Source organism: Shewanella sp. LC6 (assembly GCF_006385735.2).
Lineage (GTDB): Bacteria > Pseudomonadota > Gammaproteobacteria > Enterobacterales > Shewanellaceae > Shewanella > Shewanella xiamenensis.
The window spans coordinates 460,338-518,008 of sequence record NZ_CP043902.1 but is presented as its reverse complement, the minus strand read 5'-3'; the positions used below and the strand labels follow the sequence as shown (position 1 = coordinate 518,008).

At 46.7% G+C, this 57,671-nt stretch carries 50 protein-coding genes and 4 tRNA genes (2 of these 54 cut by a window edge); 26 read left to right on the top strand and 28 right to left on the bottom strand.

All coding sequences use genetic code 11. The features are described from left to right. From FJD32_RS02420 to FJD32_RS02360, 13 genes are all read right to left on the bottom strand, one after another. On the bottom strand, positions 1-1,484 hold the 5' end (the start) of the coding sequence (locus FJD32_RS02420; RefSeq protein WP_140907586.1) for a DEAD/DEAH box helicase. The gene continues 1,759 nt to the left of window position 1, outside the view; 1,484 of the gene's 3,243 nt are visible here — the first part of the coding sequence; it begins with the start codon at positions 1,482-1,484; its stop codon lies beyond the left edge, outside the window. Then, on the bottom strand, positions 1,481-2,278 hold the full coding sequence (locus FJD32_RS02415) for a hypothetical protein (RefSeq protein WP_140907587.1): 798 nt from the start codon (positions 2,276-2,278) through the stop codon (positions 1,481-1,483). The genes FJD32_RS02420 and FJD32_RS02415 overlap by 4 nt, the downstream gene beginning before the upstream one ends. Continuing rightward, the gene (locus FJD32_RS02410; RefSeq protein WP_240199982.1) at positions 2,278-3,432 is read right to left on the bottom strand and encodes a restriction endonuclease subunit S; all 1,155 of its coding nucleotides are present in this window, start codon (positions 3,430-3,432) and stop codon (positions 2,278-2,280) included. Before FJD32_RS02410 ends, FJD32_RS02415 begins: the two co-directional genes overlap by 1 nt. After that, positions 3,429-4,997, bottom strand: coding sequence for an N-6 DNA methylase (locus FJD32_RS02405; RefSeq protein WP_172884640.1), 1,569 nt, complete (start codon positions 4,995-4,997; stop codon positions 3,429-3,431). The genes FJD32_RS02410 and FJD32_RS02405 overlap by 4 nt, the downstream gene beginning before the upstream one ends. Before the next feature lie 20 nt (positions 4,998-5,017). Beyond that, a complete protein-coding gene (locus FJD32_RS02400; RefSeq protein WP_140907588.1) occupies positions 5,018-7,408 on the bottom strand; it encodes a DEAD/DEAH box helicase family protein in 2,391 nt (796 codons plus the stop codon). 1 nt (position 7,409) lies between these two features. Further along, the gene (locus FJD32_RS02395; protein ID WP_001083515.1) at positions 7,410-7,607 is read right to left on the bottom strand and encodes a helix-turn-helix domain-containing protein; all 198 of its coding nucleotides are present in this window, start codon (positions 7,605-7,607) and stop codon (positions 7,410-7,412) included. 248 nt (positions 7,608-7,855) lie between these two features. Next, entirely contained in the window at positions 7,856-9,598 is a 1,743-nt protein-coding gene (locus FJD32_RS02390) for a DUF927 domain-containing protein (RefSeq protein ID WP_140907589.1), read from the bottom strand. After that, complete coding sequence (locus FJD32_RS02385) at positions 9,585-9,827, bottom strand: AlpA family transcriptional regulator (protein ID WP_007146785.1); 243 nt, start codon at positions 9,825-9,827, stop codon at positions 9,585-9,587. Before FJD32_RS02385 ends, FJD32_RS02390 begins: the two co-directional genes overlap by 14 nt. A gap of 331 nt (positions 9,828-10,158) precedes the next feature. Then, the gene (locus FJD32_RS02380; protein ID WP_112403817.1) at positions 10,159-11,409 is read right to left on the bottom strand and encodes a type II toxin-antitoxin system HipA family toxin; all 1,251 of its coding nucleotides are present in this window, start codon (positions 11,407-11,409) and stop codon (positions 10,159-10,161) included. Then, positions 11,406-11,711: a helix-turn-helix domain-containing protein gene (locus FJD32_RS02375; protein ID WP_071178140.1), complete on the bottom strand. Its 306-nt coding sequence runs from the start codon at positions 11,709-11,711 to the stop codon at positions 11,406-11,408. The genes FJD32_RS02380 and FJD32_RS02375 overlap by 4 nt, the downstream gene beginning before the upstream one ends. Positions 11,712-12,158: 447 nt before the next feature. Then, the gene (locus FJD32_RS02370; RefSeq protein WP_140907590.1) at positions 12,159-13,277 is read right to left on the bottom strand and encodes a hypothetical protein; all 1,119 of its coding nucleotides are present in this window, start codon (positions 13,275-13,277) and stop codon (positions 12,159-12,161) included. Between the two features lie 48 nt (positions 13,278-13,325). Beyond that, complete coding sequence (locus tag FJD32_RS02365) at positions 13,326-14,675, bottom strand: type II toxin-antitoxin system HipA family toxin (RefSeq protein WP_140907591.1); 1,350 nt, start codon at positions 14,673-14,675, stop codon at positions 13,326-13,328. Then, a complete protein-coding gene (locus FJD32_RS02360; protein ID WP_001011876.1) occupies positions 14,665-14,955 on the bottom strand; it encodes a helix-turn-helix transcriptional regulator in 291 nt (96 codons plus the stop codon). The genes FJD32_RS02365 and FJD32_RS02360 overlap by 11 nt, the downstream gene beginning before the upstream one ends. 664 nt (positions 14,956-15,619) lie before the next feature. Between FJD32_RS02360 and ric the strand changes: the two genes are divergently transcribed. Both ric and FJD32_RS02350 read left to right on the top strand, forming a co-directional pair. Next, on the top strand, positions 15,620-16,366 hold the full coding sequence (ric, locus tag FJD32_RS02355) for an iron-sulfur cluster repair di-iron protein (RefSeq protein WP_088586575.1): 747 nt from the start codon (positions 15,620-15,622) through the stop codon (positions 16,364-16,366). 98 nt (positions 16,367-16,464) lie between these two features. Continuing rightward, positions 16,465-16,968, top strand: a complete 504-nt coding sequence (locus FJD32_RS02350) for an ATP-binding protein (RefSeq protein ID WP_047537623.1) — start codon at positions 16,465-16,467, stop codon at positions 16,966-16,968. An 8-nt stretch (positions 16,969-16,976) separates the two neighbouring features. Here FJD32_RS02350 and FJD32_RS02345 read toward each other — a convergent pair whose 3' ends face one another. The 7 genes from FJD32_RS02345 to FJD32_RS02315 form a co-directional block, all read right to left on the bottom strand. Further along, on the bottom strand, positions 16,977-17,555 hold the full coding sequence (locus tag FJD32_RS02345) for a HupE/UreJ family protein (protein ID WP_023266363.1): 579 nt from the start codon (positions 17,553-17,555) through the stop codon (positions 16,977-16,979). A gap of 115 nt (positions 17,556-17,670) precedes the next feature. Continuing rightward, positions 17,671-18,393, bottom strand: a complete 723-nt coding sequence (locus FJD32_RS02340) for an HAD-IA family hydrolase (protein ID WP_088586574.1) — start codon at positions 18,391-18,393, stop codon at positions 17,671-17,673. Beyond that, complete coding sequence (xerC, locus tag FJD32_RS02335) at positions 18,393-19,292, bottom strand: tyrosine recombinase XerC (RefSeq protein ID WP_172590938.1); 900 nt, start codon at positions 19,290-19,292, stop codon at positions 18,393-18,395. The genes FJD32_RS02340 and xerC overlap by 1 nt, the downstream gene beginning before the upstream one ends. 41 nt (positions 19,293-19,333) lie before the next feature. Beyond that, the gene (locus FJD32_RS02330; RefSeq protein ID WP_037430216.1) at positions 19,334-19,969 is read right to left on the bottom strand and encodes a DUF484 family protein; all 636 of its coding nucleotides are present in this window, start codon (positions 19,967-19,969) and stop codon (positions 19,334-19,336) included. Further along, positions 19,966-20,793, bottom strand: a complete 828-nt coding sequence (gene dapF / locus FJD32_RS02325) for a diaminopimelate epimerase (protein ID WP_140907592.1) — start codon at positions 20,791-20,793, stop codon at positions 19,966-19,968. Before dapF ends, FJD32_RS02330 begins: the two co-directional genes overlap by 4 nt. A 69-nt stretch (positions 20,794-20,862) precedes the next feature. Then, the gene (gene lysA / locus FJD32_RS02320) at positions 20,863-22,107 is read right to left on the bottom strand and encodes a diaminopimelate decarboxylase (RefSeq protein ID WP_140907593.1); all 1,245 of its coding nucleotides are present in this window, start codon (positions 22,105-22,107) and stop codon (positions 20,863-20,865) included. A 42-nt stretch (positions 22,108-22,149) separates the two neighbouring features. Continuing rightward, positions 22,150-22,332 (bottom strand): lipoprotein, encoded by a 183-nt coding sequence (locus FJD32_RS02315; protein ID WP_051714241.1) that lies wholly within the window; start codon positions 22,330-22,332, stop codon positions 22,150-22,152. A gap of 79 nt (positions 22,333-22,411) precedes the next feature. On the opposite strand from FJD32_RS02315, the gene cyaY reads away from it, so the two are divergent. Beyond that, positions 22,412-22,744 carry an iron donor protein CyaY gene (gene cyaY / locus FJD32_RS02310; protein ID WP_140907594.1) on the top strand — a complete coding sequence of 111 codons (333 nt, stop codon included), beginning with the start codon at positions 22,412-22,414 and terminating at the stop codon, positions 22,742-22,744. Positions 22,745-22,781: 37 nt separating this feature from the next. Here the strand turns inward: cyaY and FJD32_RS02305 are convergent, their stop codons facing one another. Further along, positions 22,782-25,196 (bottom strand): class I adenylate cyclase, encoded by a 2,415-nt coding sequence (locus FJD32_RS02305; RefSeq protein ID WP_140907595.1) that lies wholly within the window; start codon positions 25,194-25,196, stop codon positions 22,782-22,784. A 202-nt stretch (positions 25,197-25,398) separates the two neighbouring features. Here FJD32_RS02305 and hemC point away from each other — a divergent pair, with 202 nt between their 5' ends. Genes hemC through FJD32_RS02285 form a run of 4 tightly spaced genes read left to right on the top strand, consistent with a single transcriptional unit; the run spans position 25,399 to position 29,529 of the window. Then, positions 25,399-26,331: a hydroxymethylbilane synthase gene (hemC, locus tag FJD32_RS02300; protein ID WP_037423000.1), complete on the top strand. Its 933-nt coding sequence runs from the start codon at positions 25,399-25,401 to the stop codon at positions 26,329-26,331. A gap of 4 nt (positions 26,332-26,335) precedes the next feature. After that, a complete protein-coding gene (locus FJD32_RS02295) occupies positions 26,336-27,076 on the top strand; it encodes a uroporphyrinogen-III synthase (protein WP_140907596.1) in 741 nt (246 codons plus the stop codon). A 60-nt stretch (positions 27,077-27,136) separates the two neighbouring features. Further along, positions 27,137-28,366, top strand: a complete 1,230-nt coding sequence (locus FJD32_RS02290; protein ID WP_140907597.1) for a uroporphyrinogen-III C-methyltransferase — start codon at positions 27,137-27,139, stop codon at positions 28,364-28,366. Further along, the gene (locus FJD32_RS02285; protein ID WP_037430184.1) at positions 28,363-29,529 is read left to right on the top strand and encodes a heme biosynthesis HemY N-terminal domain-containing protein; all 1,167 of its coding nucleotides are present in this window, start codon (positions 28,363-28,365) and stop codon (positions 29,527-29,529) included. Before FJD32_RS02290 ends, FJD32_RS02285 begins: the two co-directional genes overlap by 4 nt. 419 nt (positions 29,530-29,948) lie before the next feature. On the opposite strand, the gene FJD32_RS02280 is transcribed toward FJD32_RS02285, so the two are convergent. Continuing rightward, entirely contained in the window at positions 29,949-31,559 is a 1,611-nt protein-coding gene (locus tag FJD32_RS02280; protein ID WP_011787758.1) for an IS1634-like element ISSpu7 family transposase, read from the bottom strand. A 16-nt stretch (positions 31,560-31,575) separates the two neighbouring features. Here FJD32_RS02280 and FJD32_RS02275 point away from each other — a divergent pair, with 16 nt between their 5' ends. The 7 genes from FJD32_RS02275 (at position 31,576) to FJD32_RS02245 (ending at position 39,461) form a co-directional block, all read left to right on the top strand. After that, on the top strand, positions 31,576-32,316 hold the full coding sequence (locus tag FJD32_RS02275; protein ID WP_345890726.1) for an ATP-binding cassette domain-containing protein: 741 nt from the start codon (positions 31,576-31,578) through the stop codon (positions 32,314-32,316). Beyond that, positions 32,313-33,695, top strand: a complete 1,383-nt coding sequence (locus FJD32_RS02270; RefSeq protein WP_088586568.1) for an HlyD family type I secretion periplasmic adaptor subunit — start codon at positions 32,313-32,315, stop codon at positions 33,693-33,695. Before FJD32_RS02275 ends, FJD32_RS02270 begins: the two co-directional genes overlap by 4 nt. Before the next feature lie 159 nt (positions 33,696-33,854). Further along, entirely contained in the window at positions 33,855-34,778 is a 924-nt protein-coding gene (locus FJD32_RS02265) for an IS5-like element ISSpu11 family transposase (RefSeq protein ID WP_069455281.1), read from the top strand. Positions 34,779-34,837: 59 nt separating this feature from the next. Continuing rightward, a complete protein-coding gene (gene aggA, locus FJD32_RS02260) occupies positions 34,838-36,205 on the top strand; it encodes a type I protein secretion system protein AggA (protein ID WP_140906970.1) in 1,368 nt (455 codons plus the stop codon). Beyond that, positions 36,202-36,807, top strand: a complete 606-nt coding sequence (locus tag FJD32_RS02255) for an OmpA family protein (RefSeq protein WP_023265410.1) — start codon at positions 36,202-36,204, stop codon at positions 36,805-36,807. The genes aggA and FJD32_RS02255 overlap by 4 nt, the downstream gene beginning before the upstream one ends. 18 nt (positions 36,808-36,825) lie before the next feature. Next, positions 36,826-37,533, top strand: a complete 708-nt coding sequence (locus tag FJD32_RS02250) for a transglutaminase-like cysteine peptidase (protein WP_023265411.1) — start codon at positions 36,826-36,828, stop codon at positions 37,531-37,533. An 8-nt stretch (positions 37,534-37,541) separates the two neighbouring features. Next, positions 37,542-39,461, top strand: coding sequence for an EAL domain-containing protein (locus tag FJD32_RS02245; protein ID WP_088586566.1), 1,920 nt, complete (start codon positions 37,542-37,544; stop codon positions 39,459-39,461). A gap of 193 nt (positions 39,462-39,654) precedes the next feature. Here the strand turns inward: FJD32_RS02245 and FJD32_RS02240 are convergent. The 4 genes from FJD32_RS02240 to FJD32_RS02225 form a co-directional block, all read right to left on the bottom strand. After that, positions 39,655-39,731, bottom strand: a tRNA-Pro gene (locus FJD32_RS02240). A 53-nt stretch (positions 39,732-39,784) separates the two neighbouring features. Further along, positions 39,785-39,861, bottom strand: a tRNA-Pro gene (locus FJD32_RS02235). Between the two features lie 102 nt (positions 39,862-39,963). After that, positions 39,964-40,039 (bottom strand) — tRNA-His (locus FJD32_RS02230). A gap of 52 nt (positions 40,040-40,091) precedes the next feature. Beyond that, positions 40,092-40,168 (bottom strand) — tRNA-Arg (locus tag FJD32_RS02225). A gap of 207 nt (positions 40,169-40,375) precedes the next feature. Between FJD32_RS02225 and FJD32_RS02220 the strand changes: the two genes are divergently transcribed. Further along, positions 40,376-43,006 (top strand): diguanylate cyclase, encoded by a 2,631-nt coding sequence (locus FJD32_RS02220; protein WP_037427718.1) that lies wholly within the window; start codon positions 40,376-40,378, stop codon positions 43,004-43,006. A 20-nt stretch (positions 43,007-43,026) separates the two neighbouring features. Here the strand turns inward: FJD32_RS02220 and rep are convergent, their stop codons facing one another. Continuing rightward, positions 43,027-45,042, bottom strand: a complete 2,016-nt coding sequence (gene rep, locus FJD32_RS02215) for a DNA helicase Rep (RefSeq protein WP_140906969.1) — start codon at positions 45,040-45,042, stop codon at positions 43,027-43,029. A 325-nt stretch (positions 45,043-45,367) separates the two neighbouring features. Between rep and FJD32_RS02210 the strand changes: the two genes are divergently transcribed. The 6 genes from FJD32_RS02210 (at position 45,368) to FJD32_RS02185 (ending at position 51,404) form a co-directional block, all read left to right on the top strand. Then, entirely contained in the window at positions 45,368-45,940 is a 573-nt protein-coding gene (locus FJD32_RS02210; RefSeq protein ID WP_140906968.1) for a TetR/AcrR family transcriptional regulator, read from the top strand. A gap of 20 nt (positions 45,941-45,960) precedes the next feature. Next, a complete protein-coding gene (locus tag FJD32_RS02205) occupies positions 45,961-47,079 on the top strand; it encodes an efflux RND transporter periplasmic adaptor subunit (RefSeq protein ID WP_037427715.1) in 1,119 nt (372 codons plus the stop codon). 13 nt (positions 47,080-47,092) lie between these two features. Continuing rightward, positions 47,093-50,182, top strand: coding sequence for a multidrug efflux RND transporter permease subunit (locus tag FJD32_RS02200; protein WP_140906967.1), 3,090 nt, complete (start codon positions 47,093-47,095; stop codon positions 50,180-50,182). A gap of 116 nt (positions 50,183-50,298) precedes the next feature. Beyond that, entirely contained in the window at positions 50,299-50,553 is a 255-nt protein-coding gene (locus FJD32_RS02195; protein ID WP_023266071.1) for an accessory factor UbiK family protein, read from the top strand. A 94-nt stretch (positions 50,554-50,647) separates the two neighbouring features. Next, a complete protein-coding gene (locus FJD32_RS02190) occupies positions 50,648-50,980 on the top strand; it encodes a hypothetical protein (protein WP_140906966.1) in 333 nt (110 codons plus the stop codon). Positions 50,981-51,038: 58 nt separating this feature from the next. Beyond that, on the top strand, positions 51,039-51,404 hold the full coding sequence (locus tag FJD32_RS02185; protein WP_140906965.1) for a hypothetical protein: 366 nt from the start codon (positions 51,039-51,041) through the stop codon (positions 51,402-51,404). Here the strand turns inward: FJD32_RS02185 and FJD32_RS02180 are convergent. After that, a complete protein-coding gene (locus FJD32_RS02180) occupies positions 51,401-52,567 on the bottom strand; it encodes a crosslink repair DNA glycosylase YcaQ family protein (RefSeq protein ID WP_140906964.1) in 1,167 nt (388 codons plus the stop codon). The genes FJD32_RS02185 and FJD32_RS02180 overlap by 4 nt on opposite strands. 234 nt (positions 52,568-52,801) lie before the next feature. Between FJD32_RS02180 and FJD32_RS02175 the strand changes: the two genes are divergently transcribed. From FJD32_RS02175 to FJD32_RS02155, 5 genes are all read left to right on the top strand, one after another. After that, positions 52,802-53,329, top strand: a complete 528-nt coding sequence (locus FJD32_RS02175) for a hypothetical protein (protein WP_069454096.1) — start codon at positions 52,802-52,804, stop codon at positions 53,327-53,329. Between the two features lie 162 nt (positions 53,330-53,491). Next, a complete protein-coding gene (creD, locus tag FJD32_RS02170; protein ID WP_140906963.1) occupies positions 53,492-54,970 on the top strand; it encodes a cell envelope integrity protein CreD in 1,479 nt (492 codons plus the stop codon). Between the two features lie 117 nt (positions 54,971-55,087). Further along, the gene (locus FJD32_RS02165; protein ID WP_069454095.1) at positions 55,088-55,870 is read left to right on the top strand and encodes a phosphatase PAP2 family protein; all 783 of its coding nucleotides are present in this window, start codon (positions 55,088-55,090) and stop codon (positions 55,868-55,870) included. Between the two features lie 182 nt (positions 55,871-56,052). Continuing rightward, positions 56,053-56,553: an Lrp/AsnC family transcriptional regulator gene (locus FJD32_RS02160; protein WP_037427707.1), complete on the top strand. Its 501-nt coding sequence runs from the start codon at positions 56,053-56,055 to the stop codon at positions 56,551-56,553. Positions 56,554-56,889: 336 nt separating this feature from the next. Further along, on the top strand, positions 56,890-57,671 hold the 5' portion of the coding sequence (locus FJD32_RS02155) for a sodium-dependent transporter (RefSeq protein ID WP_088586560.1). The gene runs 583 nt beyond the window's last position; only the first 782 of its 1,365 coding nucleotides appear in the window; it begins with the start codon at positions 56,890-56,892; its stop codon lies beyond the right edge, outside the window.

Here is a 57,671-nt window from a genome sequence, read left to right as displayed (position 1 = left end):
CCACGATCAGCGGCTAGCCATTGAGCTAAATCGTTAGCATTCGGCACAAATGGCATCAAGAGTAAGAAGTTTGCCCGAGGTGATTCTTGCTTAATCGTTGCAAGCAGAAGTTCAATGCGCAAGCCACGAGACTCATCTTCAATATTGTGAGCTTCATCCATCACAACTAAGGCCAATGGGCGAGCGACTTTTTTGTTTCTCATCACCAACTGAAGTTTCTCAGGTGTTGCAACCAAAACCTGAAAAGCACGTGCTTCACCCAAAAGCGCTTCTTCAAAAGCATCAACCTCAATCGCGCCAGTTAACGGCTCAACTTGAATACCTAATGGGCCAAAATCTTCACGTAATCGTCGGGTAATTTGAGAAACCAAAGCACGAGTTGGCGCAACATAGGCCACCCAACCATCATCCTGATCAAATTGATTCAGCGCTTGCAACATGCGGAATTGTGCCAGCGCGGTTTTACCGCCGGATGTAGGCAAATCAACAATTACCGCTCTACTGGCTTGATCGAGTAAACCTTGCTCTTGCAGTGCCGCTCGTTGCGGTGGTAACAGTTCAAATAAGCTCTTGTGCTTAGTCACATGGGAAACAAAGCGTGTCACACGGGAGTTAACCGTATGCGCCACCCACCATAAAGAGCCAGCGACCATTTTTCGGCTTGCGACATGTAACCAGCGTAAAATCATTTCGAGCTGCGGGTCTTTCGAGGCTTGTGCCGCTTTTTGCGCCGCTTCAAAATGCTGATCTAATTGTGCATCGATCGCTACCGGTTCGCCTTGCAGCATGTACACCGCTAAACGCTCTGTTGCTTTGGCCCAGTGATAAAGCGCCACTAAACGCATTGCTATGCTTTGCGCCTCTGCACCTTGAGTTTGTTCTAGTAACGCTTTTTCGTAGTTCGCTTGATCGTTTCGTAAACCAAGTACAATCTCTGAAATCTGATCTAAGTCGTCCCAGCGGTTTTTACGTAGTAGTCGTAACCAACAATCAAAAATTCGGTAAAGCAGACGCTTATCCCAAGTAACACCTGCCACACTGGGTACTGCTAATGTACTGTTCTGCTCTTCAAACCATCGACGTAAATCGGTCCAGCGATCGGCGCAATACGCCAAACCCGACACATGCAACACATGAAACAAGCGCGCCTCATTGTCACTCGGTACGGGTAACACACGATAAAGCCCGAACGCTCGAAACGCGCCAGCTTGTGCAAGCTCACGAATATTTTTATTGTCCTGATTGGCAACAGGGTGCAACAAAGCGCCAATGCCTTCGATCGCGGCCAACTCATACGCTGTTGCTACTTGCTCTAACAAGTCACTGTCAAACTCAGTTGCCGCATGTTCGAGTAGATTACCCAGCGCCACATCAACCAAGCGCCGCTCCGCCATTTCCATAGCCGTATCACGCCGCTCAGCGCTAATGGACTGAACAGCCCAATGCTGATCTACCTGTAGTAAGTGCTCTTGTGAAAGCGTCATGACGCCTCCTGCATAGCCGCTTGAGCACGAGCAGACAGCGTACCAATCATGTTTAGGGGAAGGTATAAAGCGTACATTTCAATATCAGTTTGCACTGGACAATCGGCCGCCAGTGCTTTTGCTCGGCCAGCAATATCAGAAGCGCTTGGGGCAATATCGCGCACCAAAACACCATAAACAGCAACGTCCGTTGTGTTCGAGTTCAAATAGCGTTTGGCAGCGCTTTTAAACATCGGTTCCCACGGTGCTCGCACCGCATGGAGTCCTAAATAACGTAAGAGGGCATCTTTTACTTGGCGATTATCTCGTAGCCCAAACAATTGGGTACCCAAGCTGGTCATCACGCTTGGCGGCGCTTTGTTCTCTTCAGATGTTTTTACTTCACCAAACGCAAAACGGTAGGGAAGCTCAGCATCGTTTACAGGTTGAAATCCAGTCAAATCGCACCCTGCTGGGCTGGCGTTCGGGTTTTTAAGATCACGCCCTGTGGGCCACGGAAACACGCAATTGCCTTTATCTGCCACAAAGGCTTCAGCAATGGCCTCGCCTACTCGCCAATTATCTGGCACGGTTTCATCGTTCAGCGCTTGGCGTAAACCCTCTTGCTCAAATTCCGTGCTCACCACACTGCCAAGTAACTCCTGAAGCTCATCATTGCCTGCGGTATCTTGCAAAATATGCTTTACGGGGCCAGCTAACATCTCGCTCACTTGCTCGTCCTGATAAGACAAGCCATGAGCAATCACAGGCTGGGTGCCAGCATCATAAGCAAGCGTCGGTGCAGGCATAGACATTAAACCAATTCTCCCTTAAAGGCTTTATCCAAAATTGAAGGCATCAGAGCCTCTAACTCAGTTGCATTTTCTGATTGAGCTTGTTTAATTTTTTCAACATAGCTTTGCAGTTGATTAAACCAAAGCTGCTTATCGTAATCGGGGACAGGAACCTTAATTTTCTCTAATCTTTTCATCGCTAAGGTTCGGTTTCGGTCTGCACTACCAGGCGAAGCTGCCTGTACTTGTTCAATACCCTCTTGAGTCAGAAGATAAAACGCCAGAAAGTTTGCAGTTGTTACCCCTTCTACAGGCACACATGTGATATACCTGTGCGACCCAACTCGACCGTGTTCATTATCTCCTGCAGCAGCAATAGCGCCTTCCCAAGCCTTAATATTACTCAAGACCAGATCACCAGAGTGGACGGTATACAGCTTTTGCCAATCGAGTTCCGCACCGATTAACGTGGGCTTGTGGAAAATACCTTTACCGAAAGACCTAGCACCCAGTTCTGGATATTCACCATCAACTGTAATTTCAATTTGTCTTCTAACAATCGGAGCCACTTCCGACATCGGCTTATAAACAGCGCCCTCAATTAGTTTATGAAAGGCACTACTCAGCATTGCTTGCGCATCTATTAACAAGGACTCTCTTAACTCGCTGATTAAACCTGATTTCAAAGACAGGTTTTCAATCTTGCTAACAATCTCATCCTGAACTGATAAAGGCGGCAAAGGAATATTAATATCGAGAAACTTCTCAGGTTTAATCCTATTTTTTCCGCTGGTACCTCGAGATTTCTCGTCACATAAGTTCCAAAACCAACGAGTCTTGGTTATCCAAAAAAACCATTTCGGATTTATCTTTTCTTTATTAGGCAGAAAGAGGGGAAACTCACCAGAGCAATAGCAACCTGCAAGCTCAGGAGTAACTAGACTGACACTACCATTTCTTGCCCAAATTTTATTTACGATGATATCGCCCGATTCCACTTTATTTAGGAATTTATATTTCGTATCACCACCGTCGATAGTTTCACGCTCATAAGCGCCTTCGCCCCAAAGACGAACACCAATCTGCCTATAGCTTTGACCTGCTATTGGCGGTTCAGGTCTATCAATGCGTTCAGCGATACTACCTATCGGCACACAGTCCCAACCAAATTTCACAGTTTCTCTCCCAAAGAAGACTTTATCTCCTCCAGCAACTGAGTAATTCTCTGCTCGGTTGTCAGCATTTTATCTATCAACTCTCTAGGCGCTTTGTGCTCCATTGCCTCAAGACTATTTGGGTTCTTAATATCTAAGTTAACTGAAACCAACTTACCGCTATCGTCATATTGAATAACGTCTTGTGCTTTCACTGACCAAGCTTGGGCGTTTTCCACACGGCTAGCCCACCACTGTAAGCAGTCTTCGAATTCGAAGTACTCCATTGGTTTAGTCTTGGTGTATTTTTTTCTGCCTTCTGGCGTCGATATTTGGTAATACCAAATATCCTCGGTTGGGCCAGAACGATCGAAGAAGAGTAAGTTGCCTGCAATATCGGTATAAGGCGCGAATACCCCTTCCGGCAAACGAACAATGGTATGCAGATTAAAGTTTTTTAACAGCTCTTCTTTAATGCGTGCGCTGATACCATCACTGAATAACGTGCCATTTGGCACAACAACCGCGGCGCGGCCACCATTGTCTGAACCATGACCAGGGCGTTTGAGTTTACGCATGATCAATTGAAGGAACAGCATTGCGGTTTCGGCGGTTTGCATGTCTTCCGGGAAGTTACCAAGAATGCCTTTTTCTTCCTCACCACCAAACGGTGGGTTGGTTAAGATCACATCTACACGATCTTTGTCGCCCATCTCTCGTAGTGGAAAACGCAGGCTATTTTCTGGGTCAATTCTTGGGTACTCCAAACCATGCAATAACAGGTTCATTTGTACCAACAGGTAAGGCAACGATTTGGCTTCACCGCCAAAGATACTGCTTTCTTGCAATACTTCGCGGTCTTCGACTGTTTTACACTGGCGCTCTAGGTGTTCGAACGCTTCAACCAAAAAACCACCCGTGCCGCAGGCTGGGTCCAATACAGACTCACCCAACTGCGGGTCCATCACCTCTACCATAAAGCGAACCACTGGACGTGGAGTATAAAACTCGCCGGAGTCGCCAGCAGCATCACGCATTTCACGCAACATGGTTTCGTATAAGCGGCTTAAGGTGTGCATCTCTTCAGATGAGTTGAAATGAATGCCGTTTATTTTGTCGACAACATCACGTAATAAATAGCCGTTGATCATGCGGTTTTGCATGCCTTTAAACACGGTCGCAATCACATCTCTGCGATCACCACCGTTGTCACCTTGCAGGCTACGCAAGTAGGCAAACAAACCTATGCCACGGGTACCATCAGGTCGCATTGCTTCGTCGTTGTTAATAAAGGCAATTAACTCGTCGCCGGTGATACCACCTTCAATTGCTGCCCAATCTCGCCAGCGGTATGGCGCTTCGATGGCTGGCTGGAAGCTTTTTCCTTCTAGCACGGCTTCGGTTTCTCGCATTTGTTCTAAGTCGTCGAGAAACTTCAAAAACATGATCCAAGTGAGCATTGGCAGGCGGTCGAGATCGCCATTTAAGCCTTTATCTTTACGCATGATTTGCCGAGACGATTTAACAATCGCACCTAATTGCTGGGCGGTGGTCATCGGCTGATCTGCTTTCTTTGTTCGTGCCATAAATCGTGTCGTCACTTCTGTTATTGCTGGCTATAGAGCAGCGTTTGTAATTGGTCCACGGCGGTTTTCATTTGCAATGCACCACCAAAGAGATTGGCTATTTCTATCACATTGCCATATTCAGAAATGGGGGGTACCTGTAGCGAATCCGGAATACTGAATTGCTTGGGGCCGTGGTCGGTGTATTTGTCCAGTAAAGACGTTAAGATCGCGCGTGCCTCTGGGCCGTACTGATCAAAAAAGTCCGGTTTGTTTTTCTTCAAATAGTCAGCGCGCTCTTTTCTGGTTCGCAGCGGTACGTTAAATGCTATGTGACAAAGTAAATCCAATGGATCTGCATCGGTTTTACCCGACTCTGCCACCAAATCATCAAACTGGATCCCGCGCTCTTGTAATTCGAGAATGATCTCTTCTCTCTTTAACGGATTAGCCCAGCTATCTTTTAGTTCGTCCAGTGAGGAAAAGAGAGTCTTTACCTTTTCTGCGGTGTAGTCGGTATATTGGATGACGCGAAGCTGTTTACCGTCTTCGTCTAACTCATAGACCAAATGAGACGTAATTTTAACGCTGCCACCGTCTACGTAGTACTTTCTCGGTTCGTGCTCCTCTTCATCATCAGCGCCTTCACCTTCAGTATTCACTTCGTATTCGCCCGTCTCTTCAGCAACCTCTAACTCTTCAGTCTCTGGTGTTAAAGTGTCATCCACCACTTCTTCACCGTCTTCATCAATCACTACTTCATCTTCAATTTCTGGGTAACCGTCAAAGTCAGGATCAGCAAAATTTTGTGTGGCGGAGCCGGTATAATCAATGATGTTGAACCACAGCTTGCCGTAATCTTCGCGTAGACGAGTACCACGGCCAACAATTTGCTTGAACTCACTCATTGAGTTCACAACACGCGCAAGCACAACATTTTTACAGGTTGGCGCATCGACCCCCGTTGTTAATAGCTGTGAAGTGGTCAGTATCACTGGGGTGCTGGTTTCCAGCTCTTGAAAACGACTGAGGTGCCCTTTGCCAATTTTCCCTTCTTCTGATGTCACACGTGCAACGTAATCAGGATGCTTGCGTGAAAGGTCAGAATTCAAGTTATTAAGCGCCCGACGCATTTCATCGGCATGTTCTTGGTCGACACAAAACACGATCGTTTTTGCAAAACGATCGGTTCGCTTCATAAAGTCGGTGAGATGCTTAGCAAACGCATCTGTTCGAGCCTTTAACGCGATAACCCGTTCAAAGTCCTTGGTTTGGTATTCACCATCTGGAATTTCTCGTCCAAAGCGGTCTACATCGCCTTTGCTTGGTCGCCAACCTGCCGCATCAACTTCCGAAATAACTCGGTGTACGCGGTATGGCGCAAGAAACCCGTCATCAATACCTTGGCGCAAACTGTAGGTGTAGATTGGGTTGCCAAAATAGCGATAAGTATCGCGGTTATCTTCACGCAGCGGCGTCGCAGTCATACCGATTTGAAAGGCTGGCTCAAAATACTCCAGAATTTCGCGCCAGTTACTGTTGTCGCGGGCACTGCCTCGGTGACATTCATCAATGATAATTAGATCAAAGAAGTCTTGCGGAAATTCTTTATACAAGCCTGGACGACGCTCATCACTGGCAATGGATTGATAGATCGCAAAATAAATTTCACGACTTTTAACAACTTTGCCGCCTTCAATTTTGTGCCTGGCATCACCAAACGGGGTAAATGTTTTATCCTTTGGGTCATCGACTAACACATTTCTATCTGCCAAAAATAGAATGCGAGGCTTTCTGTAGTCTCCCGTGCGATTCCAGCGAGCACTCCATAGTTTCCAGCTAATTTGAAAAGCGACGACAGTCTTACCCGTACCCGTTGCCATCGTAATTAATGAGCGCTTTTTACCTTGAAGCACCGACTGAACTGCCCGGTTTATGGCTATTTGTTGGTAGTAACGCGGGGAATAACCCGAAACATGGTGGTAAGGGGACAGCAAGGTATCAAGATCTTCATCCTTTAAACCTTCATCGCCACAAAGCCGCTTGAATAACTCATCAGGGGTTGGAAAGCGCGACAACAATTGCTCTTCACCAGTGGTATAGTCAAATTCTAAGATCTCATGACCATTGGTTGAGTATGCAAACTTTAGCCCTAAAATTTCTGCGTAATCTTTTGCCTGTTGCATCCCTTGGCCTACAGGGCTGTTTTCAGGTTTAGCCTCAACAACGGCAATAGGAAAATCGCGAGTGTACTTAAGTAAATAATCCGCTCGCTTTTGCTCCCCACGCTGAATTTTACTGCCCTTAAACTGGACGCGCCCGTCGGTAAATGTGTACTGTTCAGTTATTGCGCTAGGATTGTTTTCCCATCCAGACTCTTTGAGCTTTGGCGTCACATAGACCCGGCAAGTATCTGCTTCGTTTAAGGCCATACTATTTTTCTTCCTTGCTATCATCTGATGCGCCACCAGATCTAACCCACTGATCCACCTCATCTGCTTTAAACTTCCAAGGCCGACCAATTCTATGAGCTGGCATACCCTTTTTACTGATCCATGAGTACACAGTATCTTTGCTTACGCCAAGATATTCGGCTATTTCTTCAACAGATAACCAGCGGTCTGAATTCACAAAAGGTACCTAACGTTATGAGCTTGAGGCTTTTGTAAAATAGTCACATATTCGCTCAGCAAAGTAAACTTGATTTAAGCCGAATAGTGAGGATTTAAGAGGATTAAAAAGCAATCCATTTTACCTTGTCGGTACACAACCAGTACGCTAGCGGTACTGTCTGCAATGGACTACAAACTGAACCCAGCCCTTAAGTTGACTGGCGGTGCACTGCAAGGCGATAAGCCCACGCAGGGGGCATCGCCTTTTTAGTCATCCAAGATGCTGCCTTTTACACAATACATGCGTGGGCGGGTGTTGTCGGGCAGGCTGACTTTGCGCTGTGGGCGGTTGCCATCGGGGATTAGGTAGCCTGCGGCCATCAGTGCTTTGGCGGCGCGATCTGGGCTTAGGCCTTCGGTGGCTTCACGCCAGCCAGTTGGGTAAAACAGGTAGAGAGTTTGTGGGCCAGAAGTATCAAGCCAACCCGCACGCTGGCGTACTTGGCTGCTGTAACCGGTTTGTTTAGGCGTAAAGCGGCTTTCGCCATGCTGCTCAATAAAGCTGCGCACTTGGCGGATGGCTTGTTGGTCTTCATTGGCGGCCACACCACCGCGGGCGAGTATCCATTGGTTAAGCTGGCTTAAACAGGCAGCTTCGACACTTTGGGCAGGCCAATCAAGTACTTTGGCTTGAATGGCTAACAGGCCTGCGCTGGCCAGTAAGGAAAATTTTTCGGCGACTCGGCGCACTTGGCCGTCAGCCTCGGCTGGTAAGCTGGCTAAAAAGCGTTGGCGTACGTTTTGGAAAACGGGGCGCACTTGTAAGCTGTTCTGCGTTAAATACCGTAACCAGTCCAAAGCCAAGCTGCCGTAATGTTGGCGACTTTGTTGTTTTAGGTGATCGGCCAAATCGGCGGCGTTCATGCCATGACTCTGGTTAAACACGCCCATTTGCGCGCCGGCATCGGCACTGAGATCAATCACGCGCACTTGCTGCCCCGCTTTTACGCGCTTGCCGATACTAGCAAGGTGACTTTCGAGCGTCACTTCGCCAGTAGATAAAAACACTAAACGCCAACGGGCGGGTAAGCGCATTTCACCGTATTTGCCTGCACGGGTTTTACCTTGGCCATTGGCAAGCATATAAGCAACATCGCCCGCCTCTTTGGGGTCAACTTCGCCCATTTCATCGAGCGCCAGCAAGGCATCGTTATGCGCAAGCGCTGTGCCTTCTAAACCGTTGGCCGTGGCACGCCAACTGTGACGCAGCTGATTAGGTTCGCCCCACACCGATAATGCCGGATACAACGCTGCGGTTTTACCGGTACTGCTGGCACCGTAGAGATGTAAACCAAAACCATCCACCCCACACAAATGCAACAAAGGTGCAGCCAGTGAAGCACAAACACCAACAATTAATAGCGGGTTATCCAGACAATAACGGCCAACGTGCTGCCGCCAACTGTCGCTACTACCTTGTTGAATAAAGCCTTCTATCGGGTGCATGGTTTGTAACACCATGCGCGGGTTGTTGCTGTGTTCGCTTGGGTAAAAGGTGAGGCGCGGATGCACATAAACGCGGTGATGCCAACCAATACAGTTCACGCTGATAGCCTTTTGCGTGGCCAGTTCGCCCATTTGTTGAATAAACAGGGAGAGTAACTGCCGCGCTTTGACACTGTTACTAAGCCGCATTCCTCGGCTGAGTAGAATTCGGCGGTACTCGCTGCCGTCTCCTGCCAATAGTTCTGCGGGCATAGCCCAATAGCGATGGCGATTGTCATCGTCTAACCAGTGCAATAAATAGCCGTAGTTGTCCCCTTGCGGATCACGGGTGCGGGCGGCCACTTGTAGCCAAGAGCAGATTTTAACTGGGCTATCTTGCCCAGCCGGTTGCATCACCAGCCAGTTTTGCGCGTTATAGGCAAAACCAGCCGGTAATGTTGGCATGTTGTTATTTATCTCATTGGCAGGTAACGGGGTTGATGCTGATGGTTTATCCGCGGCCATAAGCAGCACCGATACGGCGGGTTTCAATCCACTGGTCGATATCGCTTTCTAACCAGCCCACTGCACGCGCCCCAATACGAATAGATCGCGGAAATTCACCATTGGCCATCAGAGCATAAATGGTGCTGCGACCAAAGCCTGTTTTGGCCTTTACCTCGGGCAAGCGCAAAATCCGCTGCTGACGCGCTGGGTGTGTTGATGTGGTGGATGATTGTGTAGTTGGGTTCATCGTTTGCTTCCTCACTGATCTGTTAAGTTCAGTTAGGAGTTTGCCAGTGCTAAACGGACGCAGTAGGTAGATAAATGCCCAGATCGTGCAGCTTTCTGAGGGTACAAGTAGCTACTTGCCCCAGTTTGTAGAGAGTGCCCCAAGTAATTAATGCTCTATGGGCAGGGTTGGTGTGTGGCTAAGCGACGTGAATTAAGGCTTTGCCCATACTGCCCCAAAAGCCCAAGGGATAAGTGGTGTGTTACAACACATGGAGTGTGAGGCAAAGCATAAAGGTGAAACTATAACTTCTCTATATGCTAATAATTGAAAATATAGTTTCACTGACTCATTAAACGTTAAACGCCGATTCTTTCATGGCCTGCTCTGCTCGGCTGATCCCTAGGCGCTTAGCAACGGTTTGCCATTGCTTAACCGCCATTAATACTTCATCGTAAATTTGCGTGGCTTGGGTTTGCGAAAGTCGGAAGAAGTCTTTCACATCAAAGGCTAGCTGGTAGTCTAAAGCGTTGTCTGCATCGGTAATATTCAGATGCAGGCCATGCTTACCCACTATCGGGTTTAAATCATAAGCGGGTGATAACTTCCAACCCTTCTTGGTTAATAAAAACCCATGGTTACGCAGGTGATCATCCGTGTTGGACACCGCAATATTAAACACGATACGTCGCCATAACTGCGCTAAATCCGCTTCGGTTTGTGCACCAGAATTGGAAATAAATTCAGCAATCTCTAAGTAGCTGGCACCTTGAGATTGTTCACCATCATAGTATTGAAGCTGTGTCATGGCCGATGAAAAATGCAGCCGCTTTTCACCGTCGCGGTCAAACCGTTTGGTTAAAAAGGTATGATGCTGTGACGAAAATTGCCTAATCTCACTTGGAAACATGTCAACACCTGCCGCCAACGCCAATTCATAACAGACCATCTCCCACGCGCCCACATCATGGGTATCGTTTAAATTGGGAAACTTAGCAATCCACAAGTGGCCTTGTTCATCTGTGACACAAGCCTTGGGCCTTGCACCACCTAATGATGAGCCTGGAGAAATCAGCATTTTCAACCAGCGGTAATACTCGTCACTGTCGATGTTATCGTCTTTTTCAATCTGCATTGCTGCGTGCTCTAGCTCTCGCAAAGAAGCCATTGGCGGCGCAGCAAACTCAGCGTTGTCATCTAAGAACGCAGCCGAGCCTGTTCGCTTAAATCGAATACCACCCATCCGGTAAGAGTCGTGCACGCCCAGCAAGTAATCCAATTCGTTTAATCGACTTGTTGCTCGGATGCCTTTGCGCGCTTCAATGGCCGCACGCCGCTGCATTAAAATACGTCCCCATCTATCGGGAGATGAATCGAGAAATGCACGAAAGTTTTTATCGGCTTCATCGTTGTAGAGTTCACCGGAGTGGAGGGTCAGGATGGGATCAATTTGCAAGCGATAGGCTGAAGTTAAAAATGCTTTATCGTAGGCAAAACTAAACACGCCACCTCGGCTTGAATCGCTGTAAGAAAGCCGCCCTATCAGCAAAGGCGCCTCAATTGGCTGCCAGTCGGCATAGACTTCGACGATTTCACGGCTCATCTTGAACCTTCCAGCAATTTTATGTTTTGCAGCTTGATGCCCACTTCATCATGAGCGGCCATTTCTGCAAAGTTGCTTTCCATGCCAAGAACGGCCATCACCTTTAAGTAAGTGCCTATGGCAACACCCGGATCACCTGCGAAGACCTTGTTCACGGTTTTATGGTCAAAACCAGTACGTTCACACAGCAGCTTTTTGGTAAAACCACGTCTTTTCATCGCCAACAGCAAGTCTTCACCAAACTGCGTCAGGATTTTGCGCTGCTTTGGAAACAAAACATTGTGTAAGTCACGCTTAGCCATATCACCAACCAAAGGGACTATATTCCCATTATTCAACCGTTAATGGGAATATAGTCCAATCTTGAACTTCAAGCAACTCCAACAGTTTACATGTGGGACTATATTCCCATTTTACTCAATATAATTGGATTTATATCCTACTTTTAGGTTTAGTTTGCGCGTTGGCCAAGGCGATGATGTGAATCCCTGAATGCCAAAGGCAATCAAATTACACTTTTACGCGCATAAAAATGTAAAAATCCGCACTTTTCTGCGCGTAAAAGTGTGAAATGCAAGTTGAGTACTCGTCAGTGTATTTTGCTGAATGGATAAATGCAGCGGTTATAGGTCTACACAAAGTGACTTCATAGGTAACAATTTGTAGACCTTTGGTGGGATTATAACCTTTCAACCAACCCTCAAACCGCTTTTTGCTAACGTCATTTGGCCAGCCTATCGCATCATCGTTTAAAGCAAATCACTCAAGCGATTTAACAGCGCTTTCCGGCTATTATTCGCCACTACAAAGCGCTTAAAACGTTGTTCAAACGCCGCTTCATCCGCTTTGAACTGATAGGCCTCAAACAGCTGATGCAGATAGCGTGATGCCGAATCGTAACCACTGGCGCAAGTTCGATCCGCTTGCTCTTGTGATTGCTGCCAGTAGTGCTCAAGCTGATTGTAGATATCCGTCAACGCTTTTTCTTTTTCCGCTTTTTCGATGGCTAATTTTTTTGCGAGTGCTGCGGCCTGCTCTTGCTGTAATTGGTTTTGCGCTTGCTCAATGAAAGGAGAAATGACGGCGGGGGTTAACCAGTATTGATAGTTCTCGTCTATGTTGGCAGGTTCTTTTCGCGTCAGCGCTAAGGCTTGGTGACGGGTTAGCTGGCCTTGCTCAAACAACGTGCGTAGTAGCGTATCTTTCTCTGCTTCCGAGAGATTATGGAGCCACGCATCAAACGTAAGCTGAGTTTGCTTGGCTTGGTGACTGGGTTGTTCGGTCAGCACCATAGCGAGTGCCTTAACCAATGCTAAGGGAATATTATACAGTGCCGCAAACGCCTGCTCCTCTTCACCAAGGTGCTCAAAATCGAATTGAATTAACGGCACTCGCTCAACGTCATCATTTAAATCAAACGCTTTGAGCCACATAAAGTACACAAGGCGCCAATCCCCTTGCATTAACCCGCTTCGTAAAGCGGCTAAATGCTGGAAAAAGTCGTCAGCATGCTCATCGTCAAAATACTCGTCATACTCCTCGATGGAAAAAATCAGCAACTGCCACTCATCGCTTTGATGCACATAAAGCCCACCTATTGAAAAGCCAAGTAAAGCTTCAGGGAGCGTTCCTGCTGGTAGCTTGATGTAGGCATCAATTGAGCCCCAATCAGCATAGTAAAAACCGATATCGAAGTATTTTAACATCAGCTTAAAAGGCTCAGCCTTTAGATCACTGTAGGTGTAATATACCTGAAAGGACGTAGCGCTGATCTCGGCACGGCTTGAAATCGATCTGAGTGCTTGGCGTGCTTTAGCATCTAAATACCCATCCAGACGCTCAAATTTATAATATTGATATTCGCTCACGGTGACCTTGCTATCTATTTTTTGTGAATTGAAAAGTTTGTTTTACTGTCATTGAAAAAGCACTGCATTTTCCTGTTTGCGCTGATCCAATGTCTTAGCAATTGCAGACATTGTTGTTTTACTGATCCCTTGTTGCTTGGCAAGATAAGTAAATTGGCTGATGGCTTCTGCGACTTCTTCAATAACTTGCTTTGCATCATTCCAATTCGCAAAGCCAGCACTGGTAGCAAGTTTTTGCATCACCTTAAGCGGCGGCGCTTTGCCATAACCGCCGAACGCAGTGGCGTGTTCGTTAAATGGATGTGGGCTGTAGGTAACATCGTAAAAAGGGGCAGGATTCCATTGACCGTCATCCGCTTGCAAAAACGCCCAGTTTTTACTGTGGTCGTCTTGATTAGACGACAGCAGGTTAAAAACGGCACGGCGAAATTGCAGCTGCCCAGCCGCAGGGGATTTACACAACTGACGGCTGGCTTTTATCAAGTCAATATAATCTAAACTTGGCGTTCGAAAGTCTGCATCCAGTAGCCCGCAAGCGCTGTGCATATGCAAGCGACCTGCACTGCGATTGCCGCTTAAACTGGCCTGCTCCGTGACATAATCAAAACGCTTAAGCGCCAACCAGGCAGACGCACCGCTTGTAGTTGGTGCTTCAATGAGTTGCCATAGCGGTGGTTGACACTTAGCAACTTCTGCCATTTGCAAATAAACCGCCTCGCACAAACCTTCTTCATGGCCGAGCGCGAGATTTTTAGAGGTAAACTTAATCAGCCAAGCCTCATCTCCAGGCTGAGCGAAGGTTCGACAATGTTGAGTTTCCCCAGCAGGCATATAAATCTGCGCCTTGGGCCTTGCTCCCCCCGAACTACCTCCGGCGACTAATGCGGCCAACACCTGTTGCGTATGACCATCTAACTCATCGTGGTTGTCGTCCATATAATCTGACATTGAAGTATCAAACAACGTTTGTGCTTCTAAGCCCAAAGTTGCTAAATCAATATCCGCATGCGTCGTGGCTGAAAACTCAGACACCGGAGAAAAAGACAGCGCACCCATTCCTTTATCACCAACAAAGGCCAGTCTATCCATCGCCGTTAATTGATTAGGTAGGATGCCCTTTTGCCGGAAAATACGATCTTGTAACAACATGCCCCAGCCATCGGGTAAACAATCTCCAAATACGCCATGTACACCTTGGTGCGGCTGCTTAGGTGCGGCTTGAACTTGTATACTCGACTGCAAGGTAAACGGTGATAAATTGCCAAACTGCTGCAAATAGTCGTCAGCATACTGAAAAAAAACGCCTTGCCGATTCTGCGCCAAGACTCCAACAGAGATCTGCTCACCTGAGCTTAGCGTACGAGTAACATTAAGCTTCTGAATCGGTTTAAAACTCATCTTTTAGCACCTCATCAATACTCGTGGGTATAGCAGCGCGTTCTTTGCTAAGTTGCGTGAGCTGATAAAGCCTATCTAGCGAATCAAGGGTCTGCCATAGCAACAGCAATTGACGAAATGAAATTTGCCCGGTCAGCTCAAATTTCTTAATGGTGGCCGCAGGTACGCAGCTTCGCTCAGCCAATGCAGCGCGCGACAGCTTTGCCTGCTTGCGTAACTCACGTAAATAAGCCGCATAAGCTTGGCTTACATCGGTATCATCAAGTAAGGTAAAATTCATCCGCAAAGACCAAATGGACACAGTTATATCCATTATAGCGAAATAAAACAGAACTTGGATACTATAATATCCATAAGTGCGTAGAGTGTTGAAAAAATTACTCGATAAAGCCCTTCAAAACTGCTATTTTTAGACCCCAACAGCAGCAAAAAAACGGCACTGTTTTTCCATTGCTAACCACTAAGATTTAGTAAAAGCCAGAGGCAAGTGGTGGGCAGTTTGGTGGGCAAACAGGCATTTCTGAACGGTTTCTTTTCGATAACTCATTGAGTTTATTAGGGTCTAGGCCGCTACTCAATGAGCAAATTCAAAACGTGGAATAACCTCCTCATTTCTTCAGCAATTTGCTTTTAATGCCCTACTCTTAGGGCGTTGAAAGCATCTTTGTAGTTTCATTTATCATCAGATACTTAATATTCGATGAGCCTTAGATGATACGCAAAGAATGGTAAATTCAATACGCCACACAGTTCCAAAAACATACTAATTAGATAAAACATCGACTCATCTTTATCAGCCTCTACACCCTACTCCTTTGGGAATAATTCAGACAATTTAATGTGACAGCCGCAGCAAATCCTGACTAAATTAGTCAGGATTTATTGCATCACAATAAAGCTGCAAATAATATGCATGTAAATTATTTGTGCTTTGGAGTGTTGCAATGTCATCAACTAGCTTTTCGTCAGCGTCTCACGTTGAACAACCATCAGCCCCTTTATCGCCATGGCTTGAGCGTAAAGTTGGCGAGTTGGTCGCGGAGGATTTTCGCCGCGCCCATGTGTTTAGCCAATTTGGTATCGATTTCTGCTGTGGCGGTGGTCGAGCACTGATCAGTGCCTGTGAGCGAGCACAAGCCGACCCAAATAAAGTCGTCGCCGCATTAGAGTACATGACACATTCAGGAGCTAAAGAAGATGAACTTAATCAACTGCCACTTGAGCAACTAATTGATTATATTGAGCGTACTCACCACCAATATGTCCGTGCTAAAGCACCGTTATTGCTGGAATACTCAGAAAAGATGGTACGCGCCCATGGCGAGCATTATGCCGAAATTGTTCCATTTGCAGGTTGGGTTCGTGCGTTGATAGAAGATTTAATGCCGCATTTGATAAAGGAAGAAAATATCCTCTTTCCTGCGATTCGGGCGATGAGTCAAGGCGAGCAAGTGCAGGGTTGTTTTGGTCATATAGGTAACCCGATCAATGCAATGCAACACGAGCACGAAGAAGCAGGATTGATTTTACAAAAGCTACATGAGTTAACCAACGACTTTACGCCTCCCGAATATGCCTGTACTACTTGGCGGGTTTGTTATGCAACGCTCGCAGAATTTGAGGCGGACCTGCATAGGCACATTCATTTAGAAAACAACATTCTCTTCCCTAAGGCGCTGCAACTCGCCTAATAAACAAGATTGATTAACCACCAAGGTCAGCATAACTGCTGGCCTTTGTGATTTTGGCGTGTTACAAAAAGTGGTGTGCTACGCAAGGAGCCGCCGCCATGACATACCCAACATTCGCACTCGATGATATTGCTTCTCTACACGAATCAGCCCAAGTAGAATTTAAACTCGCAAGAGGCCGTGATGGTCAAGGTCAATTACCTGAAGATATTTGGGCAACCTATAGCTCCTTCGCCAACACCTTAGGCGGAGAGATTATTCTTGGGGTACGCGAAGATCGTGGCCATTTCACCATTGAAGGCATCCCTAATCCGCTACCCGTATTACAAGAATTTTGGGAGATCCTCGATGACCCTAGCCGGATAAGCTGTAATATTTTAGCGATTTCTGATGTGCAGCTGATTGAAATTATGAATAAAAAGCTGATAAGGATTCGTGTCCCGCTCGCACCAGAGCACCTAAAGCCAGTATTTATAGGCACCGATGCTTATACGGGGACTTATTTTCGGGTTGGAGATGCCGACATGCATGCCAGCCGGAGACAGGTTACACAGATGCTACGCCGCGCCCATCACTGCAATAAGCTGATAAAGGCGCGGTAGTGCTTTTTCTAAAAACCAGCGAGTAAATAGCCACCCATGGCGGCAATTGCCACGCCAGATACGCGCATTAAGCTGCGTTGCCCAGTGACGCGCTGCATGCCTAGCCCTAGCATAACGCCACCTAAATGGATAACCGCAGTACCAAATAAGAAACCAAAGGCGTAAAGAACTGGGCTGGCAAGTTCAGGCATTTCCATGCCGTGGGCATGACCGTGGAAAATCGCAAACACGCCGACAAATGCCATCGCAAACAACAGCGGTAATTGGCGGTCAAAGGCAATCGCTAACCCAAGCAACAGTACTGACAAAGCAATGCCAATTTCAACAAAGGGCACCGGAATGGCATAAAGCCCCAGTATTCCACCAACCAACATAAAACACACAAAGGCTAAGGGCACAGTCCAAATCGCGCGACCACCGAGCTGCGTACTGAGCATGCCCACACTTAACATGGCAAGGAGATGGTCAAAACCTAAAACGGGATGATTAAAGCCCGCCATAAAACCCCCACCGGAGTGGATTTCGTGCGCCGACGCAGGGGCTATAAACGATAGACTCAAGAGGAGCAACAGACTTAAACGCACCATAGCAGTTCCTTGTTAGTGAAGACGTAACAACTGAGTTAAACAAATGCTAATACTCTACGGCAAAACGATATGCCAATCCTTGATCCCTATCACTTTAAATAGGCTGCTATTCTTTTTAAGGCAATAACATTTCCTGTAATGAATCGAGAGTGGCAATTTCCATATGGGGTAAGAGTGCAGCAATCGGTAACGATGCCACACGGCCAAAACTGGGATTTAACCAGACAGACTGACATCCCGCTAAACGCGCACCGCGAACATCGGCATTCATACTATCGCCAACGTGCAGCAGTTGATCTAAGCCGATATCTAACCTTTCACAGGCCTGTGAAAACATATCTTTAGCAGGCTTCATCCTTACACCACTACCAGGATGCAGCACAAATTCAAACACATTACTTAAGCCGATACGCTGTGCGTCCACATTACCATTAGTGATGCCAATCAGCCTAAAATGGACCGATAAACGCGTGAGCAGCGCCAAGACGTCGTCTGAAACCTGAAAATGGCTTCGATGAAAATAAAAACAAGCTAAACCTTCCTGCGCGCCCCGTTTTGCCTCAGGCTCACTATAACCGAGCAGTAAAAGGCCTTTATGCAGAGTTGCAATTCGCGCCGCCGAGGTGTCATGAGCAAGGGCCGGATTTTGCTGTAGTAGTTGCAACTTGAGCATTCGCCATTGCTGCGGTTGCCAAGCTTGAGTCAGCGGATAAGCCTGATGCAAAAACTGCATTAACTCAGCTTCGGCATTGAGAATGTGGGGTTCGTTATCGTATAGGGTATCGTCGAGATCGAAGCTAATCGCACGAATATTCTGGGGTCTAAGATAACAACGCATTATTTATCCTGTTGTTTTTTCGCTCTAGGATGGGCGTTATCATACACCTTAGCTAAGTGTTGGAAATCTAAACTGGTATAAATTTGCGTGGTAGACAGGTTTTCGTGGCCTAATAATTCCTGCACCGCCCGTAAATCGGCACTGGATTCCAGCATATGTGTGGCGAAAGAATGGCGCAGCTTATGAGGATGCACCCGCATAGAAAGCGCCTGTTCCTGCCCCCATTTGCTCATGCGCGCCTGAATGCTGCGATGGGATAAACGCTTGCCCTTTTCGGTGACAAATAATGCGTTATCTTCACAGGGGATTTGCCTGCGGCACTCAAGCCAAGCGCCTAAGGCATCAATAGCATAACGACCAACGGGGACGATACGCTCCTTGTTGCCCTTACCTAATACCCGCACTTCACGCTGATCATATTGCACACTGGATAAATCGAGCGCTGCGAGTTCTGCTAAACGTAACCCGCTGGAATAGCATAGCTCCATAATGGCTTTATCACGCAGTGTTAGCGGATCATTGCCTTCAATCTCAAGCAAATGAGTGAGGGAATCGACATCGATATTTTTCGGTAAAGGCTTAGCTTGCTTGGGCGCACTCAGCCCCTTGGCAGGATTGAGTTCTATCACGCCTGCGCGCAGTAAAAACCCTCCCCACTGTTTTACTGCCGATAACCATAATGACAGCGAGCGCGGACTCAGTCCCTTGCGGTGTAACTTAGCAAGCACTTGTTGCCAATGCTCACGCCCGACATTGAGCAGGTCAACACCTTCGGGCAGTAACTCGCTTCCCCGCTGCAACTCGTACATATAATTGCGAACCGTATGCGCCGATAACTGACGTTCAGACTGCATATAGGTTTCAAATTGCTGTAAATAGGAGTGACAACGCGCGGGCATATCATTAGCTGGCGAGTTCATATTGGACTCCTCATCAGGGCTTAGAGTTTGGCGAGCATATGTGCCAGCAATCGCCGAAGTTGCTCGAGCAGCATATTGTCCATATCGGGATGAAAATGGGTGGCATCGTGGCTGGCAACTGCAAAAATGACAGGAATATCATCAGCTAGTTTAACTAATGCCACCGAGCCGACCTCACTGCCAAATAAGCGTTTCGCCTCTTGTTGTGTCAGACGACCAAAATAGTAATTCTTGCGTAAACGCTGCGCCCAAATCGCCTTCATCTCAATATCGGCCTCTAACACACTGATAAGACGCACATGGGTAAAATTAAACTGCGCCTTTAAATTATCAGCCAGCACTTCTTTAAGGGATTCTAAGTTAACGCAATTGAGTAGCTTAAAAGACAGTTCAGTATTAAATCGGAATATCTTTTCATTACGTGCAGCCATGGCCAGTAAACTGGTGATTTCTTCTTCGAGTTGCCCAACCCGCAGGCGCAACAACTCTTGACGTCGTTCGACTAAGGAAATCGCACCGCGCTCCAAATGGGGCAAACGCATCGCCAATAACAGCTCGGGATACCGATTAAAAAAGTCAGGATTATCGAGTAGATATTCGCGAATAATCAACTCATCAAAGGGAAGATTGGTCTGCGGCATCAAAGGCTCGGTCATAACTGAATTTGTCCATCATAAACGTGCTGCGCTGGGCCCGTCATCCACAGTGGTTTGCCTTCACCTTCCCAATTGATGGTTAAGCTGCCGCCCGGTAAATCCACTTGTACTTGTTGGTCAAGTTTGCCTTGAATTTGTCCGACTACCACGGCAGCACAAGCACCTGTGCCGCAGGCTAAAGTCTCAGCCGCACCACGTTCGTAAACCCTAAGCTTGATATGACCCGAGTTCACCACCTGCATAAAACCAACGTTTACCCCGCGCGGGAATCGCTCATGCTTAGTGAGTAGCGCCCCGATTTCGGCAACATTAGCGTTAGCAACATCTTCCACATCGAGCACGCAATGGGGATTGCCCATGGAGGCCGCGCCACACAAAAAGGTTTGTTGCGGTGTTTGCAGTAGATAGGTTTTTTCGGCCTTTTTGGCTTTAAAGGGGATTTGGCTAGGTTCGAGCACGGGCACGCCCATATTCACAGTGACAGTACCATCGCGCTCAAGGCGCAGTGTCATCTTACCCGCAGAGGTACTTACACGAATTTTATTCTTATTCGTCAGCCCCTTATTACGGACAAAGCGCGCAAAGCAACGGGCGCCATTGCCGCAGTTTTCGACCTCACCACCGTCGGCATTAAAGATGCGATAGTGAAAGTCGAGGTCGGGATCATAGGGTGGCTCAACCAGCAAGAGTTGGTCGAAACCGATGCCAAAGTTACGGTCGGCTAAACGGCGGATCTGCTCAGGCGAAAAGAACACGTTCTGCGTGACACCATCGACCACCATAAAATCGTTGCCAAGTCCGTGCATCTTAGTGAATTGGATCAAGATACTTATCCTTTAAGCCTAGGCGCCGCCATAACTAGCCAAGCGCCTGAATCAATATAATTTTCTAGTTTACGGCAGGAGCTGCTCACCTTGCCAGAGCTGCGCTAATTTTTCTCGCTCTCGCACCAGATAAGCCTTGTCAACATCCACCATGACCTCGGCCGCACGCGGACGAGTATTGTAGTTCGACGCCATCGCAAAACCGTAGGCACCGCTTGAGCGCACAACCAGTAAATCCCCCGCCGCAATCGCGAGTTGTCTGTCCTTACCTAAAAAGTCACCGGTTTCGCACACTGGCCCTACAATATCAAATACTTGCGCCTCTTCATCCCGTGGATTCACCGGAATGATATTTTGCCATGCACTATAGAGTGCGGGCCGAATTAAGTCGTTCATGGCACCATCAACAATCGCAAAACGTTTGTCACTGTTTTCTTTGAGGTACAGCACCTCAGTCACAAAAATCCCCGCATTGGCAGCAATCGCACGGCCCGGTTCGAAAATCAGTTTGAGCTTGCGATGGCCTAAACGCTTGAGCAGTGCAGCGGCGTACACATCAGGATGCGGTGGCGTTTCATCATCATAGGTCACCCCTAAACCGCCACCGACATCAAAGTGCTCAATCACTATCCCTTGCTCGGCTAGGCGGTCAATGAGCGATAGCATTCTGTCCATTGCATCGAGAAACGGCTGAATTTCAGTGAGCTGTGAGCCGATATGGCAATCAACCCCTTTTACCTGCAAATGCGGCAGCGCATGGGCGCGAGCAAATACAACTTCGGCCTCATCCATGGCGATACCGAATTTATTTTCTTTAAGACCCGTCGAAATATAAGGATGCGTACCGGCATCGACATCGGGATTCACCCGCAGTGACACTGGAGCAACTTTACCTAAGCGGCCGGCAACATCGTTAAGTTGTTCAAGCTCAGCGCTCGATTCAACGTTAAAGCAGTAGATACCAAGATTTAATGCCTGCTCCATTTCGGCAACGGTTTTACCCACGCCCGAAAACACCACTTTGGCAGGGTCACCACCGGCTTCAATCACCCGCGCTAACTCGCCGCCCGAGACAATATCAAAACCACTACCTAAACGAGCCAATACGTTCAGTACGGCTAAGTTCGAGTTGGCTTTCACCGCGTAACACACTATATGTGGATGGTCGGCAACTGCATTATTAAAGGCATGCCAGTGACGCTCGAGCGTCGCACGGGAATAGATATACAGTGGCGTGCCATACTGCTGGGCTAAATCATTGACCCGACAGCCTTCTGCGTACAGGGTATTATCTTGGTAGAGAAAGTGATCCAATGTCCGATTCCTTACTGCGCTTTGTAGTAATTATGCTGATTATTATTGTGTTTTTTCAGTTTCAGCTTGAGGCTCCGCGGCTTGTACAGGCGTAGCATCACGCTTAGCTGGCTTATTTTTTTTAGACTGAGTCGCCTCTACTGGAGAGGATTTATACAGGGGGCCTTTTTGACCACAGGCTGTAATGAATAGGCTACCAATCAATAACAATAAAAACAGTCTCATTTTTCTCAACATCTGTGCATCTAGTGACTAATCGTCTTATAATCGCACCCATCTTGACGAAAGCAAAGGACAGAAATGCATGGCCATGACAGATACAGAATTTCACCAGCTCGCCGATGACATGTTCCAAGCGATAGAGACCGCTATCGAAACCGCAATTGATGAACAAGATGCCGATGTGGATATTGATGCCAGTGGTAACGTGTTACAGCTAGAATTTGTCGATGGTTCGAAAATCGTAATCAACAAACAGGAACCTTTGCATGAAATTTGGGTAGCAACGCGTTTCGGTGGCTATCACTTTGGCTATATAGAGGGGAAATGGCTTGATGGTCGTAATGGCGGCGAGTTTATGCCCTTTGTGCAGGACTCGATTCTACGCCAAAGCGGTATCGAACTCAGCCTCTCCTAAGCCGCAGCGTCATTCCTAAGCGGGAGGTCGCTCCCGCTTAAAACTCCACATTGGCGTTATTGATATCTACCCCAAAGGGCATCACGGTTAGCTCACCCGCCACCCGTACTAAATGGAAAAACTGCGGAATATTAAACCGTGCTTTTGATGCATAAAATTCATCAAAAACATAATGATGGCTCACTTTGTTGACCAATTCGCTCATATCTGAACCAGATTGCACATAATGACTCAGCTGATTTTCCTCATCGAGAATAAACACATCTAAGCTATCGGTGCGTTGCCGCAGAAAATACTGGATCGCTCCCTTGGCGGCAAAGTTTTGAATGATTTTCGGCATGCTCGAAAAAGGGTCATCCCCCAACTCTGGCCGAGGCAATTGTACTAAATGACTACGAGCAAGTTGCTGATAAAAAGATTTGGCATCACTCAAGTCCTGATAGGCCATCCCCAAAGGATTAAAAAAGATCCCGTAACGGGTATGACTAATCTGCAGCGACTGCACTAAGGTGCTCGATTGTTGCACCTGTTGACAGAGTCGCACCGTTTGTTTAAGCAAGTTTTTCACCGCTAACTTAAGTTGTGGCCTGAGCTTTTGCGAACAGCTAATCACATCCATATCCACGGGATGAGTCGCTCGCCTTAGCCCTGGTGTGACAAATGCGAGTGCCTGCAATACTGCGGTTTCGCCCTCAAAACGATGACACTGCCACTCCCCCCAACTATTAAGGCAAATAGCATCGAGGGCGCCGAGCATATTTTCCTGCTTACGACCCAATGAAAACACGTTGGCATTCATGACATCGACCATCATCTCTTGCCCTTGCCAATGGATCGTAGGATCACAGTCGAGGTTTAAGATAAAAATGAGTTTTCTAAAATGCCAAGGCTGACATAGGTCAAGCTTTGAGACCCGCCAATCATGATCGATAAAATTAAGTAATCGTTTTGAAGCGTCGGTCAACCTTCGGGATTTAATCTTACTCTGGCCAAACTCATACCATTTGGTTTCTGGCGTCGATACCCCATTTAAGCAAGCCCAAATCATCAGCGCTGACGGGCTTTTCCCTTTGCAAATAGCAGATTCACCTAACAGATTCTGCGGCTTTGGCCCCTGGCGGTAGAGGTAATATTGATTTTCCTTGTTACTGGACACCATGGTTACTTCAGATTCAGCAACCGAGTGGCTCCAGAGCAAATTCAGCTTAGCGATTTGGTCTTCATCTTGGCTAAAGTAAGTATGTAGTTTACGAGTGAGCATCCCCAACTCTTCAATCCTGAGTCCTTCGTTTAACTCATGGGTGGAGGCGAAACGCAGTAAGGTTTGATAACTCGCCAGCAGCAATTCATTAAGTTGCTCATTAAACCAATTGAGCTGGCCACTATGCCAATGCTCACAATCATCTAAGGTAGTAATTAAACTGTTGGGCCACTGCCACTCTTGCACCAACTTTTGCATTTTGGCATAGCGCCAATCTTTACCTTGGTCAGACACACTTAAGAACACGCCACATTTAAGATAAAAACAGCGGCGCACAATTTCCAGCCGACGACTATCATTCTGCTTTAATAAATAGGCTTCAATCGCCTCATAAATTGCGTAATAAGCATCGTTAGCAGTAGAAAAATCCCCTGCTAAGGTCTTTTGCCAAAGCCGGTCACACAGTAACTGAGAATGGGGATATTCACTGGCATAAGCCTCAAGCAAAAGTACTTTAATCAACGCTTTATGCGGCTTATTTAAGCCTTTATAAAGCTGCCAAAGCGAGGCACCAAAATACTCGCTTGCCGGTAACTCGTGCACATTACCAAGATATAGCAATTCAGGATTGAGCTTAGCATCAGGCCACCATGCAATAGTTTTACCCGCCAAGCGAATTTGGCTGCGATAAAACTCCTCAAGCAACAGCCAATGCTGCGTACTGCCACTGTGCTCATGAGCCATAGAAGACTGGCAACCGGTACGCTGTGAGATATCACCACAAAATTGCAGTGGATGAACCAAGTAAAAATTCACCTCAAACTGATACTCTGCAAACCAAGCGGTTAGTCGTTCCGTTTTTAATTTAACCAAGGCTAAGTCGTCATCACACAAATCCTCATGATGGACTAGCCACACATCCACATCACTTTTTGCATTCTGACCAAAGCTAGCTGTACTGCCCATGGCATATATCCCTTCGAAGGCATAACAATCCATGTCATTAGGTATAAAAGGCAGCTTAAACACATCACAAGCCTGGGCTTCTATTGAGCCCGCCTTGTAACCATAAATACCGCAAGGCGTATTAGGATCAACGTATCCTGGATACTGAACGCTATTCTGTTGAAGTAAAAAGGGGATCAAACGGAACAAATGCTTTTGCAACGGAGACAACAAGGCTAAGGCCCGTGCAATACGAACCTGATTAAGTCTTTCTGCAATATCAGGAAACTGGCCTTGCTGATCCATCCTAGAACACGACACTTAAGCACAATTGAGAAGTGTGCTCATGTTAACACTTTTGCAAAGCTGAGCAACTAAATGAGATATTCATCACACTTTTATACTATTTAGAACACCGCCGACTTCAAAGAATCGATACGGCTTCCTTACATTCGCGAATAGCCAATGTTAGCATTGGCGCAACTAAGATCTCGGATGGAAACTAGGCATGTCTGAAAACCGCATACGTATCGCTACCCGCAAGAGTCCGCTGGCCATGTGGCAAGCTGAATTTGTTAAAGCAGAATTAGAACGCGTTCACCCAGGTATTGTGGTGGAACTATTGCCAATGAGCACTAAGGGCGATGTTATCTTAGACACGCCATTAGCGAAAGTTGGTGGTAAAGGCTTGTTTGTGAAAGAACTCGAAGTCGCCATGCTCGAAGACCAAGCCGATATCGCCGTACACTCCATGAAAGACGTGCCAGTAGATTTCCCCGAAGGCTTAGGGCTGGAAGTGATTTGTGAACGCGAAGATCCACGCGATGCCTTTGTGTCTAACCTTTATAAGTCAATCAGTGAGCTGCCACTCGGTGCCACGGTAGGCACCTCGAGCCTACGCCGTCAGTGCCAACTGCGCGCCTCACGCCCAGACCTGATTATCAAAGATCTGCGTGGCAACGTCGGTACTCGCCTCGCGAAACTCGATAACGGCGAATACGATGCGATTATCTTGGCTGCGGCGGGTTTAATTCGCCTGAAATTATCTGAGCGTATTGCCAGCTTTATTTCTGCGGAAGAATCCTTACCCGCAAACGGTCAAGGTGCTGTCGGTATTGAATGCCGCACTAACGATGAACGCGTTAAAGCATTATTGGCACCATTAGAACACTTAGAAACGCGCTACCGAGTTATTGCCGAACGCGCCATGAATACTCGCCTCGAAGGTGGTTGCCAAGTTCCTATTGGCGCCTTTGCCGAAATTGATGGTGATGAGATGACACTGCGCGGCCTCGTTGGTAATCCAGATGGTAGCGAAATCATCGAAGGCGTGATCACAGGTCCAAAGACCGAAGCGACGCAACTCGGTATTGCCCTTGCTGAAGAACTACTGAGCAAAGGCGCTAAAAGCATCCTCGACGCTGTTTACGCCAAAGCCTAAGACGATGAAAGTCTTACTGACGCGCCCCGAGGGGCGCAATCAGTCGGTGGTCGATGCCTTGAATGAAAGAGGCATCGAACACTGCGTGACGCCACTGCTCTGCGTTGAGGCCACGTCTCCTCTGCCGCCAGACTCTTCGCATCCACTCGCTAATGTCGATATGGTTATCTGTATCAGCGCCAATGCAGTCAGCTTTGCTGATGCTGCGTTTAAAGTCGATACAGCCCAAGTTAAAGACTGGCCAAGCGTACCTTATTTCGCCGTGGGTCATGCTACGTGGGAAGCGCTGCAAGAGAAGGGAATTGAAGCTCTCGAAGCACCGGATGATTGTCAGCAAACAGAAGGCTTGCTGACATTGCCTGCACTGCAACATATCCAAGGCAAACATATCACTATCATTCGTGGTGTCGGTGGTCGTGAAGCCCTCGCTGAGCAACTGAGTGCCAGAGGCGCGAAGCTGCGCTATTGGGAAGTCTATCAACGCGCTTGCCCACCACTCGATGGCGTAGCGGTTAGCCAACACTGGCGAGACTTAGGGATAGATACTATTGTCGTGACGAGTGGTGAAGTACTAGATAATCTGATTAATCTAGTGCCAAAAGAGTTATTTGCATGGCTGCGCTCATGTCATATCATAGTCCCCAGTAACCGAGTAGAAGCTCAAGCTCATGCCTTTGGTATAACCCAAGTCACCAATGCCAATGCCGCCAACAGCAAAGCCGTGCTAAACGCCCTTAAACTCTAAGCGCTATTTAGCCCGATTTTACTCGAATTTCGGCAGTAGCATGATTTTAAGGACTGTTAAATGGATAACAACAAGCACGACGCCCAAAGCCCAGAGTCACAGGCTATCCCAGTTCTCGCCACATCGGTCAATACCGATGACGCTGCACCACACAACCAAGCTTCTGAGTCACAGGCGAGCAAGCCTGAAGAACAAGAAGTCAAACCTGCCGACACTAAGTCGCAAGCCAGTAAACCCGAATCGACCCAAGCTGCTCGCCAAGTGGTGCAAGTGAATCGTAGCTCATGGGCTATTCGTTTTGGTGTACTACTGGCCTTAGGCTTGACCGTTTGCACCATAGGTGGTGGCTATTTGCTGTATCAACAAATGCAGCAACAGCTTCAACTGCAAGAGACGAAAAATCTAGCCCTGCAAGATCAGTTGCAACAGGCTTTACTCGTCCCAAATCAGCGTCTTGCACAACTTGAGCAACAACAACTCTCAGATGCAAAAACCTTCCAAGAGTTATCTAAGCTTGCCACAGATCAAAACCAGTTACAGGACAGACTAGAGAAACTGGCCCAGCGCAGCCCAACCCACTGGATGGCCTCAGAAGCCGAATATCTAGTAAACATGGCTGGACGTAAGCTTTGGCTCGAAAAAGATCCACGTACGGCAACCGATTTATTAAAATCCGCGGATGAAACTATTGCCGCGATGAACAACCCCGCATTACTGCCAATCCGTAAGGCATTGGCAAAGGATATTGCGGCGACCACCAATATTAAGAGTTTGGATATTGAAGGTGGTGTATTAGCACTCGATGCCTTAATCGACCAACTTGACAAATTGCCGCTAAATCGTGCCGACGCTGAAGCAAGCACGGCTGAAGATACGACCATTTCCGGCGATCTTAACGATTGGCAAAGTAATCTGAGTAAAACCTGGAAGGCGTTGACTCAAGATTTTATTACTATTCGTCATCGCACCGCCGATGCGCCAGCCCTACTTGCTCCAGAGCAACAATGGTATTTGGTTGAGAATATCCGCCATAAACTGCTGCAATCACAACTGGCACTCTATCGCTATGATAGAGCCGCTTATCATCAATCACTGATGATGGCGCGCAAGTGGATCCAAACCTATTTTGATGTTCAAGCGCATCAAACTAGCGAGGCCATTGCCGAAATCGACAAGTTGGCAACACTCGATCTTGACCCTATTACGCTGAAATCCTTTGCCGCTAAACCGCTGTTATTACAGTTAACCAGCTATGGTGAACTCACCTCTGCAGAGGAACCGCAGCTATGATTAAGGTATTAATATTTCTTGGTATTATACTTTTAGGCCTGTGTATCAGCCCCTGGATTGTTGGCAATACTGGCTATGTGTATATTGCCGCGGGTGATTACCAGCTTGAGACCAGTTTAGTTTTTGGCATCGTCATGTTAATCGTGTTTTATGCGCTATTCCAAGTGCTGGAGTGGTTAGTGATCACTGTGATTAATCTGCTGCTTCGTAGCCGTTTTATCCCGCAGCATTGGCGTCGCCGGTCTGCCAAGAAACACACTTTGATGGGCGCACTCGCGATTGCCGAAGAAGATTGGCCTGCGGCAGAACGCGCCATGATTAAAGGGGCCGACAACGGTGAACTGCCAGCATTAAATTTGTTAGCCGCTGCACGTGCTGCTCAACATCAAAATAAAACTGCCGAGCGAGATCAATATCTTGCCCGCGCTGAAGCCCAGCCTATGACGGCCAATGCGGTAGCAACCACTCGTACCCGTTATTTACTCAAACAAGGTGAATTAGCCTTAGCCAGAGCCGAGCTCGATAAGTTAGCCCCAACTAGCAAGAGTAAAGCCCCTGTGCTGAAACTCGCCCTCGAGTTATATCGCGCCCAGGAAGATTGGGAAGCGCTTAAGCTATTGCTCCCAATACTGAAGAAACGCCAGATCTTAGAGGATGCAAAGTTAAATACGCTGAATGTTGAAACCCATTGCGCCCTATTAAAAGCGGCGAGTCTAAAAGGGGAAGAAGCCCTAGAACAATGCTGGCAATGGCTTTCACGCGATGAACGTAACCAGTCTGAGTTTTTAGCGATTTATGCCATGGGCTTGTGCCGCTTCAATCGTAAAGACCAAGCGCTTAAATTACTCTCGAAAAAGCTACGTAGCTCGCCAGAGTCTGCACTGTTAGAAGTGATCCCACAGATCGTCACCGCCCATGACGAAGATATCCGCAAGCAATTGCTCAAGCATGAAATCACCCATGAGAACAATGCTGATTACCAACGGTGTTTAGCGCTACTCTACCAACAAACCCGGGATATGAAAGAAGCCAAAATCCGCTGGCAGAATGTTTGTCGTCTTGCTCCGAGTAAAGACTCTTGGCTGGCGTTAGCACGTATTCAAGAGCAACTTGGCGAACAAGGTCATGCTAACCAAAGCTATCGTCAGGCAGTAAACCTATAACTTCTATCAACCGCAATCCATTAGGCGGATTGCGGTCCCTTCTCATTCAACCTTGAACATACTTGCCGCACATCATTTATAAAATATTAAACCCGATCTTAAGAATAATTTGTTATTAGTATGTTTATTTTGATAGTTAAGAGACACTAAATGCAGTTTCTTTTGCGTTTTAAGATACTACATCTAGTTCTGTCACTTTTAAGTGCCATTTTTTCGCACTCCGCCCCTTAAAATCCAGCTATAGCAAGCCATTCCGACGCGTCAAAAAATTGACTTACACACGCGACCAAGCTAAAATTTAGCCACTTGTATCACAATTCAGCGTATTTGTTGAATTTGTGCATCTTCGGATTAACACACTTTGGCTGTTGGGAGCTAATTATGGGATCGATCATTACAACCGACATTCCGCAGCTAATTTAGGAATAAACTACCTCATAGAATCTACCGAGTAATTTGAGTAGTTGTGTTTGGTGATCTTGAAGTCCAGTGATGAACCTTTGGCCGTTAATCTCTAGCGTATCTATGCCTTCGAATTGCAAGAAGACCCAACGTGCCGTCGGTCTGGAGGTCGTCTTGTTCTTTACCATACTTGGGAAGAACGCTTCGGTTTGTGCGAGTTGTTCTCTGATTTTGTGTTCTAAACTAGCGTAAACAAGCAAGCTCAACGTCATTATCATTAGCAACGCTTCAATGCGCTCAGGCTTTTTCAAGAAGATGGAAGAGGTTAAAAACTCAGGGCTTTTTAGAAAACGGAAGCCGCGCTCGACTTTTTGTTGCGATTTGTAATGTGCTAGAAGAGCCGCCATGGTGAGTGCTTCATTGTCGGTGTCATTCGTCGCGAGGATAAACATGCCTACTTTGAGCTTAGCCAGTTTTACTTTTTCTAGGTCGGTGAAGGGGGCGGCTTCGATAAAGTATTGGTATCCTGTCGGTGCTTCATCTGTCTTTGGGCGGCCCGAATGAGAGTAAGTCGGCTGTTTGATGAGAGTGCCTTGTTCAAACCCAAGTAAGTCACATTGTTTCTTGAAATCGTTAAACGCTAATTCTGCGTCAACTTCACAAGCGAATGGTTTTTTACTTAGCTTTTCCAACGCTTTGATTTCTTTTGCTATGTTTTTCTCTAAGTTCTTGAAGAAAGTGATTTCTTCCCGCTTGGTGGCCTGTTCACTGTGAACGAGCAACCAACGTTGATTGACCTTTCCGTAATCCGAGTCTATCCAACATCCTGAGTAGCCATGACCGATAGTGCTTAATTGCTCTGGCTCTAGCGCAAGTAGTGCTTGTTTTGCGAGCTTGATGGTCATGGGGACACGGGTAATGAATTTTTGATTTTGCTCATCTAGCGAGGAGATGCTTTCTTCGGTGTACAAAGCGGCATCAGCGATAAAGTAACGACTATTTTGCGCGGCTTTTAGGCAATGTATGTGTCTTTTAGTGACTTCAGCGAATGCCTTGGCATCATTGGTGTTACCACTCAGTGCTTGCATGTAAACAGGAATACCTGCTTGGTTTTCACAGATGAGTTCAAGCACGACTTGGTTAAGCTCTGGCCTATGATCCCGACTATAACCTCTTACAAGCTTAATCACGTTGGTGTTTTCATCTTGTGCATACTCACCATCAACGTGGAAGCTAGTGATATCAAGATGAACAGAATCGGTCGTCAAGCCCAGTTTATCAACAACACGCTCAGCAATAACCTGATAGAGCGCTGAGACATCGGCTTCGTATAGAGCATCTAATGTGCGGCCTAGTACATCATCAGTCAGGTGGTGTGCTTCAATGTCTTTGGCGAGTAGCTTAGATACAGGCTTGGTCTTAAAAAAGTCCGAGAACATGTGCAGTGTTCTGCTATGAAAGCCAAGTCCATTTAGGAGCATGGCCAATACCGCGTCACCATGAGAAACATTGTGGTCAGAATATTTTGGGATAACGGCATCTATCATCCGTGGCAGGCCAATTTCGTGACAAAAGGCGGCAATGAGACCAAGGTGATCTAAGCGTTTAATAACAGGATGGGTAGACATATTTTGAGACCGTCAAATAGCAGTAATAGAGCAAAACTGTCGATCGCGGTCAAGATGGTGTCGTAGTTTTTATGAAAAGCTGATCGCCAGATCACACTATTTAAATTCTGGAATTAGCTGCGGAATGACGGTTGCAATTATCGGTCGTAATGGCTCAGGTAAAAGTACCTTGGCCAAACTTCTCGTTGGACTGTTCCAACCCACAACCGGTAGCCTACGCTACGATGGGGTCGATTCGGCGCAAATTCATCCTAGCGATCTGCGCCGTAACTTTGGTTACTTACCGCAGGACGTCACCCTCTTCCACGGTACCATAAGAGATAACATTCTCTTTGGTACTCGCCAAGTGACAGAGCATCAACTTATCCGTGCAGTACAGCTTTCAGGTGTCAGTCAGTTCACCCATTTGGAGGCTGAAGGCCTAGATCAACAAGTTGGCGAAGGCGGTATGTCTCTTAGTCGTGGACAAAGACAAACCGTTGCCCTCGCACGGGCGACTCTTAATGACCCGCCAGTATTGTTAATGGATGAGCCTACAGCGAGTTTAGATGCGAGAGCAGAACAACAGTTTATTCGCTCAATGCAAAATGTCAGCAAGGATCGAACCTTGCTATTAATTACTCATAAAATGCATTTATTACAATTAGTTGACCGTATTATTGTGCTTGAAAGGGGACATGTTGTTGCCGATGGTCCTAAAGCTGAAGTGTTAGAAAAACTCAATTTTGGCCTTGTAAATGGAGGCTCCAGACAATGAGTAAAAATCTAACGGCAAATGATTTAGACATGGTTGATGATGTTTACGGTGCCATGATGACCGATGCCCCAAGTGGACATAGGCTCATCATATGGGCATTAGCTGCCATGGTTGTGTGTTTTCTACTTTGGGCAGGTTTTGCCAAACTGGATAAGGTGACTACCGGGACAGGTAAAGTGATCCCTTCTTCTCAAGTTCAAGTCATTCAAAGTCTTGACGGCGGTATCATGCAAGAACTCTTTGTGAGAGAGGGTGATATTGTCACTAAAGGTCAGCCACTGGTACGGATTGATGATACCCGCTTTCGCTCCGATTTTGCCCAGCAAGAGCAAGAGGTCTTTGGCTTAAAAACCAATGCCATCCGTATGCGCGCAGAATTAGATAGCATTCTTATCTCTGATATGACTTCTGACTGGCGTGAACAAGTTAAAATTACCAAAAAAGCTTTAGTATTTCCCGATAGTATTCATGAGGCAGAACCTGCCCTAGTGAAAAGACAACAGGAAGAATATAACGGTCGCTTAGATAATCTGAGCAACCAATTAGAAATTCTGGTTCGTCAGATACAACAAAGGCAACAAGAAATCGATGACCTTGCCTCAAAAACGACGACCTTAACAACCAATATGCAGTTGATTTCTAGGGAGTTAGAGCTTACGAGGCCTCTGGCTAAAAAAGGGATTGTGCCCGAAGTTGAATTACTTAAACTCGAACGCGCAGTGAACGATGCTCAGGGGGAATTAAACTCATTGAGACTGCTTAGACCGAAACTGAAAGCTGCATTAGATGAAGCAATATTAAAGCGCCGTGAAGCGGTATTTGTTTACGCTGCAGATCTTCGTGCGCAGCTTAACGAAACACAAACCCGTTTATCCAGAATGAACGAAGCACAGGTGGGAGCCCAAGATAAGGTTAGCAAAGCGATTATTACCTCCCCTGTAAACGGCACCATTAAGACAGTGCATATCAACACCTTAGGAGGCGTGGTTCAACCCGGAGTTGATATAGTCGAAATCGTGCCATCTGAAGACCAGTTACTTATAGAAACCAAGATCTTACCTAAGGATATTGCGTTTTTACATACCGGCTTACCTGCAGTAGTTAAGGTGACTGCCTATGACTTTACCCGTTACGGTGGTCTTAAAGGTACAGTAGAGCATATTAGTGCCGATACATCACAGGACGAAGAAGGAAATAGCTTCTACCTTATAAAGGTAAGAACCGAAGAATCGAGTTTAATAAAAGACGATGGCACAGAGATGCCAATTATACCGGGGATGTTAACTAGCGTTGACGTTATCACCGGACAAAGATCCATCCTTGAGTACATTTTAAATCCAATTTTAAGGGCTAAGGACACAGCGCTCAGAGAGCGTTAAGCCTGTTATAAACCGGGAGGTTTGCAATGAAGACTTTAGTAAGACGACAATTTCAATGTTCAAAAATAGCGGTTCTGCTGGCTTTGTTTCCTAAATCAGTTGAACTAAAACCATAGCTGGTGATCTGATCGACATAGCCCATCAACTCGCCCATCAATCGTGTCAAAACCTCAATATAAAACAATCAACTGGAAGCAATACAATCAAGCCCTGATCAATCGTGGCTCACTTACCTTCTGGATTGATGAGGACGCTATCGCCCAGTGGAAAGCTAAGGCCGAGCAACCAAGGAAAGGTCGACCACGCGTATTTAGCGACTTAGCCATTACCACCGCGCTGATGGTTAAACGTGTTTTCTCGATGCCACTACGAGCGTTACAAGGCTTTATCAACTCGGTGTTTAAACTGGCTGATATTCCGCTTTCGTGCCCACATTACACTTGCATCAGCAAACGCGCTAAAACCGTCAAGATTGCTTTTAAAACCAAGACGCGTGGCACCATTGAGCACTTGGCTATCGACTCGACAGGCTTGAAGGTTTATGGCGAAGGTGAGTGGAAAGTGAAGAAACATGGCACAGATGGCAAGCGCCGCGTGTGGCGTAAGCTGCATATCGCTGTCGATACCCATAGCCATGAAATTATTGCAGCGGAACTGAGTTTATCCGGTGTCACTGACGCTGAAGTTATGCCGAATTTGCTCAAGCAAACCCATCGCAAAATCCGCAATATCTCAGGTGATGGTGCTTACGACACAAGAGCCTGTCACGATGCCGTTCGTAGAAAACGGGCTTTAGTACTCATTCCACCGAGGGAAGGTGCCGCGCTCTGGGAACAAGGTCATCCGCGTAACTTAGCGGTCAGTTGGCAACAGCTTCATGGTTCAAATAAACAGTGGAAAAAACGGTATGGTTATCATCGGCGGTCAATCTCAGAAACAGCAATGTACAGAGTGAAGCAACTACTTGGTGGCAGATTGAGCCTGCGAAATTATAACGGTCAGGTAGGAGAAACTTACGCGATGATAAAGGCGTTGAACAAACTCACTGGGCTAGGCATGCCTGAAACTTACCGTGTAGTTTAATATTCAAACGATTATGAGGAGCTTTGCTCGCTGAATCGATTTAGGAAACAAAGCCGGTTCTGCTGTCAGCTATCTTGCTTCCACTATCGGCTCAAAGCCAAACGCTTGAGCAAGCGGTTGCGCACACGCTCGATACCAACCCAGATCTACGAGTGGCGTTTAACCGATTCAAAGCGAGAGAAGAGCAAGTAAATCAGGCAATTGCTGGTTATATGCCAACAGTCGATCTCACTGGTGGCTATGGCTACGAGCAGACGGATAGCGTATCAACGCGTCGACGCAAAAATGTCGGTGATGTTGATAGCAATGGCGTCGCGGAACTCAACCGTGGTGAGTTTGGTATTAGCCTAAAACAAATGCTTTTTGATGGTTTTTATACCAGCAGTGAAGTTGACCGTTATAGCTTTGAAGCCAGTGCAGACCAGTGGGCCTTACTTGCTGCGGCTGAAGATATGGCATTGGATGTCAGCAAAGTCTATCTCAACTACCTTCGTACTGATGAAGTGTTGAAGCTGGCTGAAAAAAATCTTAACAGCCATAAAGAAATTTATGATCAAATCAAGCAACGTACTGATTCAGGTCTAGGCTCAACAGCCGATCTATCACAAATATCAGGACGTCTTGCAAGGGCAAATGCGAATGTGATTTCTGCCCGAAATAATTTGCTCGATGCTAAAGCGCAATTTATCCGAGTCGTGTCTGCCGACCCAGTTGACTTAATTCAACCCGTTCCAGATGCCGATATGTTACCAAAGGATTTAAACAGTAGCTTAGCAGACGCAGATAAAAATCATCCTATCCTTAAATCTGCAGCAAACGATATTCGTGCTGCTGAAAATGAGCGTTCATCCGCCCAAGCCAACTATTATCCGCAAGTTTCGTTAGAGCTAAACGGTAGCTGGAACAATGATGTGGGTGGCGAAGATGGCGTAAGTGCATTAGCGAGCCAAAATGTAGGTGGTTATAGCAATGACATCGTCGCTATGGTGCGAGTCAGATACAACCTATTCGCTGGCGGTAAAGATCTTGCTCGCGAAAAGGAATCTGCTTACAAACTGGGTGAAGCGAAAGAAATCCGTCAACGTGCACAAAGGGAAGTCATTGAAGGGGTAAACCTTGCATGGAACGCCTACGAAATGTTAGCGCCTCAAAAGCAATACATTCGCGACCATGTCATCGCAGCCAAAGACACTCAGTCCGCCTATGCGCAACAATTCAATCTCGGCCAACGCAGCTTGCTCGACTTACTGGATACTGAGAATGAGTTATTCGAAGCTCGCAAGGACTACTTACAGGCTGAATATGATGAAATCATTGCGAAATACCGTGTACTAAATGCGACAGGCCGCTTACTCGACTCACTGAAAGTGACTCGTCCAGAAGCATGGCGTGGCGAACGTAACTACGAAGGAGGAGCTAACCAATGAAAACCACAATCCTTTTCCTTAGCGTGGCGCTTTTAGCAGGTTGTTCCATGCGTGATACTGTCAATATTGATGATATGACAACAACTCAAGCATACGATCTTTCCGATAAGGATGGTGATGGCGTTATCGAAGCCCGTGAGCGCTGTAATGATACAGCCAAAGGAGCGGGCACAGATAACTACGGTTGTGGTCAGATCAAATCAATCAATGAGCGTAAGGAAATTAATGTATTATTTCCTAATAACTCAGCATATATAGCACCAGAGTATTACCCGCAAATCGAAGAAGTTGCTATTTTCTTACGTCAATATCCAACGACTAAAGTGACTATTGAAGGTCACACTAGTCGTACAGGTACTGACGAACGCAATGCGGTATTATCACAAGAGCGGGCAGATGCCGTTACCGCGGTACTGGCCGAACGTTTTGGTATCGACAGAAGTCGATTGACTGCAATAGGATATGGCTCAAGTCGGCCAGTCGTTCTAGAACGAACACCCGAAGCAGAAATTCGTAATCGTCGAGTCGTTGCAGAAGTGACGGGAGACGATACGGCGACAGATATGAAATGGACGATTTATTCCGTCGATAACGCAAAATAAGGTCTAACAGAGTAGGTTATGAACGGCAGGCCAAAGGGTACAAGTGCATTTATTCGAGCCTGCCGCTCTAGCCTTGTTGCATCTGCATTAGGGATTAGCTTTCTATATGCGTCTCCAACCCAAAAACTTGATGAAGCGAAAATCACCTCAACGTTAGAAAAACGCTATGGTGAACGTGCAGGGATGCGAGCACGGGCTTGGTTTAAAGTATTGGCAGAGGCAAGCACGGTTGACGAAAAGGAAAAGCTATTGAAAGTGAACAACTTCTTTAACTTATTCCGTTTTGTTGATGACATAAAATTATGGGGAGAATCAAACTATTGGGCCACTCCGATGGAGTTCATTGGGGTCAATGGTGGAGATTGTGAAGATTTTTCAATCGCCAAGTATTTCACACTGCTTCAGTTAGGTGTTCCCGAAGATAAGATGCGGATCACTATGGTTAAAGCCACAAGCGTGAATCAGTATCATATGGTATTGGCTTACTATGATACGCCTTCATCCATCCCTCTAGTACTCGATAATCTCGACCATGTCATCAAACCCGCAACACAACGTAAAGATCTCATACCCGTTTACAGTTTTAACGGTAAACAGTTATGGCTAAATAAAGAACAGGGACGAGGCGTTTTAGCTGGCTCGTCAACACGACTCGAAAAATGGAATGACCTTAACCATAGGTTAGGGGTTGATCGCCTAAGACAACCCAAATTAAAACTGGAGTAGCACCCAAGATGACACTGTTTAGACAGATTTATTCGCTGCTTTTTAGCCTGTTTTTGTTAGTAGTAGCAAGCCTTGGCTATGTGCAATTCACTGAGACTCAAAGCTTTTTAACCAAGCAAATGGAATCGGATCTAAACAACGCCAGTACTTCGCTTGGATTAATGCTTACTCCTGCACTTGAAGCTGGCGATACTGCGGCTGCCGAAACCTTAGTTAACGTTATTTTTGAAGGCGGCTATTATCAAAATATCAAGTTGACTTGGATGGTTGATGGCAAACAACAGGAATGGAATAACCCGCTAAAAATTGAAGATGTGCCCCAATGGTTCATCAATTTAAAACTATTTAAGACAATCAAAAAAGAAAGCACTATTACCTCTGGATGGTTACAACTGGCTCAACTAGAAATCACTGCGCACCCAGGTTTTGGTTACCATGAATTATGGCGAATTATGTCAAATACCATTATCGCCTTTTCATTGCTGTTTTTAGTCGCAATTTTTACTGCAAGATTAGGATTAACTTGGATCCTAAAACCACTCCACGCTTTATCTGATCATGCTAAAAAGATTGCTGCGCGCCAGTTTGGCCCCGATATGCCCTTGCCTAAGACCACAGAACTCAAAGATCTCGTTACCGCATTCAACAGTATGTCAGCTCAACTTAAACAACTCTTCCAATCGCTCGATGAAGAAGTTGGTACTTTACGTAAAAAGAATCTCACAGACCCCGCCTCTGGACTGCCTAACCGCCAATATGTGGTGAGCCGTCTCAATGGCTGGCTAAGCGAACCAAGTAGCGGTGCCCTATTTTTAGCTAAGCTAGACTGGCTCGAAGAAGTTCACAGTAAATATGGCTATCAGGTTCGCGATGAAACCATTCGCCTATTGGCCGAAAAACTAGTTCAGCAATTAAATGAGATCACACCTTCTGTGATTGCACGAATTGCCGCATTTGAGTTTTCCTTCCTAGTTACCGATGTCGAGCACGATCAAATTAGCAAATACCTGCAAACGCTGATCCGCACCATTAACCAAGAAATTTCTAAAGCGGGCTGTAAACCCAATGAAAACTTCGCCATTGGTGTCGCTGAACGTATTGGCCAAATGAAGGTATCCGATATTCTTGCCCAAGCAGACAACGCCCTGCAAAAAGCACTCAAAGAAAATAAGACCTTCCATTGGTTCGAGACAACCGAACAACAGCTTTTCACCCGAGAACAATGGCGCGATAACCTTAGCCACGCCATTAGCAACAAAAAATTCAAGTTTCGTTGGCAACCGATCCAATTTTGTAATGGCGATGGCGTGAGCCAAAGAGAACTTTATTGCCAACTCGAGTTGGGTGATAAGCTTGCTCATGCAGGCCAGTTTATGCCGTATATCGAGCTACTCTCACTCGGCTCATTACTCGATAAATGCCTCATTGAGACAGTCTACGAGCAAAAACTGCTTGAGCGTAACTATGAGCCACTCGCAATCAACCTAACGCATCAAAGTATTAGTGATCCCCAGTTCCACGACTGGCTTAATCACTTCCTGCGCAGTGCTCCACAGGTTGAACGGATTTGCTTTGAGATCCCTGAAGCGGGAGTTTATAGCGATTTAGAATCCTGTACTCGCCTTTGCAATATCATTAGAGACAATGGTGCAAAATTTGGTATAGACCACTTCGGCCGTCAATTTGGCTCCATGTCTTACCTCCAAGAGCTAAGACCAAGTTACGTTAAACTTGACCAATCTTTCTCTTACTATGACGAAGCATCACATAATAGCGAGCTCTGCCGTGCGATTATCAATGTAGCTAGAGGATTAGATATTCAGGTGATAGTGACAGGAATTCAAGAAAAGGCTCAGCTAGAGCGCTTCAATGAGCTAAAAACGGATGCCTATCAGGGCTTCATTGTCCCGCCAGAAAATATCGACTAAATCGAATACCATTGCATTAAGGCTCCTTCGGGAGCCTTAATTATTTGAGATGTTGCTAACGGCCTTGAATCCTCGCAGCACCATGTCATGCAATCACAACGCGCCAGCAAGATACGAATGGCAAAACAGTACCAAGAGACAAATACAAAAAAGCCTCAGTACTTCTTTCGAAATTCTGAGGCTTCAGTGTAATTGGTCGGTGATAGAGGATTCGAACCTCTGACCCTCTGGTCCCAAACCAGATGCGCTACCGGACTGCGCTAATCACCGTAACTGTTAACTATTTGCTTGAAAACTCAAACGCGCTAGTTATGCGAAGAATGTGGTCGGTGATAGAGGATTCGAACCTCTGACCCTCTGGTCCCAAACCAGATGCGCTACCGGACTGCGCTAATCACCGAAATTTACTTTAGCTAAAGAGAGTAAAACCCTCTGGTCCGCTCTTATCCAAAAATCTGGATGCGCTATCGGACTGCGCTAATCACCGAGATGTTAAATGAAATGGGGTGACTGATGGGGCTCGAACCCACGACAACCGGAATCACAATCCGGGACTCTACCAACTGAGCTACAATCACCACTGAATTTCACTTTACTGCTAACCTCAAGCTCACAACTCATTCGGAGAGATGGTGCGCCCAAAAGGATTCGAACCTTCGGCCTCACCCTCCGGAGGGGTGCGCTCTATCCAGCTGAGCTATGGGCGCTCGCCTTGGTTAGCGCCGCATATAGTATGGACAAATAGCCTTTGAGTCTATAGCTGTTTTGCACTTTTTTTACTGACTGCTCAAGTTTTGATACATTAGCATGCTTTTTCAGCGAAAACACAGTTAAAATATGACTTGGATGTTACGGTATTTCGTGCTAATTATAACGTTTGGCAACAATTAACGCAGAACTGATTAGTGAGTATCATGTTTAGGGATGAAGATGAAACTACCCAACCTCGAGCTCCTGAGCTTGAACGCTTAAAAAAAAGACTTAATCGCCTTAAATATTTGGCGCATAAGTACAAGCGGGCGGAGATCGTTCAAAATGCGTTACTCGAATTATCCCATATTGCCACTCAGGTTCCTTCCCTCGAAGAATTCTATTTAGGGGTTCACCACCACCTAAAAAAGCTTATTTCTGCTGATAATTTTTTTATCGCTACTCTCGATATCAATACCAACACTATTTCGGTTCCCTTCTTTGCCGATGAAAAAGATGCCCATCCTGCCCAGCTTTATCCCGAGCAATCCCTATCAACGCTGTTGCAACAAGGATTAACTGGTTACGTTTTTCGCACAGGAAAAACCCTACTATGCGATGAATCCAAGGTTGAAGAGCTGGTCGAAGCAGAGGAAATCGTCAATTTAGGTTCTCCTTGCCACCTTTGGCTTGGAGTGCCCATCAAGCATGAAGGCATAGTCACTGCCGTACTGGTAGTACAAACCTATGATACTAATGTCAGTTATGGCGATATCGAGGTCGAGTTAATGACCTTTATTTGTCACCATATTGCTGGCGTGATGGAAAGACTTAAGCACCAAGAACAGCTAGAGCAAGCAATACAACAACGAACTAAAGAGCTTAGCCAAGCCTATGACAAGCTCAAGCAAGAAGTGTATGAAAGACGCAGAGCCGAGCGGCTGCAAAAATCCTTATTTGAAATAGCAGAACTAGCAAGCTCTAGTTCAGATAATCCTGAATTTTATGCACAGCTACATAATGTGATTCGGCACCTTATTCCTGCCAATAACTGTTACATCGCACTGCTAAATGAACAAGGTACCCACTTAACCTTCCCGTTTTACGTTTCCCAATTAGGTAACCAACACCCTGGGACTCGGCCATTACAGGATGGGCTTACGGAGTATGTGCTCAAACACAAACGTCCACTACTGCTAGACCAGAATGATATTCATGGTTTGATTGCCTCAAAAGAAATTTACGCTAAGGCACCCGCACTTAATCACACTCAAACAATGCATCAATGGATAGGTATCCCACTGTTTATCCATGATGTAGTACGAGGTGCGCTAACCATTTATAGCTTTAGCATGACCCAAAACTACCAAACGAAAGACTTGGAGTTACTCACCTTTGTGTCACAACATATCGGTGCTGCTATCGAGAAAAAACTCGCTGCAGAGTCATTACGCCGCAGCTATGAAGAACTAGAGGAAAAGGTTGCAGCTCGTACAACTGCACTCGCTGAGCTCAATAAGGACCTAGAGAAAGAGATCCGTCAGCGCCGTAATATGGAAGCTAAACTCGTCCATGATGCCAAACACGATGCGCTCACAGGATTGCCCAATCGTGCGATGTTTATGGAGCGTCTCAATCAGGCTATCAAACATGTTCGCCGCCATAGCCTAGAACAGTTTGCCCTGCTGTTTATCGACCTCGACCGCTTTAAGCAGATTAACGATACTATGGGACATTTGGAGGGCGATAGATTCTTAATTGAAACCGCCACTCGCTTACGCGGCTGCATCCGTAGCAACGATACCTTGGCAAGACTCGGTGGTGATGAGTTTGTTATCCTGCTCGATACCATCAACGGCATCAACGATGCCCGTGATGTGGCCGAACGAGTCATTCAAAAAGTCTCACAATCCTACAAATTAGGGACAATCGAGTTTCACTCAGGTGCCAGTATCGGCATAACCATTAGTGGTAATAAGTTAGATACCAGTGAATCGATGCTACGTAATGCCGACACCGCAATGTACCAAGCCAAGGCGAATGGCAAAGGTTGTTATGTTATTTTTGACGATAGCGCGTCACAGCAAAAAATCCAGGATATTGCCTTCGAGAATGATTTTAAACAGGCGCTGCAAGCAGAGGAGTTACAACTCAATCTTCTCCCAATTGTTGATTTACAGACTCTACAACCCCATGCTTTTGAGTGTCGATTAATTTGGGAGCATCCCGTATGGGGAAGTATTCCGCACGAAGTTTTAAGCCAATTAGCTGAGCAAGCTAACCTCATGGTTGAGTTGGATAAGTATGCAATTAACTTACTGAATAAGCATTATCACCAGCTCGTTGTGAGCCATGGAGATAACCTTGATTTACACCTTATGCTTTCCAGTCAACATCTTAAACACAAGCATGTACTTCGTGGTCTTAAAAATGCGCTCAAACAAACTCAGCTTCCTCTCCCGCAGCTATGGTTATTTTTTAATGAAAAAGCCTTAGTTCAAGAAACAGAGAACCACATAAGCGGCTTTGAATTATTAAATAAGCAGGGGGTTAACTTAGGGATTAGCCACTACGGAAGCGGCCACAGTGCGTTAAACAGTTTGTTATTCCTCCCTGTAAAAGGCTTAAAGCTGGATGCGAATATCACGAAACAACTGCAAGATGAACAACACATAAAGCTGATGTCTGCCTATCAAAAGGCGGCCTCAACCTTAAACTTACAAACCTTTGTTGACGGACTTCATCACCCTGAGCAAATCAATATATTCAATGCACTAGGTTATCGCTTCGGCCAGGGTAGTGCCATAGCCCACCCTTTTACCTTAGTGGAAACCCTGCATCAGGTTTGCGCCTAAAACTGCAATTACATGATTAATTATGACTTCTTAAACATATCTCTTAAATTCGAGATATGGCTGCGCCCGGTCTGCATTCGCTCTTGCTCTGTTTGCTGTGGCTTACGGTTTTCCCAAATAAGGTCATCCTGCGGTAACTCATGCAGAAAGCGGCTCGGCTCGCAGCGCATAGTTTCACCAAACTGGCGACGCTCACGGCAGAGGGTGAACCATAGCTCACGTTGTGCCCGCGTTATCCCCACATAGGCAAGACGACGTTCTTCATCAACATTATCTTCATCTATGCTGGTTTGATGCGGCAGAATGCGCTCCTCAACCCCCACCATAAACACGAAGGGGAATTCCAGCCCTTTAGAGGCATGCAGCGTCATTAATTGCACCTGATCGCCGCCTTCATCTTCGCTGTTACGCTCCATCATATCTCTAAGCGTTAGGCGGTTAACCACTTCGGGCAAGGTCATAGGTTCATCTAATTCATCCCCAGAGAGCATTTCCGTCACCCAGCGATACAACTCGGAGATGTTTTTCATCCGCATTTCGGCGGCCTTCGCACTGGTACTGGTCTCGTATAAATAGTCTTCGTAATTAATCTTACGGATCAATTGTTTTACGGCTTCAACCGGTTCTCCCCGCTCGGCATGCTCGCCCGTATCGACAATAAAGCGGCCAAATTGATACAAGGCTGACATGGCATTAGGTGGTAAATGATGATTCAGCTCAGGATCAAAAATCGCCTCGAACATGGAGATATGTTTCTCGTTGGCAAAGTTACCCAAACGCTCCAAGGTGGATGGACCAATACCCCGTTTAGGCAAGTTAACCACACGTAAAAAGGCGTTATCATCGTCGGGATTTACCACCAGTTTAAGGTAGCCCATGATGTCTTTAATCTCGGCACGGGCGAAAAACGAAGTGCCGCCGCTTAGCTTGTAAGGGATACGGTTCGTCATCAACGCCCGCTCAAGTAGGCGAGACTGGTGGTTACCGCGATACAGAATGGCGTAATCACCAAATTGGGTACGGCCGACAAATTTGTGGCGAATGATTTCGGCCACCACACGCTCGGCTTCTTGTTCCTCATTGGCGGCAAACAGCACCCGCATCGGCTCACCATAAGCCAGTTCGCTAAATAACGACTTATCGTACACATGGGGATTGTTGGCGATAAGAATGTTCGCCGCCCGCAAAATGCGTTGGCTAGAACGATAATTTTGCTCAAGTTTAATCAACTTAAGCTTGGGAAAGTCTTTGCCCAACAACACTAAGTTCTGCGGCTTAGCACCACGCCACGAATAGATGGACTGGTCATCGTCCCCCACCACAGTAAAGCGCGCGCGCTCGCCCACCAGTAGCTTGACCATTTCATATTGGGAAGTGTTGGTATCCTGATACTCGTCCACCAGCAGGTATTGGATCTTGGTTTGCCAGCGCGTACGCACTTCTTCATGATGGCGTAACAATAGGGTTGGCAGCAGAATTAAGTCATCAAAATCCAAAGCGTTATAAGCTTTCATATGCTGGGCATAGCGTTGATATAACAGGGCGAACAACTGCTGCTGTTCATCCTTTGCCAGCTTGCGCGCTTGGTCGGGAATAATCAGCCCACCCTTCCAGTTGGAAATTGCCCCCGCAAGAGCTTTGAGTAAATCTTTATCTTCCTGTAATTCTTTTTGGGTCAGCTCTTTAAGGAGCGCAAGCGTATCTTGGTCATCGAATAACGAGAACCCAGGCTTTAAACCCAGCACTTTATGCTCACGCTTTACAATCTCAAGACCTAAGGTATGGAAGGTCGAAATCCATAAACCTCTAGCCTCTTTACGCCCCATAGACTGTGCGACCCGCTCCTTCATCTCGCGCGCCGCTTTGTTGGTAAACGTCACTGCGGCGATATTGCGGGCATTGTAGCCACACTTTTGCACTAGATAGGCAATCTTGTTGATAATCACCCGCGTTTTGCCACTGCCCGCGCCCGCTAATACTAAGCAAGGCCCAGAAACATAATGAACGGCATCATTTTGGGCAGGATTGAGTTTCATCGTCGCGCAATATCCAAACAAGTCTTCAGAAGGGGGATGGGATCATAGCAGAAGCGAAGGTTTTAAGGCCAACAAATCCCCAGATATCAATTGAGCAAACAATAGAAATGACTCGTCTCTTCAAATGAATAAGCATTTGAATATGACATCCTAAAAACCAGTCAAATATGCTGCAATCAGTGTGCAGGCAAGCTTATTACAAAATAACTTTCTTAAATCACACTTTTGCCATTTTTTGAGCTAATTTGTTGCTAAGGTTGATAATGCGCAGTAGAATTCCGCATGGATGAACGTTCATTCATAGATGTCGATATCGGAAAGCAGAATGGATAACAAACGTGACTTAATACTTCGCTCCGCCGAAAAAATCATTGCGACAGCAGGCTTACATAACCTTTCAATGCAAAAACTAGCAGTAGATGCAGGCGTTGCCGCAGGTACGATCTACCGCTACTTCAAAGATAAAGAAGATTTGATCATTGAACTGCGTAAAGACGTATTACAACAAATTGCCAGCAAGTTGCTTGAAAACATTAATGAAGGCAGCTTTGACCAAAAATTTCGCCGTCTATGGTTCAACATAGTGGCACTGGGGCGTGAGCAATCTCATGCCAATTTAAGCTTTGCACAGTATTCCCACCTTCCAGGTGTCGATGCGCCTGAGCATCAAGCCTTTGAAAGGGAGATTTTCCAGCAGCTACATCAACTATTTGAGCAGGCGAAAGATCAAGGCGTCATCCAACCATTGAATAATGCCTTGTTATTTTCTATCGCCTTTGAGCCGGCTATTGCCATAGGAAAACGCCTACGGCGAGGCCATTTGGAATGTACAGAAAATGAAATCCGGCGGGCATGTGAATTATGCCTAAAGGCCATTTCAATCAATCTTCAACTTTAACTCTAGGAATCTTTAGCACCATGAAAAAATGGACTCTAAGTATGCTAGCGATCGCTGTACTTGCCTTTGGCTCAGTGATCGGCTTTAACCTGATGGTAAAAAATAAAATCGCCGAGGCGATCGCCAATATGCCAGAGGCTGAGTTTCCTGTAACAGCCATGACATTAGATATGCAAAAGTGGCAACCCACAATTGATGCGATTGGCTTTGTTGAGCCGCATCAAGGGGTGACCATCTCCAACGAATTAGCAGGACGCGTCACCAGTATTAATTTTGAAAACGGTAGCCGAGTGGAAAAAGGCCAACTGCTGGCCGAACTCGATGCCAAAGTGGAAAGAGCCAACCTTAAAAGCAAAATGGTACAACTGCCCGCCGCTGAGGCCGACTTCAAACGCCTTTCAAAACTCTATGCGCAAAAGTCAGTCTCTAAACAGGATTTAGATAATAGTGAATCTAAATATCTGGCCTTACAGGCGGATATTGAAAGCTTAAAAGCCACTATCGAGCGCCGTGAAATCAGTGCGCCTTTCAGTGGTTTAGTGGGTATTCGTAACATTAACTTAGGTGAATATCTTCAGCCTGGTACCGATATTGTGCGTCTCGAAGATATCAGCACAATGAAAATCCGCTTCACTATTCCGCAAACCCAATTACCTCGTATTGCCGTAGGCCAAAAAATCCATGTGTTTGTGGACTCTTATCCTGAGCAACCCTTCGAAGGTGAAATTGCCGCGATTGAACCCGCCGTGTTTTACCAAAGCGGTTTGATCCAAGTGCAAGCACGCATTTCTAACGATAACGCCAAACTGCGTAGCGGGATGTTTGCCCGAGTATCCATCCTATTGCCAGAACTGAACGATCAGTTTGTACTGCCACAAACCGCCATCAACTTTACCCTTTATGGTAACTCTATTTACCTCATCAAAGAGGTCGAAGAAAACGGTAAAAAGCTGGCTAGAGTCGAGCAAATCAACCTGACGGTATTAGAGCGTAACGGCAATAACGCGCTGGTGAGTGGAGCGTTAAAAGCGGGAGATCGTATTGTCACCTCAGGGCAAATTCGCCTCAGTAACAACAGTAAAGTGACAGTGGTTGAAGACCAAGCCCTGACCCACTCCGACACTATGCCAAAGCTGTAATAGGAGCAAGATAATGCGCTTTACAGATATCTTTATTAGGCGACCCGTACTCGCCGCCTCAATCAGCTTTCTCTTGCTGCTGTTAGGCTTTAATGCCCTCAATAGCATGCAAGTGCGTGAATATCCGAAGATGACGAATACCGTAGTCACGGTATCGACCAGTTATTACGGCGCGGATGCAAATCTAATCCAAGGTTTTATTATACAACCGTTAGAGCAAGCGCTAGCGCAGGCCGATAACGTTGACTTTATGACCTCAGAGAGCTTTCTCGGCACCTCGAAAATTTCGGTGTATATGAAGCTCAATACCGATCCGAATGGCGCCTTGGCCGATATTCTCGCCAAAGTAAACTCGGTGAGATCGCAATTGCCCAAAGAGGCTGAAGATCCCAGTGTTGAAATGTCCACTGGCTCGCAAACCTCTGTACTGTATATTTCATTTTTTAGTGACCAGATTAACTCAAGCCAGCTAACGGATTACCTTGAGCGTGTCGTCAAACCCCAGCTCTTTACCATTGACGGCGTTGCTAAGGTGAATTTATACGGTGGTATTAAATACGCCATGCGTATTTGGCTCGATCCGGCCAGAATGGGGGCGTTTACCCTCTCCTCCAGCGATGTAATGCAAGTATTGCAGGCGAACAACTACCAGTCAGCGGTGGGTCAAACCAACAGTGTTTACACCCTTTTTAACGGCACCGCAGACACCCAAGTTGCTACCATCGAAGAGTTAAAACGCTTAGTGATCGGCAGTAAGGACGGTTTAGTCGTCCGTCTCGGTGATATTGCCGATGTTAGCCTCGAAAAGAGCCACGATATCTACCGCGCCTTAGCCAATGGCAAAGAAGCCGTGGTCATCGGCCTTGATGTCACGCCAACGGCGAACCCGCTTACCGTCGCGGCAGATACCCGCGCCCTATTACCTGAAATCGAGCGTAACTTACCGCCATCCATTGGTTCGAGCATTCTCTACGACTCCTCACTCGCAATTGATGAATCGATTAAAGAAGTGGTTAAAACCATTGGTGAAGCCGCGATTATTGTTATCGTGGTGATCACCCTCTTCTTAGGTTCGCTTCGCGCCGTGGTGATCCCCATTGTAACCATTCCGCTCTCGCTGATTGGGGTTGCCATCATCATGCAGATGTTTGGTTTTACGCTCAATCTCATGACCCTGCTTGCCATGGTGCTCGCCATTGGTTTGGTGGTTGACGATGCGATTGTGGTGGTCGAAAACGTCGACAGGCATATTAAGCTGGGTGAGTCGCCCTTTAGAGCCGCGATTATCGGTACCCGCGAAATCGCTGTGCCAGTGATCTCCATGACCATAACCCTCGCCGCAGTTTATGCGCCGATTGCCTTAATGGGTGGGATCACCGGCTCATTATTTAAGGAGTTTGCCCTTACACTCGCAGGTTCTGTGTTTATCTCGGGCATAGTGGCACTGACACTGTCACCCATGATGTGTGCCAAAATTCTCAAACCCCATACCGCACCTAATCGGTTCGAAATGGGAGTCGAAAACTTCCTCACGGGCCTGACTCGCCGTTACAGCAACATGCTAGATGCGGTGATGTTACATCGCCCAGTGATCGTCGCCTTTGCGATTATCGTGTTCGCTTCACTGCCTGTGTTGTTTAAGTTTATCCCGTCAGAACTGGCGCCCAACGAAGATAAAGGCGTGGTAATGATGATGGGCACGGCACCTTCGACCGCTAACTTGGACTACATCCAAGCCAATATGGGTTTAGTCACGGATATGATTAAGGCACAGCCTGAATCGGCCGCGTCACTCGCCTTCGTGGGCGTACCAAGTTCCAGCCAAGCCTTCGGGATCGCGCCATTAGTGCCTTGGAGTGAGCGGGATAAGAGCCAAAAACAAATGCAGGAGTTTTTTGCTAAAGAAGTGAAGCACATTCCTGGAATGGCGATTACAACGTTCCAAATGCCTGAGCTGCCTGGGGCGTCAAGTGGTTTACCGATTCAGTTTGTGATTACTACATCAAACTCCTTCGCCAGCCTCTTCCAAATCGGTACCAGCGTACTGGAAAAGGTGCAAAAGAGTCCCTTGTTTGTGTACTCAGAAATCAACCTTAAATTCGATTCAGGCACCATGAAACTGCATATCAAGCGTGACTTAGCCGGGACCTACGGCGTGACCATGCAAGATATCGGGATCACACTCGCCACCATGATGAGTGATGGCTATGTGAATCGCATTAACTTGGATGGTCGCTCCTACGAAGTGATCCCACAGGTGGAGCGTAAACTGCGGGCGAACCCAGAATCGCTGGCTAATTACTATGTCAAAGCCGCCGATGGTAAATCCATTCCGCTATCCAGCTTGGTTGATATTGAAATGGTGGCCGAGCCTCGCTCACTGCCGCACTTTAACCAAATGAATGCCTTGACTGTGGGTGGTGTAGCCGCGCCAGGCGTAGCCATTGGTGATGCCATCAGCTTTTTGCAAAATATTGGCGATAATGAGTTACCTAAGGGTTATAGCTACGACTTCCTCGGTGAAGCGCGCCAGTTTGTCACTGAAGGATCGGCACTTTATGCCACTTTCTTGCTGGCAATTGCGATTATTTTCTTAGTACTCGCCAGCCAATTTGAAAGCCTTAAAGATCCCTTAGTCATCTTGGTATCTGTACCGCTGGCGATTAGCGGCGCCTTGATTGTACTCGGGTGGACCCATGTGTTTGGCTTAGCCAAAATTAATATCTACACCCAGGTAGGATTAATTACCTTAGTGGGTCTTATCACTAAACACGGGATCTTGATGTGCGAAGTGGCCAAAGAGGAACAACTCCACCGTGGGCTATCTAAACTTGAGGCGATTAAACTGGCGGCAACCATCCGCTTACGCCCAATTTTGATGACCACTGCAGCGATGATTGCGGGTCTATTGCCGCTATTATTTGCTTCCGGCGCTGGGGCGGTAGCACGCTTTAATATCGGTATTGTGATTGTCGCTGGTTTATCGATTGGGACCATTTTTACCCTGTTTGTATTACCGGTGATTTATACCTATCTTGCTGAAAAACATGAGCCTTTGCCCGTGTTTGACGAAGATACCGACGGGCTAGCCCACAACAGCTAACCGCATCCAAGTAAAACCCACGTCCCTTAAGACGTAGGTTTTGCAAGGCGGTTTTCTTTTGAAAGCCAACGTACTAGGTTACAATCCACCCATTCAGTAAAGAGGCGGACAAGAAGATGATCAATCCAAAGAAAATCGAAGAAATGGCGAAGCAACTGAGCGATAGCCTGCCCAGCGGTCTTAAGCAATTTGCCGGCGAATTTGAAGAGCGCAGCAAGCAAGTGCTGCAAAATCAATTGCTCAAGTTGGATATGGTGTCCCGCGAGGAATTTGAAGTACAGCAGCATGTATTACTGAAAACCCGCGAGAAATTAGAAGCCCTGCAAGCACAAGTAAATGAGCTTGAGAAAAAGCTAAACGCCGCAGACTAACTTATAATGCCTGTTTGAAAGAGCACAGTTAGCGATAGCGCAGCTGTGCTTTTTTGTTTTTAACACTTCAAACATTGAGTCACTTAGGGAAATAATGCAACAACTCGCCAGCTACATCCTTGCTATTCAAGGCTATCCTAGCCCAGTTTCAGTGGTGAGCCACACCCAAGAGCAGCAAAGTTATCGAGACGATAATGCTGAAATGTGTGAATCTTTGACCTTATATCACTTCGATAACGGGGTTGTGGTCAGTCTGTTAAGCGAGCAAGATAAACAAGCTGATGAGCCAAACGCGATTTGTGAGGATTATTGGTTGAGTTATCGAGTCATCACCGCCAATATCGCGATTTCGCCGCAGCAAAAGTCCTTTAGCAATCTCTGCCAACAAGGCTTTTGGCTTAAGATGCAGCAAGGGCTTAACGAGTAAGAATAGCCGTCGGCGCTTAGACCTAGCGCCAGCGTTCGAATCGTCAGGGAAGAAAGCCATGGATATCGCAAGCACCACTTTTAATCAGGACTATCTGCTTTGGGGATTATTGCTCCTTGGCGGCCTGCCACTGCTCAGTTATCCCTTTGTTGTCCTCGCCAGCCTGATGGGACTTGCCAGCCGAACCACGATTAACGTGCACTGGTTTTACCGGCTGATGAATAAGAGTTTTCTGTGGGGAACCCTTGCCTATCCCTTAGTGTACATTCCCTGCTACTGGCTAGCGCGGGCGGAGAACAGTTCATTATCCTTAGGCTATGCCACCCTGCCGCTACTCTTTTTGGCCTTGCTGTACCTGTGCTTTCGCTGGATGGATGTACCGCCTAAAGACAAACGCCCAGATAACGACAAAGATCCCGATTAGATCTTCTGCTGCCGTGCGTATAGTTGTTTAAATGCCTTATGGTTAGCCTTCACCAGCTTCCAGCGGCTGCAACCATTAAAACGCGCATACTCAGTAACTGCCGCCTCAAATGCCGCACAGAAGTCATCATCCATGCCGCTAAATCCCTCTTCTAAGGTCAGCTGTTGTAATAACAGTAAACCGCTTTGCCGCTCGGCTTTCACATCCACGCGGCCAACAAAGCAGTCACGCCACAAAATCGCGAGGGAGTAATAGCCATATTGGCGTTTTTCGGCGGGCACATAGACTTCAATTTGATAATCAAAATCAAACCATTGCTTTAATCGCTGCCGCTGAATTAATAGATTATCGAAGGGATTGAGTAACCAGACTCGATTGGGTATTGCAGCGGTTATTTGCAGCTCGGGGCGATAAAAATACCATTGCCCTTCCGCCTTAAAGCTTGCCAACTCACCTTGAGACTGCATAGCGGCTAATTGCTCATTCACATTAGCTTTTATGCCTTTGCGCAGATAAGCGATTTGCGCTGCCGAACCAAAGGCATGGGCATCGAGATAACGCTCAATCAAGTGGCGAGCAAATTCGCTCTCGCTTGGCGCTTGGGTATTGATATGCTCTGGCAGCACGCGCTCGGTAAGATCATAACATTTTTGAAATTTCTCCCGCCGCACCACCATTAACTCGCCGCGCATAAACAACTGCTCTAGCGCCTTTTTGGCGGGCTTCCAATCCCACCAGGCACCGTTTTTGCCTTCAGTATGCTCAAAGTCACTGGCTTTAAGTGGCCCTTCGGCGCGAATGCGGGCACGCACTTCCTGCATCACCTTATCGTCTGGCTCAAACCAATGTTTGCCGCCATTTTGCAGCTGTTGTTTACGTTGCAAACTAAAACGGTAGTCGGCAATGGGTAAATATGCCGCCGCATGGGACCAATATTCAAAAATCTCACCCTGTGCTAACGCTGTATCTAACATCTGCGGTTGATACTGTGGTATCCGGCTATGCAACACATGGTGGTGCGCCCGCTCGACCACATTAATCGAATCGATTTGCACATACCCGAGACGGCTAATAAGCTCACAGACCGACGTCTGAGGTTGTAATAAGCCCTGCTGTTGCATATTCAATTGCAACCACTCACGGGGTGAAAAAGGGCTCGACATAAATTCTCCCAAAATGCTCAAAACGATTGCGCCCTAAGATTGATGCCATTACTGACGGATGATCAAAAGGATAATCCTCTTACTTTTGTCGGATATTTCGTAAACTTAGCGCGAATTTGTCAGCTCGCGTACAACTTGAGTTAACATAGGGCATTTCCTCGCTTAGGGCTATCGCTTACCTCGAGTCAAACAACTCCCTCTTACAAAGGTTAGCCCCTCATTAAGGATTGATGAATGAATATCTATTACCGCGAAGCCAAACTCTGCGGCCGTAAAACCGGCAATGGTACTAAACTGCCATTTTTAATGAATATGCTGTACTCACTCGGTGAAAAGAATGGCGAGTTACAACCTTTCAGCATCGACGATATTAAGGCAGTCCTGTTTAACCAACATCAATCGATTGGCTGCTCCATTAAAGCGCCTTTACCCATAGTCTCTTGGCGTAGCGAAGCCATTTGGTACGAGCTATTCAAAGGTGAAGCGCCCGTGTATCTGCCCCAATGCATCACCTTTAGCAATGGCGCAATCGACTATGCAATTGTCGTGATAAACGATGAGTATGAGCTACGTATTTGGCCGGACTGCAATAATCGTGAGCGTGAAAAACACCAATGGTTTTCACACCATGCCGCCGTATACTCCGAAGAAATCGATGTCTTTAAGGAATGTCTTGAGGTGCTACTCAAACATATCCGCAAGGAAGATGACTTTGAGGCTAAACACCCGAAATTTGGCAAACAACGCACCAGTTCAAAATAGGTTTTAGCGCACTTAAAGGCGATTGCCATAATTTTGCCACTATTGATCAGCAACTTGCCCGCAACTTCCGTGGGCAAATCTGCTTTAATACCCGCCGTAATATCGAGTTAGCTCAATAGTATGCAATGGCGACTCGCGCGTATTTCATAGGGAATGAAATCCATGTTTAACATTATTTTCTGGGTGCTCACGTTACTGAGTTTGGCGCTGTTTGGCGGCGCTATCTATTTAGTGACGCGCGCGCTCCTTAAAAAACTCAATCGTGATCAAGGAACCGATATGTCAACACAAGAGTCGTGGGCAGCACCCACTGCAAAGGGAACGGCATTAAAAAACACCACCTTATTAAAAGCCATCACCATTGGCATACTGTCGATTGTGGCCTTGCTACCGCTCGGGATCATTATGGATATGACGTCCGATCGCGAAATGCTTTACAACAGTGTGGTCGATGAAATCGGCCGGTCATGGGGCGAGCAGCAAACCCTCTCAGGTCCTGCGCTAGTAATCCCTTACAGCTATTTTGTGATGCAGGAAGAAGTCAGTAACGACGGCAAAACCCGCCACGAAGTGAAGCGCACCTATCAAGATGAGCTGGTGATTCTGCCGAAAAAGCTCACTCTCGATTTAGACCTAAAACATGATTTCCGTACCCGTGGCATTTATCAATCGCTGGTGTATAACGCGGCGCTTAAGGGGCAGGCTGACTTTCGCTTAAATCGTTATGACATTCCTAACCTTATCGCCTTTGATAACAAAAATGCCCGTTTAGTCTTTGGTGTGTCATCAAACCAAGCAATTGATAAAGTAGAAAAGATTGAGGTGACAGGCGATTCAGTCTTACTCTCTGGCTCGCTGATGTCGGGCACTGGCTTGACGACTGGTGGTCTAGAGAAAGGCTTTAACCAAGGGATCCAAGTCGGCGAAGCAAGTGATTTTAGCGTGAACTTTGCCATGACACTGCGCGGCTCTCAGTCGATTAGTGCCCTGCCATTAGGTGAGCAAACCTTGTTGAATATCCATGCCGACTGGCCGCACCCGAGTTTTAAAGGCTTACTCCCAGCAGAGCGCGAAATCACTACCAACGGATTTACCGCCAACTGGAATATCAGTCACTTAACTCGCAACTATCCGCAGGAGTTTATTAAGAGTAATCAGTCGACGCTTACCGAAGTCGTCCCCAATGCCATGCTGTTTGAGCCTGTAACCCATTACGGCAAGATTGAGCGCTCAGTCAAATACGGCCTGCTGTTTATCGTACTGACTTTTATCATGTTATTTATCTTCGAGCTGGGTCAAAAGACCAGCCTAAGCACAGTGCAATATATGCTGGTTGGCAGTGCGATGGCCCTGTTCTACCTGCTGTTACTGTCACTCTCGGAGCATCTTGCCTTCCTGCAAGCCTATCTGATCGCCGCCTGTATTCCTGTGCTGTCGGTATCCGCTTATGTGGGCAGTGCCACCGCTAGCGTTAAACGTGGCGCGATAGTAGGCACTATGCTGGTGAGCTTGTATGCGGTGTTGTACTCAATACTGCAATTAGAAGATTACGCCCTACTGATGGGTACTGGCTTGTTATTAGTGGTTTTACTGATTTTGATGTTCGTAACCCGTCATCAACCCAAGGACACAGTGCAATAGCACCTACCGGTCCACCCTTGAAGACCCCCGACAGCGCACTTTTTGCTGTCGGGATTTTTTTATTGGCAAGACCACATGTGACATGTAGCCTATTGCGTTTACTCGGAGGCGAATATTTTGACTCATCCAGCCTATCTTCTACGTCGTTTGGCGCTTGTATGGTTACTGCTAGCAGCGATTCCAAGCCTACTGTTACTTACGCAAAATCAATTATTTCCGCTGCTCGATCTACAATCACCCTTAGCCAGAGCCTTGTACTGGCTAACCACAACCGGCACAGCGCCCTATGGGGTTGCGACCGTTTTAGTCGTGTTGGCGCTTGCCTATTGTTATATGCCTAAAGCATTATTTATTAACTTGTTTTTAGCCATCAGCCTAAGCCAAGTATTAAGCCTAAGCACTAGCCATGCCCTTAAAAGCTTTTTTAAAGAGCCAAGGCCCAATCTGGTGTATCTATCTGAGCAAGCACTCCCAGATGATGCACAGTTAACTCCGCAAACCTTCTATCAACTCGCAAAACCAGAACGCTCACAGGCCATTGCTGAGGCGCTGACCGAGCTGCAAACGAGAACCTCAGCGGTAAAACTGTCCCCAAAAATCCACCAACATTGGGAAGATGAAATCGGCTATTCCTTCCCGTCTGGACACACCATTTTTGCCGTAACCTTAGTGCTAACCGCCAGCTACTATCTGCTTTTAGCGGGTTTACCTCTATTCACCAGTGCGTTATTGGTTTGGGGATTATTGATGGGCCTAAGCCGTATGCTACTCGGCATGCACTGGCCGCAGGATGTGCTCTTTTCCACCCTACTGGCCGCTATCATCAGCAGCTTAAGCATATTTTTGGTCAGTAAAATGCGTCTATTCACGCAAAGGTTTGTAAAAGCCACTTCGCAATAACGCCCTAGTTACATTGACTTAAAAGGGAATAACCATTTGTTCGTCAATGCACCTTGGATTGAAATGCCTGTGAGGCTCTGAACTGATTAGATATTTAATGTGATTGCTATTACACAAGATTTTTGGCAAACAGCGCTAACACTGGCAAACTAGGGGTAGAGTCCGCTACCCCTAAACTTTCCATGACTGAAACTCACCCATATAAACTCGACCAACTCGATTTAACCATTTTGCGTTTACTACAAACCCACGGCAGGTTATCGAATCTTGAACTGGCAACGAAAGTCGGCCTGTCGCCGTCCCCTTGCTCACGCCGCGTTAAAGCCCTAGAAGAAGCGGGTTATATTGCCGATTATGTCACGCGTCTGTCAGCGGATAAATTCAACCTACATTTGACTGCGTATATCCATGTAAGGATGGAAAAACACACGCCTGCAATCCTCAACCAATTTGAAGCCAATATACTGGGCTACGAAGAAGTCCAAGAATGCGCGCTGATCACCGGTTCTGAAGCCGACTATCAACTCAAAGTGTTAGTCCAAGATATGGCGCACTTTCGTACTTTTCTGTTAGATAAACTCACCACCAATGTGCATATCGCAGGTGTGCATTCCAGCTTCGTGTTGAAAAAGGTCAAAGAGCACACGGCCATCCCCTTAAGCCATATCACCATTGAACCCTAAGCGCAGTAAAAGTGACGGCCGCTGCGATAGCGTGAGACCAATGCAGCTATGGTTGCAGCGTCGCTACCCCAAGCAGCTCATCCTGCGAAAGGTATTTTTGGCGATAAGATCACAATTTATTAGGTTTTTACCATCGCAATTAATCGCTAAAGCGAGGCTGCCAGCCACCGCCACGAGCAACATAATCTCGAACCTCACCACAAATCAAAATTTAACACCAAAATCAAAGCAAAATACGAACAATAATTGCCGATTAACATCAATTTAACGCACAAAAATTGCGTTGAACTTCTTATTTATCCGCCTAAGATACGCCTTCTTTTTACGGGAGGCACAATGCAATCGGCCAATACAAATTCGACTAACCATTTCAGCTCACGCTTAGGTTTTATTATGGCGGCAGCCGGCAGTGCCGTTGGTGTCGGCAACATTTGGGGATTCCCCACCCAAGCGGCAACCCATGGCGGCGGGGCCTTTTTGCTGGTGTACCTAGTACTGATTTTTATCCTAGGCATTCCCATGCTGATGGCCGAACTGATGATTGGTCGCCACGGACAAACCAACCCCGCCGATGCCATGGGTAAACTCGGTTGCAACTCGCTCACCCGTAATTTAGGCAAGACAATAGGGTTGATTTCTATCGTAACAGCAGGGTTGATCTACACCTTCTACAGCATTCTTTCTGGCTGGTTTGTGAGCTACGCTATCGCCCCAATTGCCACGGCTATGGGCTCGCACGATACCGCTGCTTGGCTAATGGATTTCTCGCTGTCGCGCAATCTGGTATTCACGCTAATTTTTAGCGCGCTGGTATTTTTGGTATTGCTGCAGGGCGTACAAGAAGGTATCGAAAAATGGTCTAAACGCTTAATGCCGCTATTGTTGATCATGCTGATCGCGGGAGTGGCCTATATCTTCACCCTCAATGGCGCAAGTGAAGGTATTACCGCACTATTAACGCCTAACGTTGCCAAGGCTATCGCGCCAGATACCTTGATCAACGCACTCGGACAGACCTTTTTCTCACTCACCATAGGCACTGGTGCCATGATGGTTTATGGCAGCTATTTGAGCCAAAAAGAGAATATTGCCAAATTAACCATCTGGGTTGCCTTTAC

Coding starts and splice junctions, on each gene's coding strand:
- FJD32_RS02415 (WP_140907587.1), bottom strand. CDS start 2,278: ATGTCTATGCCTGCACCGACGCTTGCTTATGATGCTGGCACCCAGCCT.
- FJD32_RS02405 (WP_172884640.1), bottom strand. CDS start 4,997: ATGGCACGAACAAAGAAAGCAGATCAGCCGATGACCACCGCCCAGCAA.
- FJD32_RS02400 (WP_140907588.1), bottom strand. CDS start 7,408: ATGGCCTTAAACGAAGCAGATACTTGCCGGGTCTATGTGACGCCAAAG.
- FJD32_RS02390 (WP_140907589.1), bottom strand. CDS start 9,598: ATGGCCGCGGATAAACCATCAGCATCAACCCCGTTACCTGCCAATGAG.
- FJD32_RS02385 (WP_007146785.1), bottom strand. CDS start 9,827: ATGAACCCAACTACACAATCATCCACCACATCAACACACCCAGCGCGT.
- FJD32_RS02380 (WP_112403817.1), bottom strand. CDS start 11,409: ATGAGCCGTGAAATCGTCGAAGTCTATGCCGACTGGCAGCCAATTGAG.
- FJD32_RS02375 (WP_071178140.1), bottom strand. CDS start 11,711: ATGGCTAAGCGTGACTTACACAATGTTTTGTTTCCAAAGCAGCGCAAA.
- FJD32_RS02365 (WP_140907591.1), bottom strand. CDS start 14,675: ATGAGTTTTAAACCGATTCAGAAGCTTAATGTTACTCGTACGCTAAGC.
- FJD32_RS02360 (WP_001011876.1), bottom strand. CDS start 14,955: ATGAATTTTACCTTACTTGATGATACCGATGTAAGCCAAGCTTATGCG.
- ric (WP_088586575.1), top strand. CDS start 15,620: ATGTCATCAACTAGCTTTTCGTCAGCGTCTCACGTTGAACAACCATCA.
- FJD32_RS02350 (WP_047537623.1), top strand. CDS start 16,465: ATGACATACCCAACATTCGCACTCGATGATATTGCTTCTCTACACGAA.
- FJD32_RS02345 (WP_023266363.1), bottom strand. CDS start 17,555: ATGGTGCGTTTAAGTCTGTTGCTCCTCTTGAGTCTATCGTTTATAGCC.
- FJD32_RS02340 (WP_088586574.1), bottom strand. CDS start 18,393: ATGCGTTGTTATCTTAGACCCCAGAATATTCGTGCGATTAGCTTCGAT.
- xerC (WP_172590938.1), bottom strand. CDS start 19,292: ATGCCCGCGCGTTGTCACTCCTATTTACAGCAATTTGAAACCTATATG.
- FJD32_RS02330 (WP_037430216.1), bottom strand. CDS start 19,969: ATGACCGAGCCTTTGATGCCGCAGACCAATCTTCCCTTTGATGAGTTG.
- FJD32_RS02315 (WP_051714241.1), bottom strand. CDS start 22,332: ATGAGACTGTTTTTATTGTTATTGATTGGTAGCCTATTCATTACAGCC.
- cyaY (WP_140907594.1), top strand. CDS start 22,412: ATGGCCATGACAGATACAGAATTTCACCAGCTCGCCGATGACATGTTC.
- FJD32_RS02305 (WP_140907595.1), bottom strand. CDS start 25,196: ATGGATCAGCAAGGCCAGTTTCCTGATATTGCAGAAAGACTTAATCAG.
- hemC (WP_037423000.1), top strand. CDS start 25,399: ATGTCTGAAAACCGCATACGTATCGCTACCCGCAAGAGTCCGCTGGCC.
- FJD32_RS02295 (WP_140907596.1), top strand. CDS start 26,336: ATGAAAGTCTTACTGACGCGCCCCGAGGGGCGCAATCAGTCGGTGGTC.
- FJD32_RS02290 (WP_140907597.1), top strand. CDS start 27,137: ATGGATAACAACAAGCACGACGCCCAAAGCCCAGAGTCACAGGCTATC.
- FJD32_RS02285 (WP_037430184.1), top strand. CDS start 28,363: ATGATTAAGGTATTAATATTTCTTGGTATTATACTTTTAGGCCTGTGT.
- FJD32_RS02280 (WP_011787758.1), bottom strand. CDS start 31,559: ATGTCTACCCATCCTGTTATTAAACGCTTAGATCACCTTGGTCTCATT.
- FJD32_RS02270 (WP_088586568.1), top strand. CDS start 32,313: ATGAGTAAAAATCTAACGGCAAATGATTTAGACATGGTTGATGATGTT.
- FJD32_RS02255 (WP_023265410.1), top strand. CDS start 36,202: ATGAAAACCACAATCCTTTTCCTTAGCGTGGCGCTTTTAGCAGGTTGT.
- FJD32_RS02250 (WP_023265411.1), top strand. CDS start 36,826: ATGAACGGCAGGCCAAAGGGTACAAGTGCATTTATTCGAGCCTGCCGC.
- FJD32_RS02245 (WP_088586566.1), top strand. CDS start 37,542: ATGACACTGTTTAGACAGATTTATTCGCTGCTTTTTAGCCTGTTTTTG.
- FJD32_RS02220 (WP_037427718.1), top strand. CDS start 40,376: ATGTTTAGGGATGAAGATGAAACTACCCAACCTCGAGCTCCTGAGCTT.
- rep (WP_140906969.1), bottom strand. CDS start 45,042: ATGAAACTCAATCCTGCCCAAAATGATGCCGTTCATTATGTTTCTGGG.
- FJD32_RS02210 (WP_140906968.1), top strand. CDS start 45,368: ATGGATAACAAACGTGACTTAATACTTCGCTCCGCCGAAAAAATCATT.
- FJD32_RS02205 (WP_037427715.1), top strand. CDS start 45,961: ATGAAAAAATGGACTCTAAGTATGCTAGCGATCGCTGTACTTGCCTTT.
- FJD32_RS02200 (WP_140906967.1), top strand. CDS start 47,093: ATGCGCTTTACAGATATCTTTATTAGGCGACCCGTACTCGCCGCCTCA.
- FJD32_RS02195 (WP_023266071.1), top strand. CDS start 50,299: ATGATCAATCCAAAGAAAATCGAAGAAATGGCGAAGCAACTGAGCGAT.
- FJD32_RS02190 (WP_140906966.1), top strand. CDS start 50,648: ATGCAACAACTCGCCAGCTACATCCTTGCTATTCAAGGCTATCCTAGC.
- FJD32_RS02185 (WP_140906965.1), top strand. CDS start 51,039: ATGGATATCGCAAGCACCACTTTTAATCAGGACTATCTGCTTTGGGGA.
- FJD32_RS02180 (WP_140906964.1), bottom strand. CDS start 52,567: ATGTCGAGCCCTTTTTCACCCCGTGAGTGGTTGCAATTGAATATGCAA.
- FJD32_RS02175 (WP_069454096.1), top strand. CDS start 52,802: ATGAATATCTATTACCGCGAAGCCAAACTCTGCGGCCGTAAAACCGGC.
- creD (WP_140906963.1), top strand. CDS start 53,492: ATGTTTAACATTATTTTCTGGGTGCTCACGTTACTGAGTTTGGCGCTG.
- FJD32_RS02160 (WP_037427707.1), top strand. CDS start 56,053: ATGACTGAAACTCACCCATATAAACTCGACCAACTCGATTTAACCATT.